This window comes from Pantoea graminicola, assembly GCF_048452665.1.
GTDB lineage: Bacteria > Pseudomonadota > Gammaproteobacteria > Enterobacterales > Enterobacteriaceae > Pantoea.
Genome location: NZ_JBLWSJ010000007.1, coordinates 56,849 through 114,519, shown reverse-complemented (window position 1 = coordinate 114,519; position 57,671 = coordinate 56,849). Strand labels below are relative to the sequence as shown.

The following is a 57,671-nucleotide window of genomic DNA, read 5'->3' as shown; positions in this document are numbered from 1 at the left end:
GCGAAGAGCAGGTGGATGAGCTGTTCAGACTGGTTGCGGCCCAGCCCGGCATCAGTTTCACGGTCGATCTGGAAGCGCAGACGGTCACCGCAGGCGACAAAGTCTATCCGTTTGAGCTGGACAGCTTCCGCCGTCACTGCATGATAAACGGTCTCGACAGCATCGGCCTGACGCTGCAGCACGAAGCGTCGATTTCACAGTATGAGCAGAATCAGCCCGCCTTTCTGCGCTGATGAGGGTAAGCAGGGGCGACACCCGGTCGCCCCTGTTCTTTATACGTCGCGCACCCGCGCCGACATCACCAGCGCCACCACCGCCAGTCCGAACGCCAGCCAGTAAACCGCCTCATGCCCCAGCCGCTCGCTGAGCGTCCCCTGAATCACCCCCGCCAGGATCATGCCGGTCGAGATGGAGTTGGTAAACAGCGTGGTCGCTGCGCCTGGCCGTCCCGGCATCAGATCCTGAAACCACAGCATCCCGATGCCCGCAATAATCCCGACAAACACGGCGTTAAACAGCTGCAGCACCATCAGTGACGCGCGGGAGTTAAACAGCACCAGCCCCAGATAGAACAACACGCCGGCCGCCACCGCGATCAGCATTAACCGGCGCTTACCGATACGACGCGCATAGTGGCCCGCCAGCAGCATCACCGGGATCTCCAGCCCGGCCGCCGTGCCCATCAGCAGACCGGCCAGCTTCTCCGGCAGGCCCAGCGTGGTGCTGATATAGAGCGGCATATCGATGATATACATGGTGTTGCAGGTCCACATCACCACCGAGGCGATGAACAGCAGGCGCACATCCCGATCGCGCCAGCCGCTTATCGGCAGCCCGCCGCTCTGCATCAGCGGCTGGCTGCGCGGCACCGACGGCAGGGTAAACCAGACCAGCAGGATACAGATCAGAAACAGCGCGGCGGCCACGCTGAACAGCGTGACGAAGCCGTAGTTCAGCGCCAGAGCAAAGGAGAGCGGCGGCCCGATCACCCACGCCAGCGAAAGCTGCGCACGCATGATCGAACTGAACATCACCGCTTCGCGTGCCGACTGGTCGGCATACTCCCGCGCCAGCGCAAAGAGCTGAGGCATGGACACACTGGCCAGCGCCGACAGCAGCACGCCCAGAGTGAGCAGCGTCAGATAGTGCCGGGTAAAGGCGAACAGCAGCGCATTGGCCAGGGCCATCAGGCAGCAGAAGAGGATGATATGACGCCGGTCGCCCACGCTGTCAGAGCGTTTGGCCACCAGCATACTCACCACGATCCCGGCTACCGCATTGAGGGTAAAAAACAGGCCGACCCAGAAGGGACGCGCCTGCACCTCGCGCGTCAGAAACAGGCTGAGGGTCGGTGCCTGCAATGCACCGGCCACGCCCAGCATGAAAGAGGCGACCATAAAAGCGAGGTAAACCGGATTGATGCGGCGCTGCCGCGTTAACAGCGATTTCATAGCGAAATCCCTTACAGGACAAACGGGGAAAAAAGAAGGGTAGACGATACCGCGCAGCATGAAAAAAGCCAGCAGAGATCCTCTGCTGGCGGTGAAAATGCACCCTACTCAGAAAAGCACCTCGCTGAAGCGCGACGTGAGGGTCGAACGCCATCCCCTGCGGAATGCCTCCCGCTCTTCCCATCGCACAAAGTTTGCTCTTAAAATAGGGCAGGAAAAACAGAGCGCTTTTCAGCGGGAGTTCCCCTTTTATGTCCTCATCACGTCTGAAGCAGCAGTTCATCCGCCTGTGGCAGAGCTGTCAGGGGCAGACGCAGGCGATCACCCTTAGCGAACTGGCCGATCGGCTGCACTGCTCGCGCCGCCACATGCGCAACCTGCTCAACCGGATGCAGGCCGCGGGCTGGCTGATCTGGCAGGCTGAGGCGGGTCGCGGCAAACGCTCGGTGCTGACCTTCTGCTACACCGGGCTGGCCTTACAGCAGGAGCGCGCCGAGGATCTGCTGGAGCAGGATCGCATCGATCAGCTCGTTCAGCTGGTGGGGGATAAAAATCAGGTGCGCCAGATGATCGGCGCGCATCTGGGCCGCAGCTTCCGCCAGGGCAAGCATATCCTGCGGGTGCTCTACTACCGGCCGCTGCTCAACCTGCTGCCCGGCTCGCCGCTGCGGCGCTCGGAGACCCACATTGCCCGCCAGATCTTCAACGGCCTGACGCGGATAAATGAGGAAAACGGGGAAGCCGAACCGGACATTGCACACCACTGGCAGCAGACCTCGCCGCTTCACTGGCGTTTCTTTCTGCGCCCGGCGATTCGTTTCCATCACGGCAGAGAGCTGGAGATGGAGGATGTGCTGGCCACGCTGGCGCGCCAGCGCCCTCACCCGCTCTTCTCACACATTGCAGAGATTGCCTCGCCCGCCCCCTGGACGCTCGACATCCACTTAAGCCAGCCCGATGAGGGTCTGCCCTGGCTGCTGGGCAGCGTAAGCGCGATGATCCTGCCACGCGAATGGCCCACCCTGCCCGATTTTGCCCGCCAGCCGGTGGGCACCGGCCCCTACCGGGTGATCCGCAATCAGGCGAGCCAGCTGAAAATTGAAGCCTTTGATGACTACTTTGGTTTTCGCGCCCTGATCGACGATGTCTCTATCTGGGTGCTGCCCGACATCAGCGATGAGCTGGTCTATGCTGGTGTCCGACTGCAGGGCGAGAGTGATGGCAGCGATGAGATCCAGGAGGAGAGCCGTCTGGAGGAGGGGTGCTACTACCTGCTGTTCGACCAGCGTTCCGCGCAGGGCCGCGACGCGGCGGTCCGGCGCTGGGTGAGCTACCTGTTTAACCCCATCGCCCTGCTTAATCACGCAGGTGTCGGGTATCAGCGTTACTGGTTCCCGGCCTATGGCCTGCTGCCGCGCTGGCATCACCGCCGCGACCTGACGCCGGTCGAAAAGCCGCCCGGCCTGACCCACCTGACGCTGACCTGGTACAGCCAGCATGTGGAGCATGAAGGCATCGCCAATGCGCTGCGGCCGCTGCTGGCTCAGCATGGTGTGACGCTGGTGACCCGCGAGATCGACTACGAGAGCTGGTATCAGGGCGAGGCGGAAAGTGACATCTGGCTCGGCAGCGTGAACTTTACCCTGCCGCTGAACTATTCGCTGTTCGCGCAGTTGTATGAGATCCCGCTGCTGCACCACTGCCTGGCGATCGACTGGCAGGGCGATGCGGCACGCTGGCGCGAGAAAACGCTGCCGCTGGCCGAATGGAGCAAACAGTTAGTCGAAGAGGCGGGCCTGCATCCGCTGTTTCACCACTGGCTGCTGCTCGAAGGCCAGCGCAGTATGCGCGGCGTGCGGATGAATACGCTGGGCTGGTTCGATTTTAAATCCGCCTGGTTCGCGCCACCGGCGCTGTAACGCTTTCGCCACGCCGCTGAAATGACTAGAATGTGGCGTTCTCAACGGGGTGCCGCCTGCCACCAGCAAGCAGCTGAGAGAGACCCGTCGAACCTGATTCGGTTAATACCGACGTAGGGATTTGAGAGGCCTCCGTGCTCAGATCCTTTGCGACTCATCCCCTATTCTCCTGAAGGAGCGCAAAGTGTTAAACAAAGTTCTGCCGATCCTGCTGTTACTCTCCGCCCCCGTTCTGGCGGCTAAGCCGGTTCTCACGGTCTACACCTACGACTCCTTCTCTGCCGACTGGGGCCCCGGCCCGGCGGTAAAAAAAGCCTTTGAAGCCCGCTGCAACTGCGAGCTGAAGTTTGTCACGCTGGAAGATGGCGTCTCGCTGCTGAACCGCGTGCGGATGGAAGGCAAAAACAGTAAGGCGGATGTGGTGCTGGGGCTGGACAACAATCTGGTGCAGGCGGCGCAGAAAACCGGCCTGTTCGCCAGAAGTCAGGTCGACACCACAAAATTAACCCTGCCCGGCGGCTGGCATGACACGACCTTCATCCCCTTTGACTATGGCTACTTCGCCTTCGTCTACGACAGTACCCGGCTGAAAAACCCGCCGAAAAGCCTGAAAGAGCTGGTCGACAGCCCGCAGAAATGGCGGGTGATCTACGAAGATCCCCGCACCAGCACCCCCGGCTTAGGTCTGCTGCTCTGGATGCAGAAAGTCTATGGCGATCAGGCATCGCAGGCGTGGCAGAAGCTGGCGCAGAAAACCGTGACGGTGACCAAAGGCTGGAGTGAGGCGTATGGTCTGTTCCTGAAAGGGGAAAGCGATCTGGTACTGAGCTACACCACGTCACCGGCTTATCACATCATCGAAGAGAAGAAAGAGAACTATGCGGCCGCCCCGTTTGCCGAAGGCCACTATCTGCAGGTCGAAGTTGCCGCGCAGTTAGCCAGCAGCAAACAGCCTGAACTGGCGCAGCAGTTTATGACGTTTATGGTCTCCCCCGACTTCCAGCGCACCATCCCGACCGGCAACTGGATGTACCCGGTGACCGCCACGCCGCTGCCCGCCGGTTTTAACGCCCTGAGGGTGCCCGCCACCGCGCTGCAGTTCTCGCCGGAAGAGGTCGCCATTCAGCGTTCCGGCTGGATTAGTCAGTGGCAACGCGCAGTCAGTCGCTGATGCCGCGCTGGCTGCTGCCGGGATCGTTCGCTACGCTGCTGTTAACGCTGGTGGCGTTTCTGGCCTTTGGCGCACTCTGGCGCGCCGCACCGGAAACGGACCTGCGCAGCGTGCTGCAGGACGATTACCTGCGCCATGTCATCGCGTTCTCTTTCGGTCAGGCACTGCTCTCTGCGCTGCTGTCACTACTGCCCGCGCTGCCACTGGCGCGGGCGCTCTACCGCCGCCGCTTTCCAGGCCGACAGCTGCTGCTGCGCCTGTGTGCTATGACCCTGGTGCTGCCGGTGCTGGTGGCGATATTTGGTCTGCTGACGGTTTACGGGCGTACCGGCTGGCTGGCGCAGCTCTGCCAGTGGGCCGGGCTCGGTTATCACTTCTCCCCCTATGGGCTGTCGGGCATTCTGCTGGCGCACGTTTTCTTTAACCTGCCGCTGGCAACGCGTCTGCTGCTGCAGGCGCTGGAGCAGATCCCGGCAGAGCAGCGTCAGCTGGCGGCTCAGCTCGGCGTGCGCGGCTGGCATCGCTTTTGTCTGCTGGAGTGGCCGTGGCTGCGGCGTCAGCTGCTGCCTGCCGGGGCGCTGATCTTCATGCTCTGCTTTGCCAGCTTTGCCACCGTGCTGTCGCTGGGCGGCGGTCCGCAGGCGACCACCATCGAACTGGCGATCTTCCAGGCGCTGAGTTATGACTACGATCCCGGCCGCGCTGCCCTGCTGGCGATGATCCAGCTCGGCTGCTGCCTCACCCTGGTGCTGCTCAGCCAGCGCTTCAGCAAAGCGATCCCCGCCGGAAGCAGCCAGCTCAGCGGCTGGCGCGATCCGCAGGATTCGCGCGCGGCACAGCTGATCGATGCGCTGCTGATCCTGCTGGCGCTGCTGCTGCTGCTCCCCCCGCTGGCGGCGGTGATCGTCGAGGGGCTGCACGGCGGCGTGCGGGGCGCACTGGCGCAGCCGGCCCTCTGGCAGGCGACATTGACCTCGCTGCGAATCGCCACCGGCGCGGGTCTGCTCTGTGTGGCGCTGACCATGATGCTGCTGTGGAGCAGCCGTGAGCTGCGGCTGCGTCAGCGCCCGGTGGCCGCACAGCTGATCGACACCAGCGGGATGCTGATCCTGGCGATGCCCGGCATCGTCCTCGCCACCGGTTTTTTCCTGCTGTTCAACGCCACGATCGGCCTGCCCGATTCGGCAGAGGGGCTGGTGATCTTTACCAATGCGCTGATCGCCATTCCCTATGCCATGAAAGTGCTGGAAAACCCGATGCGGGATGTGGCGGAGCGTTACGGCAGACTCTGTGATTCGCTGGATATCCGCGGCTGGAACCGGCTGCGGCTGATTGAGCTGCGGGCGCTGAAGCGTCCGCTGGCGCAGGCGCTGGCCTTTGCCTGCGTTCTGTCGGTGGGTGATTTTGGCGTGGTCGCCCTGTTTGGCAGCGCCGACTTCCGCACGCTGCCGTTCTACCTTTATCAGCAGATAGGCGCCTATCGCGGCGCAGATGGCGCAGTCACCGCCCTGCTGCTGCTGCTGCTCTGCCTGCTGCTGTTCACGCTAATGGAAAAATTACCAGGTCGTCATGCTGACTCTCGATAATCTTACCTACCTCTATCAGCATCTGCCGATGCGCTTCAGCCTTACCGCCGCTCGCGGCGAGCGCATCGCCATTCTCGGGCCCAGCGGCGCCGGTAAAAGTACCCTGCTGAGCCTGATCGCCGGCTTCCTGCCGGTGAACCAGGGGGCCCTGATCATCGACGGCCAGGATCATACCCACAGCGTCCCGGCCAGACGCCCGGTCTCAATGCTGTTTCAGGAAAATAACCTTTTTCCGCACCTCAGCGTGGAACAGAACATGGGGCTGGGGCTGCATCCGGGATTAAAGCTTACGGCTTTGCAGCGTCAGGCACTGGTCACGCTGGCCGCGCAGGTGGGGCTGGGCGATCTGCTGACCCGTCTGCCGGGCGAGCTGTCGGGCGGCCAGCGACAGCGCGTCGCGCTGGCCCGCTGTCTGCTGCGGGATCGGCCGGTGCTGCTGCTGGATGAGCCCTTCTCGGCGCTGGATCCGGCATTACGGGGAGAGATGCTGCAGCTGGTGCGTTCGGTGTGCGAGGCGCGCGGGATCACCCTGCTGATGGTGTCGCACAGTCTGGAAGATGCGCAGCAGATTGCGGCGCGCAGCGTAGTGATCGTGGATGGCCGGGTTTACTGGGATGGCGAAACCCGACAGCTGCTGTCGGGCGAGACGCGGGAAGCCGATGTCCTCGGTATCCCGCGTCGTTAAGCGGATCAGGCGATAAAGACCTGCCACAGCAGGTGACGGAAAACCGGCATCATCGGATGGAACTGAATGCCGACGAACGCCGCCACGGCGACGATCAGCCCCAGCGGGCCTGCCCAGCGCAGGCGTTCCGGCGGCAGCCAGGCGGTAGCCCAGTCACGGCTTTTGCCGCTGCGCCACCAGCGCCAGCATAACCAGCCGCCCAGCCAGATCAGCAGCGCAGCCCCCAGCAACAGCCACTTGAAGCTGCCGCCCTGCGCGGCCTTTGGCACATCGATCGCCACGCCCGCCAGAATACCGGGCAGCAGATAGAGCGGCGGCCAGAGGATGCAGCCGATGATGTTCGGTGGCAGGAACTTCCGAACTGGCAGCTCCAGCATCCCGGCCGCCAGCGGGATCAGCGGCCGTGTCGGTCCCACAAAGCGCCCGACCAGAATGGTAAACATGCTGTGCTGATGCAGGGCGTGTTCCGTTTTATCCAGCAGGCCCTTGTACTTTTGCAGATATTTCCAGCGATGCAGCGGCCCCTGGAATTTCCAGCCGATGCCGTAGGAGACCCAGTCACCAATCAGGCAGCCCGCAAAACCCGCGGCCCAGGCCGGATAGAGGCCCAGCTCACCGCTGCCGACCAGCGCGCCCAGGCTGGCCATCATCACCGTACCTGGCAGCAACAGCCCGACCAGCGCCAGTGACTCCAGAAACGTCACCAGCGCAACGGCAAACAGCGCCCACTCCAGGGACTGCGTAATCAGTTGTTGAATCCAGGCTTCCATATTCATCCTTATTAAAAGCAGAAGGCTGGATTGTCCTGAGCCAGCCACACAGCGTCAAGGCAAGAATTGTAGGGCAATGTTGACAAAAGCCAGCCGCGGGAACTGTATAAATATCCATGGTATACTTAACGGGTTTTCTCATCCCTGAAATGCTGAGTCCGGAGAACCGCTGATGATGCCCCGCGCAGGTTTTGTGCTCACCCGCCACTGGCGCGATAGCCCGCATGGCACGGAAATTATCCTCTGGCTCGCCACCGATGCGGGCCCGCAGCGCGTGGTGCTGCCGGTGCAGGAGTCCGTGGCCTTTATCCCTGAGGCGTTTCAGGCGCAGGTCAGCGCGCTGCTCCAGGATGAGCGGCAGTTTCGGATTCAGTCGCTGGCGCTGAAAGATTTCCGCCGTCGCCCGGTTTTCGGCCTCTACTGTCCGCAGAACCGGCAGCTTCAGCGCATTGAAAAACGGCTGCGCGAACAGGGTATTCCGGTCTATGAGGCCGATATCCGCCCGCCGGAACGCTATCTGATGGAGCGGTTTATCACCGCGCCCGTCTGGTTTGATGGCGAGCAGCAGGGCGACAGCGTGGTCAATGCGCGGCTTAAGCCGCATCCCGACTATCGCCCGCCGCTGAAGTGGGTGTCGCTGGATATCGAAACCACCCAGCATGGCGAGCTCTACTGCATCGGGCTGGAGGGCTGCGGTCAGCGTCAGGTTTATATGCTCGGCCCGGCCAACGGCGACGCCAGCAGCCTCGATTTCGACCTGATCTATCTCGACAGCCGTCCGCAGCTGATCGAGGCGCTGAACCAGTGGTTTGCCGGGCACGATCCGGATGTCCTGATTGGCTGGAACGTGGTGCAGTTTGACCTGCGCGTGCTGCAGAAACATGCCGATCGTTACGGCATCCCGCTGCGCCTGGGGCGCCAGCAGGCCGCGCTGGAGTGGCGCGAACATGGCTTTAAGCCTGGCGTTTTCTTCGCCCAGGCCAGCGGCCGCCTGATTATCGATGGCATTGAAGCCCTTAAATCGGCGTTCTGGGATTTTCCCTCCTTCAGCCTGGAGTCGGTCTCCCGGCAGCTGCTGGGCGAAGGGAAAGCGATCGATAACCCCTGGCAGCGCATGGAGGAGATCAACTGGCGCTTCGCCAACGATAAACCGGCGCTGGCGCGCTATAACCTGAAAGATTGCGAGCTGGTCACGCGCATTTTCCACAAGACGGCGATTATGCCGTTCCTGCTGGAACGCGCGGCGGTCAACGGCCTGGCGGTGGATCGCCACGGCGGCTCGGTGGCGGCCTTCAGTCATCTCTATATTCCCCGGATGCACCGCGCGGGGTTTGTCGCGCCGAACCGGGGAGATATCGCGCCGGAAGCGAGCCCGGGCGGCTATGTGATGGATTCGCGCCCCGGCCTCTATGACTCGGTGCTGGTGCTGGACTATAAGAGCCTCTACCCCTCTATTATCCGTACCTTCCTGATCGATCCGGTCGGGCTGGTGGAGGGCCTGGCTCATCCCGATGATGCCGATTCGGTGGCGGGGTTCCGGGAAGCGCGCTTCTCGCGACAGACCCACTGCCTGCCGGCGATTGTTGAGCAGATCTGGCTGGGCCGCGAAGCGGCGAAAAAACAGAACAACCAGCCGCTGTCGCAGGCGCTGAAGATCATCATGAACGCCTTTTATGGCGTGCTGGGCACCAGCGCCTGTCGCTTCTTCGATCCGCGCCTTGCCTCCTCGATTACGCTGCGCGGTCACGCCATTATGCAGCAGACCCGCGCGCTGATTGAGGCGGAAGGCTACGATGTCATCTACGGCGACACCGACTCTACCTTTGTCTGGCTGAAATCAGCACATAGCGAGGAGGCGGCGGCCGCGATTGGTCAGCAGCTGGTGCAGAAAGTGAATGCCTGGTGGCGCGACCATCTGCAACAGACCCAGGGGCTGACCAGCGCGCTGGAGCTGGAGTATGAAAGCCACTTCTGCCGCTTTCTGATGCCGACGATTCGGGGCGCCGAACAGGGCAGTAAAAAACGCTACGCGGGCCTGATCCGCGATGCAGGCGGTGAGCGCATGGTCTTCAAGGGACTGGAATCGGTACGGACCGACTGGACGCCGCTGGCAAAAACCTTTCAGCAGCAGCTCTATCACCGCATCTTCCACCGGGAACCCTGGCAGGATTACATCCGGGAGACGGTGGCGCAGCTGCTGGCGGGGGAACTCGACGATCAGCTGATCTATAAAAAGCGTCTGCGGCGTCCGTTAAAGGAATATGAACGAAACGTGCCGCCGCACGTCCGCGCAGCCCGGCTGGCCGACGAGCAGAACCGCAAATTAAACCGTCCGCTGCAGTATCAGAACGGCGGCCGGATCCGTTACGTCATGGCGACGGCGGGTCCCGAGCCGCTGGAGGCGCGCAGCACTCCGCTGGACTATGATCACTACGTGACCCGACAACTTCAGCCCGTTGCCGAGGGGATCCTGCCCTTTGTGGAGGGGGACTTTGCTACACTGATTACCGGGCAGCTGGGTCTTTTTTGACAGGTGACGAACGCCCTGCCATCCAGTACCATAGCGCCCTTCCTGAAACTCACCGCTCTTAAGTACGCTCCAGACCCTGCTGTCTGGCGGTAACGCTATTGCCTGAGTTTGGGGAAACACCTCTAAAAACGTTAAAATTCGAGCAAAAAATATATGGTTTTTACATTAGGTCAGCGCTGGATTAGTGATACGGAAAGTGAACTGGGACTGGGCACCGTGGTGGCGATCGATACCCGCATGATCACCCTGCTGTTCCCGGCCACGGGGGAAAACCGCCTCTACGCCCGCAACGATTCGCCGGTTACCCGCGTCATCTTTAATCCGGGTGATACCATCACCAGCCACGAAGGCTGGCAGATGCGCGTCGATGACGTCCGCAACGAAAATGACCTGATGACCTACATCGGTACCCGTCTGGATACCGAAGAGAGCAACGTAATGCTGCGCGAGGTGATGCTCGACAGCAAGCTGGTGTTCAGCAAACCCCAGGATCGCCTGTTTGCCGGCCAGCTCGACCGGATGGACCGCTTTGCCCTGCGCTTCCGCGCCCGTAAATATCAGAGTGAGCAGTACCGCCTGCCGATCAGCGGCTTGCGCGGTATGCGCACCAACCTGATCCCTCACCAACTGCACATTGCCCATGATGTGGGCCGCCGCCATGCGCCGCGCGTGCTGCTGGCCGATGAAGTGGGTCTGGGAAAAACCATTGAAGCCGGGATGATCATCCAGCAGCAGCTGCTGGCGGGCCGTGCCGAACGCGTCCTGATCGTAGTGCCGGAAACCTTACAGCATCAGTGGCTGGTCGAGATGCTGCGTCGCTTCAACCTGCGCTTTGCGCTGTTTGATGACGATCGCTACACCGAAGCGCAGCACGACAGCGACAACCCGTTTGAAACCGAGCAGCTGATTATCTGCTCGCTCGACTTTGTGCGCCGTAACCGTCAGCGCCTTGAGAAGCTGGCTGATGCCGAGTGGGACCTGCTGGTGGTCGACGAAGCGCACCACCTGGCCTGGTCAGAAGGCGAACCGAGCCGTGAATATCAGGTGATCGAACAGCTGGCAGAGAAAACCGCCGGGGTGCTGCTGCTGACCGCGACGCCGGAGCAGCTGGGAATGGAGAGTCACTTCGCCCGTCTGCGCCTGCTCGATCCGGATCGCTTCCACGACTTTGCTGCCTTTGTAGAAGAGCAGCAGCATTTCCGCCCGATTGCTGACGCCGTGACGGCGCTGCTGGCGGACAAGGCGATCTCTCAGGAGGAGATGAACCGGATCAACGATCTGGTCGGCGAACAGGATATCGAGCCGCTGCTGCAGGTGGCCAACAGCGATCGCGACGGCAAGCAGGAGGCGCGTCAGGAGCTGATCTCAATGCTGATGGACCGCCACGGCACCAGCCGCGTCCTGTTCCGCAACACCCGTAACGGCGTTAAAGGCTTCCCGAAACGCGAACTGCACCAGATCCGTCTGCCCCTGCCCGCGCAGTATCAGACCGCGATCAAAGTTTCCGGCATTATGGGTGCGCGCAAGAGCGCCGAAGAGCGGGCGCGTGACCTGCTCTACCCGGAACAGATTTATCAGGAGTTTGAAGGCGACAGCGGCACCTGGTGGAACTTCGATCCGCGCGTGGAGTGGCTGATGGGCTATCTCACCAGCAACCGCAAAGAGAAAGTGCTGGTGATCTGTGCCAAAGCGGCCACGGCGCTGCAGCTGGAGCAGGTACTGCGCGAGCGTGAAGGCATCCGGGCCGCCGTATTCCACGAAGGTCTGTCGATCATCGAACGTGACCGTGCCGCCGCCTGGTTCGCCTCCGAAGAGAATGGCGCGCAGGTGCTGCTCTGCTCCGAGATCGGCTCCGAAGGCCGTAACTTCCAGTTCGCCAGCCGTCTGGTGATGTTTGACCTGCCGTTTAACCCGGATCTGCTGGAGCAGCGTATCGGTCGTCTGGATCGTATCGGCCAGGCGCACGACATCCAGATTCTGGTGCCGTGGCTGGAGCAGACCGCCCAGGCGGTGCTGCTGCGCTGGTATCACGAGGGGCTGGATGCGTTTGAACACACCTGCCCGACCGGCCGCACCATTTATGACAGCGTGCATTCAGAGCTGATTGGCTATCTGGCCGCACCGGAAAACAGCGAAGGTTTCGATACGTTTATCAGCGAGTGCCGTAAACAGCATGATGCGCTGAAAGCGCAGCTGGAACAGGGTCGTGACCGTCTGCTGGAGCTGAACTCCAACGGCGGCGAATCGGCGCAGCTGCTGGCAAATGCCATCAGCGAGCAGGATAACGACACCGGTCTGGTTAACTTCGCACTCAACCTGTTTGATATCGTCGGTATCAATCAGGAAGATCGCAGCGATAACCTGATCGTCCTGACGCCGTCCGACCACATGCTGGTGCCCGATTTCCCTGGTCTGCCGGAAGATGGCTGCACCATCACCTTTAACCGCGACCAGGCGCTGTCACGCGAGGATACCCAGTTCATTACCTGGGAGCACCCGCTGATCCGCAACGGTCTGGACCTGATTCTCTCGGGCGATACGGGCAGCAGCGCGCTGTCGCTGCTGAAGAACAAGGCGCTGCCGGTCGGCACGCTGCTGGTCGAGCTGATCTATGTGGTAGAAGCGCAGGCGCCGAAGCATCTGCAACTGACGCGCTTCCTGCCGCCAACGCCGATCCGTCTGCTGATGGATACCAAAGGCACCAATCTGGCGGATAAAGTGGAGTTCGAGAGCTTTAACCGTCAGCTCAACGCGGTGAACCGTCATACCGCCAGCAAACTGGTGAATGCGGTCCAGCAGGATGTGCATGCGATTCTGCTGCAGGGTGAAGAGAGCGTCGTCAGCGAAGCGCGTGCGTTGATTGACGCTGCGCGCGCCGAGGCGAACGAGAAGCTGGGCGCTGAGCTCTCGCGTCTCAACGCCCTGAAAGCGGTGAACCCGAACATTCGCGAGGATGAAATCGAGGCGCTGGAAAGCAATCGCGAACAGGTGCTGGAAAGTCTCGATCAGGCTAACTGGCGTCTCGACGCGCTGCGCCTGATTGTCGTGACCCACCAGTAAGCTCAGGGGCCGCAGGGCCCCTCTTTTTTTTGGAAAGCCTCATGGAACCTTACAATCCGCCGCACGAACCCTGGCTGCACATCCTTTATCAGGATGCGCATATTATGGTGGTCAATAAACCCAGCGGTCTGCTCTCCGTTCCCGGCCGGTTACCCGAGAATAAAGATAGCGTGATGACGCGGATCCAGCGGGACTTCCCGCAGGCTGAATCGGTCCATCGGCTGGATATGGCGACCAGCGGCGTGCTGGTTGTCGCCCTGACCAAGGACGCCGAGCGTGAACTGAAACGCCAGTTCCGCGAGCGCGAGCCAGCCAAAACCTATGTGGCCTGCATCTGGGGACATCCGGAAAAGGAGGCGGGGCTGGTTGATCTGCCGCTGATCTGCGACTGGCCGAATCGTCCGAAGCAGATGGTCTGTTTCGAGAACGGGAAAGCCGCGCAGACGGCGTATCAGGTGCTGGAATATCGCGATGATAACAGCGCGCGCGTCTCGCTGAAGCCGATTACCGGTCGCTCACACCAGCTGCGGGTGCATATGCTGGCGCTGGGCCATCCGATTCTGGGGGACAACTTCTATGCCCACCCGGACGCCAGGGCGATGGCGTCCCGCCTGCTGCTGCATGCGGAGTCGCTGACTATCACCCATCCGGCGTTTGGCAATGCGATGACGTTTCGTCAGCCTGCTGACTTCTGAGAGTCACGCCAGCGACTGCGGGCCTCCTCTGTGACAGAAGAGGCGCGGCAGCCGGGGATTACTTGAAGCCTTTCTCTTTGCGAATCAGGTCGTACGCCGCCTGAATCTCCTGCGCTTTCTGCTTCGCCATCTCCATCATCTCGGGCGGTAGGCCTTTCGCCACCAGCTTATCGGGATGATGCTCACTCATCAGCTTGCGGTAGGCGCGCTTAATGGTGGTGGCGTCGTCACTGCGCTTTACGCCCAGCACGCTGCAGGCGTCATCCAGCGTCGGTCCGCGTTGCGCCTGCTGGAAACCGCCGGCGCTGCGCTGGCCGCCGCCAAACTGCTGGCCGCCTTCCATCATGCGCAGGAACTGATCGAACTGCGTGCGTGAAATCCCCAGCTCCTCGGCGATCACATAGAGCACCTGGCGCTCGTTGGGATGCAGTGAACCGTCGGCAAAGGCGGCCTGGATCTGGATCTCCAGAAACATCCGAATCAGGTCGAAGCGGCCAAAGCAGGCGCTGCGCAGTTCACGCAGTTTGCTGCGTAACGGGTAATCTGCCTGTTTGCCTTCGCGGAAGGCGCGCTGGGCAGCCGTGCGCGACTCACCATGCAACTGCATCCGCTCCATTAACAGTGACGCAATCTGAATATCGGCTTCAGTGACGCGCCCTTTTGACTTGGTCAGATGGCCCATCACCTGAAAGGTGGTGCTGAAAAACAGCGTCTGTCGGGTCTGATTGTTTGAGAAGTAAGCCTTGCCCTGCGCACCGCGTACTTTGTCAATCATATGGCCAATGATCAAACCGATCACAATACCCCAAAAGCCGGCACCGGAAAGTAATCCCACCGCCAGACCCACAACTTTTCCCCAGTAGCGCATAAACTCCTCAATTCGCCATGCTTGCGGCTGAAAATTGCATTATCATACCTGTCATTTACCTCAGCGCCTAACAGCAACGCTGACAGACCAGGATTAACACTGGCGCAACGCCGGGCAGTAAGTTAGTCTCTGACCCGATTGTCGGCATGATGCCAGTTTTCATGGAATTCTCGATACCGCGTATGAAAAAACATATACCTACCCTGCTGGCCACACTGATCGGCGCAGCCATTAGCCAGCAAGCCTTTGCCGACGATTTGATGTCGCAGTGTATGTTAGGCGTGCCGAGTTACAACCGCCCGCTGGTCAATGGCGATGCGAATCAGCTGCCTGTTACCATCAATTCCGACGCCGCTAAAGGGAACTATCCCGACGATGCGGTGTTTACCGGCAACGTGAATATTGAGCAGGGCAACAGCCGCATGCAGGCCGATGAAGTGCAGCTTCATCAGCGTCAGCCGAACGACCAGACCGCTCCGGTCCGCACCGTCGATGCGCTGGGTAATGTGCACTACGATGACAATCAGGTCATCCTGAAAGGTCCGAAAGCCTGGTCAAACCTCAACACCAAAGATACCAACGTCTGGAACGGTCAGTATCAGATGGTGGATCGTCAGGGACGCGGCACCGCCGATCAGATGAAGCTGCGCGGGGACAACCGCTATACCATTCTGGAAAACGGCACCTTTACCTCCTGTCTGCCTGGCTCAAACAGCTGGAGCGTGGTGGGGTCCGAAGTGATCCAGGATCGTGAAGAGGAAGTGGCCGAGATCTGGAACGCCCGCTTTAAGATCGGCTCCGTGCCGGTGTTCTACAGCCCCTATCTGCAGTTACCGATTGGCGATCGCCGCCGCTCCGGTTTCCTGATCCCGAATGCAAAATATGGCAGCAACAACGGCTTTGAGTTCATGCTGCCCTATTACTGGAACATCGCGCCGCAGGCCGATGCCACCATTACGCCGCACTACATGAGTAAGCGCGGCATGCAGTTTGAGAACGAATTCCGTTATCTGACGACGCTGGGCGCGGGCCTGGTGGAATTTGACTACCTCGGCTCAGACAAACAGTACGATAACGACAAAGCGATGCGCGGTATCGCCGAAGATGACAGCTCAAACCGCTGGCTCTTCTACTGGCGTCATGCCGGTGTCTATGACAAGAACTGGCGTTTCAATGCGGACTACACCAAGGTCAGCGATAAGTACTACTTCAACGATCTCGACTCGAAGTACTACAGCTCAACCGATAACTACGCTACGCAAAAATTCAGCATTGGTTATGCGGACACCAACTGGGACGCCACGCTTTCCACCAAAGATTTCCAGGTGTTCGGCGATAACAGCAGCAACAACGTCTATCGCGCCATGCCGCAGCTGGACGTCAACCTCTATCAGAACGACATCGGTCCGTTCGATGGCCGGATCTATGCGCAGGCGGTGAAATTCACCAACGTCAGCGACCGTTATCCTGAAGCGACCCGCTTACATATTGAGCCAACCCTGAACCTGCCGCTGTCAAACGGCTGGGCCAGCCTGGATACCGAAGCGAAATTACTGGCGACGCACTATCAGCAGAATGATGTTGAGTACTACAACACCAACATCGATACCGATCGCAACAACCAGCTTAAAGAGTCCGTTAACCGTACGCTGCCGCAGTTTAAGGTTGATGGCCGGATGGTCTTTGACCGCGACATGAACTCGGCGGTGGGTTACACCCAGACGCTGGAGCCGCGGGTACAGTACCTCTATATCCCGTACCGCAATCAGAGCAACATCTATCCGTACGACTCAACGCTGCTGCAGACCGACTACACCGGCCTGTTCCGCGATCGTACTTACAGCGGCCTGGATCGCATCGCGTCTGCGAATGAAGTGGCGACCGGTGTCACCTCCCGTATTTATGATACCGATCTGGTTGAACGTTTTAACGTTTCTGTGGGTCAAATCTACTCGTTTACCCCTTCTCGTACTGGTGTGAATCAAACCAGTAAAGAAGATGATACCGGCAGCCTGATCTGGGCTGGCGATACATACTGGAAAATCAGCGATCGCTGGGGCGTCCGGGGTGGTCTGCAGTATGACACCAAACTCGACAACGTCTCTCAGGGCAATACCGTCCTGGAATACCGTCGCGATGCCGACCGCATGGTGCAGCTGAGCTATCGTTACAGCAGCCCGGAATATGTGGCCAGTGCGCTGAACAACAGTGCGCTGGTGACCAATCCTATCTTTAAAAATGGGATTTCACAGGTCGGCACCACGGCCAGCTGGCCGATTGCGGATGCATGGTCTGTGGTAGGCGCTTACTACTACGATACCCGCAACACGCGTCCGGCATCGCAGCTGGTGGGCCTGCAGTACAGCTCATGCTGTTACGCGATCCGGGTCGGTTACGAGCGCAAAATTAACGGTTGGGAAAACAATGACAGTAAATATGACAACCAAATCTCATTCAACATTGAGCTGCGTGGTCTGAGTCCTAACTACGGCTTAGGCACCAACGATATGCTGCGTCAGGGCATTATTCCTTACCAGCCCGCTTTCTGATGTTGTGATGTTTGACAGGCAATCCCGCAGTGCGGAACCAACAATGGATAAAGTATGAAGAACTGGAGAATGCTGATTCTTGGTGTGGCAATCAGTGCCAACACCGCGTTCGCAGCACCACAAGTCGTTGATAAAGTTGCTGCCGTAGTCAATAACGGCGTGGTTCTTGAGAGTGACGTGGACGGCATGATGAGCACGGTCAAATCTCAGGCCCGGCAGGCCAATCAGCAGCTGCCAGATGATAAAACGTTGCGCCATCAGATTCTGGAACGTCAGATCATGGACAACATCATCCTGCAGATGGGCGAGAAAGCGGGCGTTCAGATCAGCGACGAGCAGCTGGACCAGGCTATTCAGAACATCGCAGCACAGAACCGCATGAGCCTCGATCAGCTGCGCAGCCGTCTGGCCTATGACGGCATGAACTACAGCGTCTATCGTGCGCAGATCCGTAAAGAGATGACGATTGCCGAAGTCCGCAACAACGAAGTGCGTCGTCGCGTGACTATTCTGCCGCAGGAAGTGGATACGCTGGCTGCCCAGATCGGCTCTCAGAACAGCCAGGGCACCGAGCTGAACGTCAGCCACATTCTGCTGCCGCTGCCGGAAAACCCGACGCAGCAGCAGGTTGACGAGCAGGAGACGCTGGCAAAACAGCTGGTGGGCGAACTGAAAAATGGCGCTGACTTCGGCAAGATGGCCGTGACCTATTCCGCCGACTCCCAGGCGCTGAAAGGCGGCAACATGGGCTGGGGCAAAATCGAAGAATTACCGACCCTGTTTGCGCAGGCACTGGCAACGGCTAAAAAAGGCGATATCGTCGGGCCGATCCGTTCCGGTGTGGGCTTCCACATCCTGAAGGTGAACGACCTGCGCGGCGAGAGCAAAAATGTCTCCGTCACCGAAGTGCATTCACGCCACATCCTGCTGAAGCCCTCACCGATCCTCACTGACAGCCAGGCGCGCGCGCAGCTGGAGCAGATCGCGGCCGACATCCGCAGCGGGAAAACCACCTTTGCCGCCGCGGCCAAGCAGTACTCTGACGATCCCGGCTCGGCTAACCAGGGCGGCGATCTCGGCTGGACCTCACCGGAAGTCTTCGATCCGGCGTTCCGCGACGCGCTGCTGCGTCTGCAGAAAGGCCAGGTCAGTCAGCCTGTTCACTCCTCTTTCGGCTGGCATCTGATTCAGCTGCTGGATACCCGTCAGGTCGATAAGACCGATGCGGCCCAGAAAGAGCGCGCATACCGCATGCTGTTCAACCGTAAGTTTGCGGAAGAAGCACAGACCTGGATGCAGGAACAGCGCGCCAGCGCCTACGTGAAGATTCTGGATGGCAATGCGCAGTAATGCCCGTGTGGTGATCACGCCCGGCGAACCCGCCGGGATTGGTCCCGATCTCACCGTTCAGCTGGCCCAGCAGGCGTGGCCGGTTGAGCTGGTGGTGTGCGCCTCACCTGCCCTGCTACAGCAGCGTGCGGCGCAGCTCGGTCTGCCACTGACCCTGCGCCCTTACCAGCCTGGCGTGGCCGCCGCGCCACAGCAGGCGGGGTCGCTGACTATCCTGCCCGTCGAAACCGCCGAACCGGTGACGCCGGGCACGCTCTGCGTCGCCAACAGCGACTATGTGCTGACCACGCTGGCGCGCGCCTGTGACGGCTGCCTGTCCGGGGAATTTGCGGCGCTGATCACCGGCCCGGTCCACAAAGGCGTGATCAACGATGCCGGTATCGCCTTCACCGGCCATACCGAGTTTTTCGCCGATCGCGCAGGCGGACATCGCGTGGTGATGATGCTGGCGACCGAAGCGCTGCGTGTCGCGCTGGCGACGACTCATCTGCCGCTGAAGGATGTCGCCGCAGCGGTCACGCGTGATTGCCTGCATGAGGTAATCACGATCCTGCATCGCGATCTGCAGCAGAAGTTTGCGATCGCCGAGCCACACATCTACGTCTGCGGTCTCAATCCCCACGCGGGTGAAGGCGGCCACATGGGCCGTGAAGAGATCGAGACGATCACACCGGCACTGGATGAACTGCGTCAGCAGGGCATCAGACTGACCGGCCCGCTGCCTGCCGATACGCTGTTCCAGCCTAAATATCTGCAACATGCCGATGCGGTTCTGGCGATGTATCACGACCAGGGCCTGCCGGTACTCAAGTTTCAGGGGTTTGGCCGGGCGGTAAATATTACCCTGGGCCTGCCCTTTATCCGGACCTCCGTTGATCATGGCACCGCGCTTGAACTCGCCGGGCTGGGTCAGGCGGAACCGGGCAGCTTCATCACGGCGCTTAACCTCGCCATCACTATGATCAAGAGCAGTAATGAATAATCGCGTCCATCAGGGGCACTACGCCCGTAAACGTTTCGGGCAGAACTTCCTGAACGATCAGTACATTATCGACAGCATTGTCTCCGCTATTCATCCACAGCGCGATGAAGCGCTGGTTGAGATCGGTCCTGGCCTGGGTGCCCTGACCGAGCCGGTAGGCGAACGCCTCGATAGCTTAACGGTGGTCGAGCTGGACCGCGATCTCGCCGCGCGTCTGCAGACCCATCCGTTCCTTGGCCCGAAACTGACTATCTTCCAGCAGGATGCCATGACCTTCGACTTCGCCGCCCTGGCGCAGGAGCGAGGCCAGCCGCTGCGGGTATTTGGTAACCTGCCCTACAATATTTCGACCCCGCTGATGTTCCACCTTTTCAGCTATACTGGTTCGATCAAAGATATGCACTTCATGCTGCAGAAAGAGGTGGTTAACCGTCTGGTTGCCGGTCCGGGCAGTAAAGCCTATGGGCGCCTGACGGTAATGGCGCAATATTACTGCCAGGTGATCCCGGTGCTGGAAGTGCCGCCGCACGCCTTTACACCGCCACCGAAAGTGGACTCTGCGGTGGTGCGTCTGGTGCCCTTTGCCGAGCCGCCTCATCCGGTCAGCGACGTGCGTATTCTGAGCCGCATCACGACCGAAGCCTTTGGTCAGCGTCGCAAAACGTTGCGAAACAGCCTGAACCACATGGTGACGGCCGGTGCGCTGGAAGAGTTGTCCATCGATCCCGGTCTGCGCGCTGAAAATGTCTCGGTCGCGCAATATTGTCAGCTGGCCAACTGGCTGGCGAATCATCAGGGAAAATCGCAGGAGTAAGTCATGAGTGAAACGGCCCGCGTCTCCGTCCATGTGCAGAGCCAGTACGTCGCCTCCCAGTCCTCGCCGGATGAGGATCGCTACGTCTTCGCCTATACCATCACGATACGCAATCTGGGCCGTTCCGCTGTGCAACTGCTGGGGCGCTACTGGCTGATTACCAACGGTAATGGCCGCGAAACGGAAGTTCAGGGTGAAGGCGTGGTCGGTGAACAGCCGCTTATTGCCGCAGGCAATGAGTTTCAGTACACCAGCGGTGCCGTGATCGAAACCCCGATGGGTACCATGCAGGGGCACTATGTGATGGTCGATGAGCAGGGTGAAACCTTTCACGTCGATATCCCGGTGTTCCGCCTCGCCGTTCAGACCCACATTCACTGATTCACACGCTTTTGCCCGCTAAGCCGGGCACCTTCCCGATGGATAAAACGTTATGAGCACATACCTGATTGGCGACGTTCATGGTTGCTACGACGAATTACGTGCACTGCTGCAACAGGTCGATTTCAACCCTGAGCAGGATACCCTGTGGCTGACCGGCGACCTGGTCGCGCGCGGCCCCGGCTCGCTGGAGGTTCTGCGCTACGTAAAATCGCTGGGCGACGCGGTGCGTCTGGTGCTGGGTAATCACGACCTGCATCTGCTGGCGGTCTACGCCGGGATCAGCCGCAACAAGCCGAAAGATCGCCTGACGCCGCTGCTGGAAGCGGAGGATGCCGACGAGCTGATTAACTGGCTGCGTCGTCAGCCCCTGCTGCAGGTGGATGAAGAGAAGAAACTGGTGATGGGCCATGCCGGTGTCACGCCGCAGTGGGATATCGAAACCGCGAAAAAGTGCGCGCGTGAGGTCGAAGCGGTGCTGGCCAGCGACAGCTATCCGCTGTTCCTGGATGCCATGTATGGCGACATGCCGAATAACTGGAGTGAAGACCTGACCGGCCTGGCCCGTCTGCGCTTCAGCACCAACGCCCTGACCCGGATGCGTTACTGCTTCCCGAATGGTCAGCTGGATATGATCTGCAAAGATGCGCCGGAGTCGGCACTTCCACCGCTGAAGCCCTGGTTTACCCTTGAGGGGCCGGTCGCACGCGACTACACCATCATCTTTGGTCACTGGGCGTCGCTGGAAGGCAAGGGCACGCCTGCGGGGATTATCGGGCTGGATACCGGCTGCTGCTGGGGCGGAACGCTGACCCTGCTGCACTGGGAGACGCAACGCTATGTGGTGCAGCCCTCCAACCGCGAAAAAGCGCTGGCTGCCAGCGACAGCCTGGCGCCGCCTGCACTGTAACGATCAGGCTGGCCGTCAGGCCAGCATATGGTTTCAGGCCCCGATAACACCACCATCTTCGCGGGTGATCATGATCACCGATGAGCGCGGACGCGGGCTGTTGTGCGGGAAATGGGAGTCCCCCTCTTCGCCGGGATGCTGCACGTTGACAAACAGCGTTCTGTAATCGGGCGTGAAGGTAATGCCGGTCAGCTCGCACGATTTCGGGCCGACCATAAAGCGGCGGATCTCGCCGCTGTCGGGATCGCCCACCAGCATCTGATTATTCCCCTGCCCCTGATAATCCTCTTTGTTACTGTATTTGCCGTCGGTCAGGATCCATAAGCGCCCCGCGGCATCAAATCCCAGACCATCCGGGCTGTTGAAGGTGTTCTCAGCGGTGATGTTGGGCGTGCCGCGATAGATCCCCTCAGGGTGCGCGATCGGATTGCCGCACAGCGCATAAATATCCCACTCAAACGTCAGCGCGGTGGCATCGCCCTTCTCATCCCAGCGGATAATCTGGCCGTAGATATTTTTTGGCCGCGGGTTGGCCGCATTGACGGGCATCCCCTCGTTGCCGCGCTTGTTGTTGTTGGTCAGCGTGCAGTAGGCGCGGCCATCGTGCGGATTCACGGCGATCCATTCCGGCCGATCCATACGGGTGGCGTTTACCACATCGGCCGCCGCTCGCGCGTTGATCAGGACGTCAGCCTGACTGCTGAAGCCCTTCTCTGCGGTGAGGCCATTTTCGCCCCACTTCAGCGCCAGCCAGCGCCCGGTGCCTTTAAGCGGCGTGCCCTGCGCGTCACCATTGAACTGCGCCACATAGAGCGTGCCCTTGTCCAGCAGCCCATGATTCGCTTTCGCATCATCCGGGTTAACCCGATCGTCGGAGACATATTTATAGATATACTCGCCGCGCTCATCATCCCCCATGTACACCACCAGCTGACCGTTTTTCGCGACCGTGACCGCCGCATTCTCATGTTTGAAGCGACCCAGCGCGGTGCGTTTGACCGGCACGGAGTGAGGGTCAAAGGGATCGATTTCCACTATCCAGCCGTGGCGGTTAAATTCGTTGGGGTTTTTCGCGACATCAAAGCGGGGATCAAAGTCGGCCCAGTTCCGTTCCGGCTCGGCGGCATTCAGGGTATAGCGCTTCTGCTGCGGGGTTGGCGTGAAGTCCGCCTGTCGGGTGCCAAAATAGGTGTCGTAGTTCTCTTCACAGGTCAGGTAGGTGCCCCACGGCGTTTTACCGTTGGCGCAGTTACCAAAGGTGCCGAGGACGTTCATGCCTTCGGGATCGGCTGCGGTCTGCAATGCGTTGTCACCGGCGGCAGGGCCGGAAAAGCGCATCGGGGTGTTCGCGGTAATGCGGCGGTTGTAGTCAGACGGACGCACCACCTGCCAGCGGTTATCCTCGCCCCGTTTCACTTCCACCACGGAAATACCGTGCGCCGCCTGTGACTTTTTCACGTCTTCCAGGCTGGTCGCTTTGCTGCCTCCGTGGGCAAACAGCGTTGGCTCGTTAACATATTCATTATTGATCGCCATTACGCCGCGATGATCGTCGATGGCAAAGAAGCTCATCCCGTCATTGTTGTCACCGAACTGCTTTTCCTGATCCGCCGCGCTGTTGTTGCCGTGCGGATCAAACGCCGCAGCCCCGTTCACCAGCGGATCGCCCCAGGAGATCAGCACCTCGGCGCGGTAGCCGGGCGCAACCACCACCTCGTCGGCGGTCGAGGCGGCAATCGCCTGAAAGCCCAGCAGCGCACTGCCCGCCGGTTTCTCTGCGGCCCGCGCGCCGGATGAGAGCGTCAGGCCGCCGCTGAGAAAGCCGGTCAGGCCGAGCGCACCGGAACCGGCAAGAAATTTACGACGCAGTGGATCAGGCAGGCGGTCAGTGCTTAATGCGGATAATTCGATTTTCATTGGTGATTGCTTCCTTTGTCACGGTCCCAGAAAAGAAGCAATGCTAATGAATAATGATGACAACCAGGTTACAGCCGGGTGGAGGCGGGATTAGCGACGACGGTCGAGGATCTCGAAGCAGTAGCTGTGGGAGTTCTGCTCGTCAGCGTCGTGAAATTCGCTGAACGTGGATTGCCACTCGTCCGGCTCGTAATCCGGGAACTGGGTATCCCCTTCAACTTCTGCGTCGATGTGCGTCAGGTAGAGACGATCGGCACGCGCCAGCATCTGTTCGTAGACGCGCCCACCGCCAATCACCATGATCTCTTCTGCATCACCGGCGGCCTGAACAGCCTCATCCAGCGATGTCACCCAGGTGACGCCTTCCGCGCTGCCGGGCTGGCTGCTGACCACAATATTCAGGCGACCAGGCAGAGGACGACCAATCGATTCAAAGGTCAGTCGGCCCATAATCACCGGTTTCTTCAGCGTATTACGTTTGAACCACGCCAGATCTGCAGGCAGGTCCCACGGCATGGCGTTCTCCATTCCAATAATGCGATCTGCTGCTAATGCCGCGATAAGACTAATCATGTTAACCACTCACTGAAAAAAATTGGCGCCATGATACGTAAAGGTGAAAGTTTCGTCGATAGGGGGATCGGTCTATTTGCGTAAAGCTTTCTATGACGCCGTTTTTCACGGCCTGTGCAGCGTTTTTCACCGCGTAATCGCGTTAGTTTGCTGCAGCTCGCCAGCCAGCGGCCTCAGGCTGGCACAAACAGGGGGCGCAAAAGAAAACGGCTCCCGCAGGAGCCGTCAGGATGATCAGAAGTCGTAGCGCAGACGCACCAGGTTCATGTCACCCAGGTTATCGGTGCTGGAGGTAAAGACATGTTCGTAATCGACACGGAAACCGTAGTCGAGGAACAGCGTCACACCCAGACCGTTGTCGATACGCTGGTAGTCACGGCCGTTCGCATACTCGATGCGATCGCCCATCACGTAAGGCTGAACCGCTTTCAGGCCATACTGCGCGACCGGAATTTTGTAGCCAGCGAAATATTCCAGGCCCCACGCATCGCCCGCAAAGTAGTCATGCACATCTTTGCGTCTGGTGGTCATGAAGTTCTGATACCAGCCACCGCCGGCAGAGAGCGTCCAGTTACCCGGTGTCCAGCTCAGCGCAGTACCGAAGATGTTCTGGTCGTAGGTTTTGCTGTCGCCATTGTTCGGGTTACGCATCGCCGCACGGGTGTAGTTCCACGCGGTGCCCCAGCTCAGATCGTCGGTGATGTGGTAGTCCACACCCAGCGAGCCGCCGCCTTTACGCTTGTAACGCAGGCCATTGCCCGGCAGGAACTCATTGTCGTCAAACAGGTAAGAGGCGAAGAGATCCACATCGCCGAAGCTGTTTTTATATTTCAGCTGCTTGCGTGAACGGTAAGAGCCGTCGTAGTCGCCGTTGATCCCGTTGCCCGGTGCCTGGCCGATCATGTCGTAATCCCAGATATCGGTTTTGGCGCCCACGGTGTCGTAATAGACGCTGTTCTGCTGGCCAAAGGTCAGCTGGCCCCAGGTTTTGCTTTTCAGGCCGGTATAAAGCTGGCGGCGGGTGGTGTTATTCGCCCCGTCGGCATAGTGACCGTCCCAGCTGAACAGGGCCGGGACGTTAACGCCCAGTTCGTAGTAGCTGACCCAGCTGACGTCATCGAACAGGTAGTAGTCCGCGCCGAAGCGGAAACGGGTGCCGCCGTCAAAACCGTCGCGCTTATAGGATTTGTCATTCACGCCGGTCTGATGGTTGACCTGAGCACGAATGCTGCCGCCAAACGTAAAGTTAAGGCGGCTGAGCGGATCGCCCGCCTGTGGATCCTGCTTCAGCAGGGTGATTTCCGCCTGGCTGGCGAAAGGAAGAACAGCCATCAGTGCAGCCACTGCACTCAGAGAAAAAGTACGCATTTTCATTTTTTATTAGTGTCCTGATACGCTCTGGTGATGAGCGGCAGGCATAGTACTGGCGAAAAATCCCTGCAGAAAGCGTTTCTTTTATAAATCTGTGCGAACCCGCGCGTTCCGCACCTATAGCTAAAAAAATAAGTCAAATCAGTAACTTTAACGCAAACTCTTTGCTTTTCGTGGACCTGACTTTAAGAATATCGCCAGAAAAAGGGCAAAAAAAACGGCTCCCGCAGGAGCCGCTTTTACATTACATCGCCTTTATCTGCGCATGCATCTCCTGAACGGAGATAACCTGCTCCGTCGGGTCAGCATTCAGCGCCATCGCGGTGGCAAAGCCGCCGTTCAGCGTGGTGTCGTAATGCACTTTGTACTGCAGCGCGCTGCGGCGGATAAGCTTCGAATCTTCAATCGCCTGGCGGCCTGCCGTGGTATTGACGATGTAGCTGTATTCGCCGTTCTTCAGGCGATCCTGGATATGCGGACGGCCTTCATGCACCTTGTTGACCAGGCGCGGGTTGATGCCCGCTTCGCCCAGCACCACCGCCGTGCCGTGCGTCGCATCCAGTTCGAAACCAAACTTCTGCAGCTTAGCGGCCAGGTCAACAATCCGTTTCTTGTCGCCTTCGCGCACCGACAGCAGCGCACGGCCCGACTTCTTCATGTTGCTCTGGGCACCCAGCATCGCTTTGGAGAACGCCTCAGCGAACGTGCGGCCCACCCCCATAACTTCGCCGGTCGAACGCATTTCCGGGCCAAGAATCGGGTCAACGCCCTGGAACTTGTTGAACGGCAGCACCACTTCTTTGACGGAGTAGTACGGCGGGATCACCTCTTCGGTAACGCCCTGCTCGGCCAGAGTTTTACCGGCCATCACGCGTGCCGCCACTTTCGCCAGCGGTACGCCGGTCGCTTTAGAGACGAACGGTACGGTACGCGCTGCGCGTGGGTTCACTTCGATCAGGTAGACTTCATTCTCTTTCACCGCGAACTGCACATTCATCAGGCCGCGCACGTTCAGCTCAAACGCCAGTCTCTCGACCTGCTGACGCATCACGTTCTGAATCTCCTGATTCAGGGTGTAGGCCGGCAGTGAACAGGCGGAGTCACCGGAGTGCACGCCAGCCTGCTCGATATGTTCCATGATGCCGCCAATCAGCACCCGCTCACCGTCGCAGATCGCATCCACGTCCACTTCGACCGCATCATCCAGGAAGCGGTCCAGCAGAACCGGCGCATCGTTGGAGACCGATACCGCCGTCTGGAAGTAGCGTTTAAGGTCAAGCTCGTCGTAGACAATCTCCATGGCACGGCCGCCCAGTACATAAGAAGGACGCACCACCAGCGGGTAGCCCAGGCCAGCGGCCTTCTCAACGGCCTGCTCCAGCGTGGTGACGGTGGCGTTAGCCGGCTGCTTCAGGCTCAGACGATCGACTGCCTGCTGGAAACGCTCACGGTCTTCCGCGCGGTCAATCGAATCCGGGCTGGTGCCGATAACCGGTACGCCTGCCGCTTCCAGCGCACGCGCCAGTTTCAGCGGCGTCTGTCCACCATACTGCACGATCACGCCTTTTGGCTGCTCGATGCGCACGATTTCCAGCACATCTTCCAGCGTAACCGGCTCGAAGTAGAGGCGATCGGAGGTGTCGTAATCGGTCGAGACCGTTTCCGGGTTACAGTTGACCATGATGGTCTGATAGCCATCTTCACGCAGTGCCAGGGCAGCGTGAACGCAGCAGTAGTCAAACTCGATACCCTGGCCGATACGGTTCGGTCCGCCGCCCAGAATCATGATCTTTTCGCGATCCTGGCTCGGATTGGCCTCGCACTCCTCTTCATAGGTGGAGTACATGTAGGCCGTGTCTGTCGCGAACTCGGCGGCGCAGGTGTCCACGCGCTTGTAGACCGGGTGCAGGTTAAACTGCTGACGCAGCTTGCGTATTTCGCTTTCAGCCACACCGGCCAGCGTGGCCAGACGCGCATCCGCAAAGCCTTTGCGTTTCAGCGCGCGCAGGAAGGTCGCATCCAGGCTGTTAACGCCTTCACGCGCGACCTGATCTTCCAGCCGCACCAGCTCTTCGATCTGCACCAGGAACCAGCGGTCAATATTGGTCAGGTTGAAGACGCCGTCCACTGACATGCCCGCCCGGAACGCATCCGCGATGTACCAGATACGGTCGGAACCGGCATCTTTCAGCTCGCGGCGGATGCGGGTTAACGCTTCCGGATCGTCGAGGTGAACTTTCGGGTCGAAGCCGTTCGCGCCGACTTCCAGGCCGCGCAGCGCTTTCTGCATCGACTCCTGGAATGTACGACCAATCGCCATGACTTCACCGACCGACTTCATCTGGGTGGTCAGACGATCGTTCGCACCAGCGAATTTTTCGAAGTTGAAACGGGGGATCTTGGTGACCACATAGTCGATGGACGGTTCGAACGACGCCGGGGTTAATCCGCCGGTGATATCATTCATCAGCTCATCAAGGGTGTAACCCACCGCCAGTTTGGCGGCCACTTTTGCAATCGGGAAGCCGGTCGCCTTGGAAGCCAGCGCCGAGGAGCGTGAAACACGCGGGTTCATCTCAATGACAATCAGACGGCCATCTTTCGGGTTTACCGAGAACTGAACGTTGGAACCGCCGGTTTCCACACCGATTTCACGCAGTACCGCCAGCGAGGCGTTACGCATGATCTGATACTCTTTGTCAGTCAGCGTCTGGGCAGGCGCGACCGTGATGGAGTCACCGGTGTGGATCCCCATGGCGTCGAAGTTTTCAATGGAGCAGACGATGATGCAGTTGTCGTTTTTATCACGTACCACTTCCATCTCATACTCTTTCCAGCCAATCAGCGACTCATCGATCAGCAGCTCATTGGTCGGGGAGAGGTCGAGGCCGCGTTCGCAGATCTCTTCGAACTCTTCACGGTTATAGGCGATGCCGCCACCGGTGCCGCCCATGGTAAAGGAGGGACGGATAATGCAGGGGAAGCCCACATCTTCGGCCACGGCCAGCGCCTCTTCCATGGTATGGGCAATACCGGAACGCGCAGTGTCCAGACCGATGCTCTTCATCGCTACATCGAAGCGGCGACGATCTTCCGCTTTGTCGATCGCATCAGCGGTCGCACCGATCATGGTGACGCCAAACTCTTCCAGCACGCCGTGACGTTCCAGCTCCAGCGCACAGTTCAGCGCGGTCTGGCCGCCCATGGTTGGCAGAACGGCATCCGGGCGCTCTTTTTCGATGATCTTACGCACCACTTCCCAGTTGATCGGCTCGATATAGGTTGCATCGGCCATTTCCGGGTCGGTCATGATGGTCGCCGGGTTAGAGTTAACCAGAATAACGCGATAACCCTCTTCACGCAGCGCCTTACACGCCTGCGCACCGGAGTAGTCGAATTCGCAGGCCTGTCCAATCACAATCGGACCGGCCCCAAGAATCAGGATGGATTTCAGGTCTGTACGTTTTGGCATGAATTAGCTCCTGATTACTTCGCTTGCAGACGAAATGCGTCAATCAATTCGATAAAGTGGTCAAACAGCGGCGCTGCATCACCCGGTCCCGGGCTGGCTTCCGGGTGTCCCTGGAAGCTGAAAGCAGGCTTGTCGGTGCGGTGAATGCCCTGCACGGTCTTATCAAACAACGAAATGTGGGTCACACGCAGATTCGCGGGCAGATCCTTCTCATCAACCGCAAAACCGTGGTTCTGGGCGGTGATCATCACGCGGTTGCTGTCGAGATCTTTCACCGGATGGTTGCCGCCGTGATGGCCGAGCTTCATCTTCACGGTTTTTGCACCGCTGGCCAGCGCCAGCAGCTGATGACCCAGGCAGATACCGAACACCGGAATCTCTGTTTTCAGGAACGACTGAATGGCGCTGATCGCATAGTCACACGGCTCCGGGTCGCCCGGACCGTTGGAGAGGAAAATGCCATCCGGGTTCAGCTTCAGCACCTCTTCCGCAGGCGTCTGCGCCGGAACGACCGTCAGGCGACAGCCACGATCGACCAGCATGCGCAGAATATTGCGCTTGGCGCCATAATCGTACGCCACAACATGATAAGGCAGCGACTCTGCCGATGACTGCTCTGGCAGACCGGCTTTCAGCGTCCAGCTGCCCTGCTGCCAGCTGTACGTCTCGGTGGTGCAGACCTCTTTCGCCAGATCCATCCCTTTCAGGCCGGGGAACGCCTGGGCTTTCTGCAGCGCCAGTGCCGCATCCGGCGCGTCGCCAGCAATGATGCAACCGTTCTGCGCCCCTTTCTCACGCAGCAGACGTGTCAGCTTGCGGGTATCGATATCGGCGATGGCCACGATGTTATTGCGCTGCAGATAAGCGGATAAGCTCTCTTCACTGCGGAAGTTGCTGGCAATCAGCGGCAGGTCACGGATGACCAGGCCCTGCGCATGAATCTGGCTGGATTCTTCATCGGCGGCGTTGGCACCGACATTACCGATATGGGGATAAGTGAGAGTAACGATTTGGCGGGAATAGGAAGGATCAGTGAGGATTTCTTGATAACCGGTCATTGAGGTATTGAAAACGACTTCCCCCACTGCCGACCCCGTTGCCCCGATGGCCCGACCGTGGAATTGGGTTCCGTCTTCCAGAACCAGGATTGCTGACTTAATCAAAACATCCTCCAGGGAATAAACAGTCATAATATCTGCATATTAATTCAAAATAGCCGGTTGAATCAATGCAAAAACCGCCTGAATTGTCGATTTTTGGCAAATTGCGCGCATTCTAATGATCCCCCTGGGCATTGTCTACCCTGAGGCCACTTTTTTTCATCTTTATCCGGCTTATGGAGGAAATACGCGATATAAAGGACAAAAAGATGAGGAAACCCATTGAAATAATCGTTTGCCACGCCGCCTAAAAGCGAAACAGGCGACAGGGAGACTATTTTTTTGACCAAATGGTCAAAATTAGCATTCGGGAAGATAAAAAATCAGAGAAAAGAGAACAAAAAAAACGTTACAGGCGAAAAATAGGGAATAACAGAGATAAATGATAAAATTAAGGGCAATGAAAACATTGCCCCTTCTCAATCAATGAATTAACGATTGAAATAACCACATCACGATGGTTCACAACACACATCAGACAGATAAACCAAGGACATCCCGCATATCAAAAAGACCATTTTCTTTCCCTTTCAGCCACACAGCCGACTTAACGGCGCCTTTTGCAAAGGTCATGCGGCTTGAGGCCTTGTGGGTTATCTCTATCCGCTCGCCAATATCGGCAAACATGGCGGTATGCTCACCGACGATGTCGCCCGCACGCACGGTAGCGAAGCCGATAGTCTGCGGCTGACGTTCGCCGGTATGGCCTTCACGGGCATAGACCGCATGTTCATCCAGCTTCCACTGCATCGCATCGGCGATCGCCTCGCCCATTGCCAGCGCGGTGCCAGACGGCGCATCCACTTTGTGGCGATGGTGCGCTTCGACGATCTCAATATCCGCGTACTCCCCCATGACTTTTGCAGCCTGCTCCAGCAGCTTCAGCACCAGGTTAACCCCGACGCTGAAGTTCGCGGCGAACACGATGGCGATCTCTTCAGCCGCCGCACGAATCGCGGCTTTGCCGGCGTCATCAAAACCGGTGGTGCCAATTACCATCGCTTTGCCGTGCTCACGGCAGATCGCCATATACTCCAGCGTTCCTTCCGGACGGGTAAAGTCGATCAGCACATCAAAGTCGTTGATCACCGCGCGTAAATCATCGGCGATCAGGATGCCGTTTCTGCCGATACCGGCTAGTTCACCGGCGTCGCTGCCGGTCAGCGATGAACCGGGACGAACCAGAGCGGCCCCCAGCACCACGCCTTCTGCCTGCTGCGTCGCTTCAATCAGATTACGGCCCATACGGCCCGGTGCGCCCACCACAGCAATGCGGATAGTGTTCATATTTATTCATTCCTAAAACAAAACTATGCATCCAAAGCGTTATCAGGTTAACGATGAGTTAACCGTCACGCCACTATTAATCCGTGATAATAAGAATTTTATGCCAGCCGACGCTGATTATCAGTAAAAGCAATTACCACCGCCAGTTCCGGCCCGGAGACCAGGTTGAAAAACAGAAAAGGCCGAACAGAGTCGGCCTTTTTTATCAGAGATTTCCGGGAGTTACTGGACGTTTCGCACCTCGACGCGCAGCTCTTTCGGCACTTCGAAGACGATGTTCTCTTCGCGGCCAATCAGTTCAATCGCGGCTTCACCCCCCAGCTCACGCAGCCGCTGGATAACCTGCTGCACCAGAATATCGGGGGCAGACGCGCCCGCCGTCACACCAATGCAGCCGACGCCTTTTACCCACTCTTCCTGAATATCATCCGCAGAGTCGATCAGCTTCGCCAGTTTACCGGCACGCTGCGCCAGCTCCGCCAGACGGTTTGAGTTAGAGGAGTTCTTCGACCCCACCACCAGCACCACGTCAGCATCCTGTGCCAGCGTCCGCACCGCTTCCTGCCGATTAGTGGTGGCGTAGCAGATATCATCTTTGCGCGGCCCGACGATTGCCGGGAAACGCTGACGCAGGGCATCAATGATGTCTGAGGTATCATCCACCGACAGCGTCGTCTGCGTCATAAAGCTCAGATTATTTTCATCTTTAACCGTCAGCCTGAAGACATCTTCCGGTGACTCGACCAGATACATGCCGCCGTTGGGGTTGTTGTACTGCCCCATGGTGCCTTCGACTTCCGGGTGGCCCGCGTGGCCGATCAGGATCGCCTCAACGCCTTTACGGCTGGCGCGGGCAACTTCCATATGCACCTTCGTCACCAGCGGACAGGTGGCGTCGAACAGCATCGTCAGGTTGCGTGCTTTCGCTTCCGCACGCACCGCCTGCGACACGCCGTGCGCAGAGAAGATCAGGATCGCCTCATCCGGCACTTCGCTGATCTCTTCGATGAAGATGGCGCCACGTTCGCGCAGGCTGTTCACCACGTAGCGGTTATGCACCACTTCATGACGGACGTAGATCGGTGCGCCATACATCTCCAGCGCGCGCTCAACAATGCTGATGGCGCGATCGACGCCCGCGCAGAAACCGCGCGGATTAGCTAACAGGATTTGCATCGTTGGCCTCCAGTACCGGATCGATCTCCAGCACCTCTACATCAAACTGAATACGATGACCCGCCAGCGGATGGTTGAAGTCTACAGTAATGGAATCACCGGAGACTTCGCGGATCACGCCGGGCATTTCACTGCCGCCCATGCCGCTGAACAGCATGATGGCACCCACTTCCGGTTCCCCTGCATCGATAAAGTCGCGACGCGAAAAATACTGGATCAGGTCAGGACTGACGCCGCCAAAGGCCTCTTCCGGTGCCAGGGTGAACTGCTTTGTGTCACCTGCTTTCAGCCCCAGCAGTGCCTGCTCAAGTGCCGCAGAGAGGCTGCCATCACCGAGACGGAACAGCGCGGGCTTACCGTTTGCACGGGTCGATTCCGCCGTCGAGCCATCTTCCAGCTTCAGCGTAAAATGCACCAACACCGCGCTTTCACGCTGTACGCACTCAGTCATCACTTACCCTTTCTGTTTAGCCTGTTTGCTGTTGGGGCTTAAAAACCCCTCCAGCACCACCAGCGCCGCACCAATACAGATGCCGCAGTCGGCGATATTAAATGTAGCGAAGTGCCAGTTACCGACGTAAAAATCGATAAAGTCGACCACAAAGCCATGATAGGAACGATCAAACAGATTGCCTATCGCGCCGCCGATGATCAGGGCATACGCGATGTTGGCGATCTTCTGGCTGGCACGATTGCGGTACATCATCACCATCAGTGAGACCACAATGGCCAGCGCAATACCGGCAAAGAACCAGCGCTGCCAGCCGCCCTTGTCCGCCAGGAAACTGAACGCTGCGCCGTAGTTGTGCGCGTAGAACAGATTCAGGAACGGAATCAGCGGCTGAGTTTCATGCAGCATCATGTTGTTCATCACCCACTGCTTACTGGCGAAATCGACAACAATCACCACCAGCACCAGCCAGAGCCAGCGCAATCCGGTTGATAAAATAGGTTTACGCATCAGGCAAATTCACGCTGTTCACCGTCACCGGCTACGTTAGTATAACAACGACCACACACCTCAGCGTGCTCCGGATTCTGCCCGACGTCAGTAGTGTAATGCCAGCAGCGCTGACATTTCTCGCCTTCCGCCTTGTGCAGGGCGATTTTCAGACCTTTCAGCAGTTCACTCTGCTGCGCCTCATCGCTGGCCAGCGCGTAATCCGCCACCTGTGCGCCCGAGGTCAGCAGCACAAAGCGCAGTTCGTTGCCCAGCGCCTGCAGCTTAGCGGCCAGCTCCGGATCGGCATACAGCGTGACGGTCGCTTCCAGTGCGCCACCGATACGTTTGTCTGCACGCGCCTGTTCGATCACCTTATTCACTTCGCCGCGCACTTTCAGCAGCTCGGCCCAGTAGGCGTCATTCAGTGCTTCGTCTGCGGCCAGGCCGAACAGACCCTGATACCACTCTTCCGTGAAGACATACTGCGCACGCTCGCCCGGCAGGTAGCCCCAGATTTCATCCGCCGTAAAGGACATGATGGGTGCCATCCAGCGAACCAGCGCCTCAACGATATGCCACAGCGCGGTCTGGCAGCTGCGACGTGCCAGGCCATCGCCTTTCGCGGTGTACTGACGATCCTTGATGATGTCCAGATAGAAGCTGCCCATCTCGATAGAGCAGAACTGCATCAGACGCTGGATCACTTCATGGAAATCATAGTTTTCGTAGGAGGCAACGATATCGGCCTGCGCCGCCTGCGCACGGCCTACCGCCCAGCGATCCACCACCACCATCTCTTCCGGTTTCACCAGATCGGTAGCCGGATTAAAGCCGCTGAGGTTCGCCAGCAGGAAACGTGCGGTGTTGCGGATACGACGGTAGGCGTCGGCAGAGCGTTTGAGGATCTCGTCTGACACCGCCATCTCGCCAGAGTAGTCGGTTGAGGCGACCCACAGACGCAGAATATCGGCCCCCAGCTTGTTCATCACATCCTGCGGCGACACCGTGTTGCCGATCGATTTCGACATCTTGCGGCCCTGGCCGTCGACGGTGAAGCCGTGTGTCAGAACCTGACGGTAAGGCGCTTTGCCTTTCATCGCCGTGGAGATCATCAGCGAGGACATAAACCAGCCGCGATGCTGGTCAGAGCCTTCCAGATAGAGATCCGGCGAATGGCCGTCAAACTCAGGACGTGCATCAACGACTGAGTAGCTGGTTGAACCGGAGTCAAACCAGACATCCAGGGTATCCGGCACTTTTACGTAGTGATCGGCGTCGTCGCCCATCAGCTCGCGCGGATCAAGATCCCACCAGGCCTGAATCCCATCCTGCTCGACGCGCTGCGCAACTTTCTCCATCAGCGCCAGGGTGTCCGGGTGCAGCTCTTCGCTCTCTTTATGGACGAACAGCGCCATCGGCACGCCCCAGGTACGCTGACGGGAGATGCACCAGTCAGGACGGTTCGCGACCATCGATTCGATACGCGCCTGGCCCCAGTCCGGGATCCACTGCACGCCTTTGATCTCTTTCAGCGACTGCGCACGCAGACCTTTCTGATCCATGCTGATGAACCACTGCGGGGTCGCCCGGAAGATGATCGGCGTTTTATGACGCCAGCAGTGCGGGTAGCTGTGCAGCAGTTTTTCGACGTGCAGCAGCGCGCCCTTCTCTTTCAGCAGCTCAACGATCATGTCGTTGGCTTTAAAGACGTTTACGCCATCCAGCGTCGGGAAGGTGCCTGGCAGATAGGTGCCATCCGGACCGACCGGATTGGCGGTTTCGATGCCATATTTCTGACCGATGACATAGTCATCCGGGCCGTGGCCTGGTGCCGTGTGCACCGCACCGGTACCGGCGTCCAGGGTGACGTGCTCGCCCAGCACGACCAGCGACGCGATCGCCAGGAACGGATGCTGGAATTTCTGCAGCTCCAGCGCCGCGCCTTTGCATTCGCCCAGCACCTGCCATTCGCTGACACCGGCGCGCTTCATGACGCTGTCCACCAGCTCTTTCGCCAGGATCAGGGCACGGCCCTCGATCTGGATCAGCTGATACTCAAATTCAGGGTGCAGGGAGATCGCGCGGTTAGCCGGCAGCGTCCACGGCGTGGTGGTCCAGATCACCAGCGAAATCGGGCCGCTGACCTCTGCCACACCAAAGGCCTGACGCACCGCCTCGGTATCCAGCGCGTTGAACATCACGTCAATCGACGGTGACGTTTTGTCGTAATATTCGACTTCGGCTTCAGCTAAGGCTGAACGGCAGTCCAGGCACCAGTGCACCGGCTTCGCGCCTTTGTGCAGATGGCCATTGCCGATGATTTTGCCCAGTGCGCGAATGATGTTGGCTTCGGTGCCGAAATCCATGGTCAGGTAAGGACGATCCCAGTCGCCCAGCACGCCCAGACGGATAAAGTCCGCTTTCTGGCCTTCCACCTGTTCAGCGGCATATTTGCGGCACGCTTCGCGGAATTCGGCTGCGGTGACCTTTTCGCCTGGCTTGCCGATCATCTGCTCCACTTTGTGCTCAATAGGCAGACCGTGACAGTCCCAGCCCGGCACATAGGGCGCGTCATAACCCGCCATGCCTTTCGACTTAACGATAACGTCTTTCAGAATCTTGTTAACGGAGTGACCAATATGAATGCTGCCGTTCGCATACGGAGGGCCATCATGCAGGATAAAGGTTTTTTTCCCTTTTTTGGCTTCGCGGATAATGCTGTAGAGGTTGTCGGCATACCAGCGTTGCAACATTCCCGGTTCGCGTTTGGCCAGATCGCCACGCATCGGGAATCCCGTTTCCGGCAAATTCAGGGTAGATTTATAGTCACTCATCAGATTCTCGATTCCGTTTTTCGCTCAGGTTAAAGCAGCCCGAAATAGTGTCGGGCCGTTACCACATCGTCTGCAATTTGTTCTTTCAACGCCTCCAGTGAGGCAAAGCGCTGCTCGTTTCGTATTTTCTGTTTCAGCACCACATCAATGTGACGGCCATAGAGATCCATATTGATGTCGAGCAGGTGAACTTCAAGCTGCTGGCGCAAACCTTTTACCGTCGGGCGGGTGCCGATGTTGGCGACCCCTGGCAGCGGCTCGGGCGTGAGGCCCCGCACTTCAACCGCGTAGACCCCTTTCACCGGCGAAACGCTGCGGCGCAGAGGCAGGTTCGCCGTCGGGAAGCCCAGCGTGCGTCCCAGCGCATCCCCGTGCACCACGCGGCCGGAAATCGTGAAAGGATGACCCAGCAGCGACTGCGCCAGCGCCAGATCGTCTGCGGCCAGCGCCTGACGGACGGCGGTGCTGCTGATACGCTTGCCGCCGTCGCAGAAGGTTTCGGTGCTGACGACGTCGAAGCCATACTCCGCACCGGCTTTTTGCAGCAGCGGGAAATCGCCCTGACGGCCCGCACCAAAGCGGAAGTCATCGCCCACCGCAAGGTACTTAACGTCCAGCTTTTCAACTAACAGGTCGCTGATAAAGCGCTGGGCAGACAACGCCGCAAAGCGACGGTCAAAGCGCACGCACAGCACGCTGTCGACGCCCGCTTCCGCCATGTATCGCAGTTTGTCACGCAGGCGGGTCAGGCGAGCCGGGGCTTTATCACCGGCGAACAGCTCCAGCGGCTGTGGCTCAAAAACCATCACCACCACCGGCAGATTCAGCCTGCGCCCCTCTTCACACAGCCGGGAAATCAGCGCCTGATGCCCACGGTGAACGCCATCGAAATTACCAATGGTCAGAACGCAGCCGCGATGCTGCTCGTTAAGATTATGAATACCGCGGATAAACTTCATGGCTGGCCCAAACCGGTGGAAATCGGCGGATTATACCCTTGAAAGTGACTCAGGTTAACCCGTCAGCACGCCTTTCATGCTTTACGGGCTGCATTTCCTGTCACAGAGGCGCATGTTAAGAATTTTGTCGCTAAATACTATATTCAGGAAGGGGAAGCTGGTAGAATCTTGCGCCATCAAATACGTAACCGAGTGCTGCTCATAGAGCGACGCTTATTTGCACAAATCCATTGACAAAATCAGGTTAGAAGGGCATAGTCCTCGGCCTTTGATTTGTCTCTATAGAACACATTTGGGAGTTGGACCTTGGCTAATATCAAATCAGCTAAGAAACGCGCCGTAACATCTGAGAAACGCCGTAAGCATAACGCTAGCCGCCGCTCTATGATGCGTACCTTCGTTAAGAAAGTATACGCGGCGATCGCTTCAGGCGACAAAGCTGCTGCGCAGAACGCATTCAATGAAATGCAACCAATCGTGGATCGTCAGGCTGCTAAAGGTCTGATCCACAAAAACAAAGCTGCACGTTATAAAGCAAACCTGACTGCACAGATCAACAAACTGGCTTAATTGCCCGTTGTTTATCGCTTTGTTGAAAGAACCGGCGCTTACGCCGGTTTTTTTTCGTCCGGATGCTGGCGGGGGAAGAGACCGCTGAAGTCCGCATGGCAGATCCGCTGCACCGCCGGGTGCTGAATCATCCGCTCCGCAAAGATAATGTGATACTCCTCTGACACCGCGCTGAGCTGTCCGGCTTCATGGATCCCCTCCCGCTGACCGATATCCAGCAAAGGCGCGACAAACAGCGCATTCTGCCGCGCACCAAACGCTTTCATCAATGCCGCATCATCGAACTCCCCCAGAATCTCCACCTGCAGCCCCTGCGTGCTGATCCAGTTCAGGATCTTGCGTCCCAGCATGGAGCGACGGCCGGGGATCAGCAGCGGACGTGACTCCAGGCAGGCCGGAAAAGTGAGGCCGGAGAGCGGCTCGGTTGACCAGAAGCTGGCGGGGCACTCGCCCAGCCGGACCGAAAACAGCCCCTCCTGGCGGGTGGAGTCGATGGCGCAGTCAGAGATAATCATATCCAGCTTGTGCTGACTGAGCTGCTCCAGCAGCATCTCATGGGTCGATTCAAAGCAGCGCAGATGGATTTTCTCCTCGGCAACCACCGCCGTCTCCAGCACCTTGCTGACCAGCTGTTTGGAGAGCGCATCCGCCACGCCCACATCCAGCAGCAGATGCGACTCTTTGCGATAGTTAACGATGTCCAGCATCTCCTGACCCAGCATGAACATGCGATCCGCATAGCGAAAGACCAGCTGCCCCAGCTCAGTCGGCACCAGCCCCCGGCCCTGACGCCGGAACAGCTTGCCCTGCAGGCGATCCTCCAGCGTTTTAATCTGTCCGGTAATGGTCTGCGGCGTCAGGGAGAGCGCCTCTGCGGCACCTGCTATCGAGCCTGCACGGCAGGCGTGCCAGAAGTAGTAGAGATGGTTGTAGTTGATATGATTCATCGAAAAAAGGAGGCTTTCGCCTCCTCTCCATTAACGCAGTTTGACCCGCAACAGGCAGTATCCGATCACGGCGGAAAGCAGAGAGCCGGTGAGGATCCCGAGTTTAGAGAAGGTCACCAGCTGCTCGTGGGCCGCGTCAAAGGCCAGCGAACTGATGAATATCGACATCGTAAAGCCGATGCCGCACAGCACCCCAATCGCCATGATGTCACGCAGGGTCGTGCCGTCGGGCAGTACCGCCAGACGGAGCCGGACGGCCAGCCAGCAGAACAGCGTAATGCCCAGTGGCTTACCGATTAACAGGCCAAGGATGATGCCTGATGGCTCAGGCGAGAGAACGTCGCCGATTGTAATTCCCGCCAGTGAAATACCGGCATTGGCAAAGGCGAACAGCGGCAGGATCAGCCAGTTAACCCACGGCATCAGACCGTGCGCCAGATGCTCCGCAGGCGAGTGCCCCTCTCTCTTCTCCAGCGGCACAAAGAAGCCCACGATAACGCCCGCCAGCGTGGCGTGAACGCCCGACTTCAGTACGGCAGTCCAGAGTACGATCCCGACCAGGATATAGATAGAGATCTTACGGACGTTGAAGTAGTTCAGCAGCGCCAGCACCACGATCGCCCCTGCCGCCACACCCAGAGAGAGCACCGAGAGGCCGCTGGTGTAAAACAGGGCAATAATCACAATCGCCCCCAGGTCATCAATGATCGCCAGCGCCATCAGGAACACTTTCAGCGCCGCAGGAACACGGCTGCCCAGCAGGGCCAGCACGCCCAGCGCAAAAGCGATATCGGTCGCCGTGGGAATCGCCCAGCCGTTGCGGGCAATCTCATCGCCGTGGTTGAAGCCGAGAAAGATCAGGGCTGGCAGCGCCATACCGCCGAGGGCGGCGATAACCGGGAAGATCGCTTTGTCGCGACTTGCCAGTTCGCCCACCATCAGCTCGCGTTTGACTTCCAGGCCAATCAGCAGGAAGAACAGCGCCATCATCGCATCGTTAATCCACAACAGCAGATTTTTGCTGATATCGAGCGCGCCAAAGCGGATCTGGACGGGTTCATTGAGAAACGCCTGATAGCCTTCGGCGGTCGACGCCGTATTGGCCAGAATCATGGCTGCCACGGCCGCCAGAATTAATATCATGCCATTGCTGGCGTCACTCTCAATGAAGCTTTTTAGGAGGTTTTTGAGTCTGCGAGGCTTATTCAACGTTTATCTTCCTGATCAGCGATAGAAAGATAATGAGTGTAACGACTCATATAGTTCGTTAAAAGCAGCTTATACCACGCTGTTAGCTCGGTTTAACTGAGTCGGGAAAGAGTGGTCTGAAAAGAGGCGAGGGTCAGTGAGAGGAAGCTGCGGCCCCGGGGGCAAAAAAACGGAGCCTGAGGCTCCGTTTTCTCTGTCACCACTTAGCGGGTCAGATCGTCAAAGAATTTCTTCACGCCGTCGAAAAAGCTCTTTGAGCGTGGGCTGTTATGCTCACCACTCGGGCCGCCGAAACTCTCTTCCAGTTCACGCAGCAGCGTTTTCTGTTTCTCGTTCAGGCTGACCGGTGTTTCCACCACCACGCGGCATAACAGGTCGCCGACCGCACCACCACGGACCGACTTCACGCCACGTCCGCGCATGCGGAACAGCTTGCCGGTCTGGGTTTCTGACGGCACTTTCAGCTTCACGCGACCATCCAGCGTCGGCACTTCGATCTCGCCGCCCAGTGCCGCCATCGCAAAGTTGATCGGCACTTCACAGTAGAGGTTGTTCTCTTCACGTTCGAAGATCGGGTGTTTTTTCACGGAAACCTGGACGTAGAGATCGCCAGCCGGTGCACCCTGCTCGCCCGCTTCGCCTTCACCACTCAGACGAATGCGGTCGCCGTTGTCCACCCCTGCCGGGATCTTCACGGACAGCGTTTTCGACTTCTCAACGCGGCCATGACCATGACAGGCGTTGCACGGATCTTTAATCACCGAGCCGCGACCGTGACAGGTCGGACACGCCTGCTGAACGGTAAAGAAGCCCTGGCGCATTTGCACCTGGCCTGCACCGTGACAGGTTGAACAGGTTTGTGGCTTGGTACCCGCTTTCGCACCGCTGCCGTGGCAGACGTCACACTCTTCCAGCGTTGGAATGCGGATCTCTTTGGTCACGCCGCGTACCGCTTCTTCCAGCGACAGCTCCATGTTATAGCGTAAATCGGCGCCACGGGATGCGCGCTGACGGCGTCCACCACCGAAGATGTCACCGAATACGTCGCCAAAGATATCGCTGAAGTCTGCACCGCCGCCGCCAAAGCCGCCGCCGCCGAATCCACCGCCACCCATGCCGCCCTGTTCGAAGGCTGCATGACCATACTGATCGTAGGCTGCGCGCTTCTGCGCATCGGTCAGGATTTCATACGCTTCCTTGACCTCTTTAAATTTGGCTTCGGCCTCTTTATCACCGGGATTACGATCCGGGTGAAATTTCATCGCCAGGCGTTTGTAAGCCTTTTTGATTTCACGCTCGTCCGCGGATTTGGCGACGCCTAAAATCTCGTAGTAATCACTCTTCGCCATGTTTATTTAGCCCTTAACATGATCGCACGGGCGTGGAGAGATCTCCTACGCCCGTGCTGGTTTCAACGGCTGTCAGGCCAGCCGTCGCGCCCGGTCAGGGGCAATTATTTCTTGTTGTCTTTCACTTCTTCGAATTCAGCATCGACAACGTCATCGTCTTTCTTCGCTGACGCATCGCCGGCATCCGCCGCACCTGCCTGAGACTGCTGTGCTGCTTCCATCAGCTTGCCAGAAACTTCCATCAGCGCCTGCATTTTGGCGTCGATTTCCGCTTTATCTTCGCCTTTCAGCGCAGTTTCCAGTGCAGCCAGCGCAGCTTCGATTGGCGCTTTGTCATCAGCAGAGAGTTTGTCGCCTGCTTCTTCCAGCTGCTTACGGGTGCTGTGGGCAATCTGATCGCCCTGGTTGCGCGTCTGTACCAGCTCTTCGAACTTACGGTCAGCTTCAGCATTCGCTTCTGCATCGCGCACCATTTTTTCGATCTCTTCATCGTTCAGACCTGAAGAGGCTTTGATGGTGATCTTCTGCTCTTTACCGCTGTTCTTATCTTTCGCTGACACATGCAGGATACCGTCCGCATCGATGTCGAAGGTCACTTCGATCTGCGGCATACCGCGTGGCGCAGCCTGGATACCGTCGAGGTTGAACTGGCCCAGTGACTTGTTGTCATTGGCGCGCTTGCGCTCACCCTGCAGCACATGAATGGTCACGGCTGACTGGTTATCTTCCGCTGTTGAGAAGACCTGGCTGTGCTTGGTCGGGATGGTGGTGTTCTTGCTGATCAGCGAAGTCATCACGCCACCCATGGTTTCGATACCCAGTGACAGCGGGGTAACGTCCAGCAGCAGTACGTCTTTCACGTCGCCGCCCAGTACACCACCCTGAACTGCCGCACCGACCGCAACCGCTTCATCCGGGTTCACATCTTTACGTGGCTCTTTGCCGAAGAACTCGGTTACTTTCGCCTGAACCAGTGGCATACGGGTCTGACCACCCACCAGGATGACGTCGTTGATGTCTGAAACAGACAGGCCCGCATCCTGCAGCGCAACTTTCAGCGGCGCGATTGAGCGTGCAACCAGATCTTCAACCAGTGACTCCAGTTTAGAGCGGGTCACTTTGATGTTCAGGTGCTTAGGACCGGTCGCATCTGCCGTGATGTAAGGCAGGTTAACGTCGGTCTGCTGCGCAGAGGAGAGTTCGATTTTCGCTTTCTCTGCCGCTTCTTTCAGACGCTGCATCGCCAGAGGATCGTTGTGCAGATCGATGCCCTGATCTTTCTTAAATTCTGCAACCAGATAGTTGATCAGGCGGCTGTCGAAGTCTTCACCACCCAGGTGGGTGTCACCGTTGGTCGCCAGAACTTCAAAGGTTTTTTCGCCGTCAACGTCGTCGATCTCGATGATGGAGATATCGAAAGTACCGCCACCCAGGTCATAGACCGCGATGGTGCGGTTGCCCTGGCCTTTGTCCAGACCGTATGCCAGCGCAGCCGCCGTTGGTTCGTTAATGATACGTTTGACTTCCAGACCTGCGATACGGCCGGCATCTTTGGTCGCCTGACGCTGCGCATCGTTGAAGTAGGCCGGAACGGTAATAACCGCTTCAGTCACTGGCTCACCGAGGTAATCTTCGGCGGTCTTTTTCATTTTTTTCAGCACTTCAGCAGAGATCTGCGGCGGTGCCATTTTCTGACCTTTCACTTCCAGCCAGGCGTCACCGTTGTCGGCGCTGGCGATTTTGTAAGGCATGATTTTGATATCACGCTGTACTTCTTCATCCTGGAAGCGACGACCGATCAGACGCTTAATCGCGAACAGGGTATTCTGCGGGTTAGTCACTGCCTGACGTTTAGCCGGTTGACCGACCAGAATTTCGCCATCCTGTGTGTAAGCAATGATTGAAGGCGTGGTGCGATCGCCCTCGGCATTTTCCAGCACGCGTGCTTTGGTGCCATCCATGATCGCAACACAAGAGTTGGTTGTACCCAGGTCAATACCAATAATCTTACCCATCTAAACATCTCCCACTTAAATTCGTTGCCAAGTTTGGGTTGTGAACCTTTTATGTGGGCGGGTTGTTTGCATTCAACCTGCCAGCACATGCTTTTTTTCCAGCGTTCACAACGCTCGATGAGAAGTAAATGGGGCCGCTTCGAAGCGCATCAAGGGTTAAATCAAAAAAAATTTTTCGCCGCTGCTCCTGTCGGGATCAAAGAATGCCTTCACCACGCTGAATATCATGCGACGCCTTGCTCCTTAAGAGAGCAGGCGCGGATCTTTTTATTTCATCAATCATCATTTTACTGCCGGGGAACTATGGCAAATTCAACACTGGCTAACCCTGCCCCACTGGGCTTAATGGGATTTGGCATGACTACCGTTCTGCTGAATCTGCACAACGCGGGCTTGTTTGACATGGATGTCACCATTTTAGCGATGGGTATTTTTTATGGCGGAATAGCCCAGTTGCTGGCTGGCCTGCTGGAGTTTAAAAAGAACAACACCTTTGGGCTGACGGCCTTTACTTCATATGGCATGTTCTGGCTGAGCTTTGTGGCGATCCTGCTGCTACCGGAAATGGGTCTGGCGAAAGCACCAGACGAACGCTTTCTGGGGGTCTGGCTGGCGCTGTGGGGTCTCTTCACCCTGTTTATGTTTATTGGCACGCTGAAAGGGGCGCGGATGCTGCAGTTTGTCTTTGGCTCGCTTGCACTGCTGTTTCTGCTGCTGGCCGCTGGCCATCTGCTGCGCCAGCCTGCGCTGATCGTGTACGCCGGCTGGACTGGCATGATCTGTGGGGCCAGTGCCTGCTATCTGGCGGTGGGTGAAGTGCTGAATGAAACGTTTGGCCGCACCCTTCTGCCGACGGGCAGTAAATCACCTGAAGCCTGAGAGCACGCGGAGCCTGGCTCCGCGTCGCTTATGACAGTGGTTTAATCTCCTGCGCCCTCGCCGGTTCGTGGCTGACATCGCGCCGCAGCCAGATCCCGGTCACAAAGCCCACCAGCGCCAGCGCCATCACATACCAGCACGGCGCCATGACCGAGACCCCCATCAGCAGCGAAACACAGACAGGTGTGAGCCCGCCGAAGATCGCATAGGCGACGTTGTAGGAAAATGAGAGCCCGGTAAAACGGACCTCTGCCGGAAAGGCGCGTACCATCACGAACGGCACAACGCCGACGATACCGACGCTCAGCCCCGCCAGCCCATAAAGCAGGAAGATCTGCTGCGGATAGAAGGCCGTCAGGTGATAAAACTGCCAGCTGCAGATTGCCAGCAGCAGGCTGCCGACACACAGGGTGCGGCTGGCACCAAAGCGGTCGGCAGCCAGCCCGGCAAGGATACAGCCCACACAGAGCATCAGGGTGGCAATGCTGTTGGCCTGCAGGGTCAGCGCGGGGGCAATGCCCTGCTGCTTCTGCAGCCAGACCGGTGACATCAGGATCACCACCACGATGCAGGCGGAGAGCAGCCAGGTAAGCAGCATGGAGATGACCACAGATTTTTTATGCTCCGCCAGCACCGTTTTCAGCGGGAGGGTTTCCGCCAGTGCTTTGCGCTGCTGCATCTCCACAAACACCGGCGTCTCATGCAGCCAGCGCCGCAGATACATCGCGACCAGACCAAACAGCCCGCCTAAAAAGAACGGGATGCGCCAGCCGCCATCATGAATCGCCTGCTGTGACATTGAGGTATTGATCAGCGTTGCTACCAGCGACCCCAGTAAAATGCCAACGGTCAGCCCGGCAGTCAGCGTGCCGCAGGCGATGCCGATACGCTTATAAGGCACATGCTCCGCGACGAACACCCAGGCACCCGGCACTTCGCCGCCGATCGCCGCCCCCTGCAACATCCGCATCAGCAGCATCAGCAGCGGTGCCGCGATCCCGATCGTCTGCCAGGTGGGTAATGCGCCCATCATCAGGGTCGGCAGCGCCATCAGCAGAATGCTCAGGCTGAACATCTTTTTGCGGCCGAGCTTATCGCCGAAATGCGCCATCACAATGCCGCCCAGCGGCCGGGCCAGATAGCCAGCGGCAAAAATGGCGAACGTCTGTAACTGACGCAGCCATTCCGGTATATCCGCAGGAAAGAAAAGCTCGCCGATGACGGTGGCGAAGAAGACAAAAATGATGAAGTCGTAAAATTCGAGGGCGCCGCCCAGGGCGGCCAGCGCCAGCGTCCGGTAATCCTTACCGGTCAGACGCTGAGTAGGAGTCGGATTCATAATATTCCCGAGGCAAAAGAGATAAGGTTGTAACGATCTGATTACTATACCGTCAATCTTTTGCCACACCAGCAGGGCTATAGCTTATGCCTGAAATGGGGAATATTTAGTTATTTATCTCACGGATGGCGCTTTTCGGCCGAAATGCTGCTACCACTTCCGGATGCGTTTCGACATACGGCCCGTCCAGAAGCTGTAAACAATAAGGTACAGAGGCGAAAATGCCGTGCACCTGAACCTTGCCCTGCGCATCCTTCAGCCCTTCCAGCGTCTCTTTGATCGATTTTGGCTGGCCTGGCAGATTCAGGATCAGCGACTGTTTGCGGATCACCCCCACCTGGCGCGACAGAATCGCGGTCGGCACAAACTGCAGGCTGATCTGGCGCATCTGCTCACCAAAACCTGGCATCTCGCGATCGGCGACGGCCAGCGTGGCGTCAGGGGTGACATCGCGGCGGGCCGGGCCAGTGCCGCCGGTAGTCAGCACCAGATGGCAGAAGCGTTCATCGACCAGTTCACAAATCGCCTGTTCAATCATCACCTGCTCATCGGGCACCAGACGGGACTCCATCTCAAACGGGCTGCTGATGGCGCTGCTGAGCCAGCTCTCCAGCGCGGGGATCCCCTGATCCTGGTAGATGCCGTTGGCGGCGCGATCGGAAACCGAGATCAGGCCAATGCGTAATGTATTCATGATGTATTTCGCTGTGCTTTACCGCGGTGCGGTGGAGTAAAAGGGGACTGGCAGAGAGGATAATATAAAGTGAAAGGGTCGCAAAAGGGAAACCCGTGACGGCCTGTGCCGCCACGGTCAGCAGATTACAGCAGTTCTGCCAGCATCTTCTCAAGTTTGCCCTGGTCGATGGCAAAGTTGCGGATACCTTCAGCCAGCTTCGCGACGGCCATCGGATCCTGGTTGTGCTGCCACAGGAACTCAGACTCGGTCATACGGGCCGGACGCGCTTTCACTTCGCCGCTGTAGCTCAGTTTACGTTCCAGCGTACCTTCGCTTTCTGCCAGCTCTTTCAGCAGCGCAGGAGAGATGGTCAGACGGTCGCAGCCTGCCAGCTCGATAATTTCGCCCACGTTACGGAAGCTTGCACCCATGACCACGGTTTCATAGCCATGCTGCTTGTAGTAGTTGTAGATTTCAGAAACGGAAATCACGCCGGGATCTTCGTGCGCGGCATACTCTTTTTTGTCGGTGTTCGCTTTGTACCAGTCGAGGATACGGCCAACAAACGGCGAAATCAGGAACACGCCCGCTTCGGCACAGGCACGCGCCTGGGCAAAGGAGAACAGCAACGTCAGGTTACAGTTGATGCCCTCTTTTTCCAGCTGCTCCGCCGCGCGGATACCCTGCCAGGTCGAGGCCAGTTTGATCAGGATGCGGTCATTGCTGATGCCGGCATCGTTGTAGAGTTTGATCAGGCTGCGGGCTTTGGCGATGCTGCCTTCAGTGTCGTAAGAGAGACGCGCATCGACTTCTGTCGAGATGCGGCCCGGAACCAGCTTAAGAATTTCCAGACCAATGTTTACGGCCAGCTTGTCAGAAACCAGCTGCAGCTGCTCTTCTTTGTTGCTGCTCTGCTCACGCGCCCAGCCGATCGCTTCATCGATCAGTTTACGGTATTCAGGGATTTGTGCGGCGTTGAGGATCAGAGAAGGGTTGGTGGTGGCATCCTGAGGCTGGTACAGCTTCATGGCTGCGATATCACCGGTGTCGGCGACGACGGTGGTGAGCTGACGCAGGGAGGTAAGTTTGTCCGTCATGTTCTTTTCTCTTAGTTAACTGTCAGTGTGAAAAAAGGCTGTGGCGATAATATCACGCAGCAACGGTGGCGCAAGGTCAGGGAATGCCGTTTGCGATAGTGCGAACAAATAGGTGTGATTCGTCATTCTTTGCAGCTTTTTTGCTACACTGCCAGCCCTGATGAGCAGCCAATGCCCTGTAAAACCAGCTATTAATCGAGGAAACGACTATGTTGATGGTGATCTCTCCGGCCAAGACGCTGGATTATGAAAGCCCGCTGGCGACGACGCGCTACACCCAGCCTGCGCTGTTAGAAAAATCACAACAGCTGATTGAGATTGCCCGCGACCTGTCCCCGGCCAGCATCGCCTCATTAATGAGCATCAGCGACAAACTGGCGCACCTGAATGCCGAGCGGTTTAACAGCTGGCAGCCCGACTTCTCCCCCCGGAACGCCCGGCAGGCGATTCTGGCGTTCAAAGGCGATGTCTACACCGGCCTGCAGGCTGAGACCTTCAGCGATCGCGATTTCGATTTTGCTCAGCAGCATCTGCGCATGCTGTCTGGCCTCTATGGCGTACTGCGTCCGCTCGACTTAATGCAGCCTTACCGTCTGGAGATGGGGATTCGCCTGGCGAACCCGGCCGGCAAAGATCTCTATACCTTCTGGGGCGATCTCATCACCGAAACGCTGAATGCCGCGCTGGCCGAACAGGGCGATGAGGTGCTGATCAACCTCGCCTCGGACGAATATTTCAGGGCAGTCAAGCCGAAGAAACTGCAGGCGCAGCTGATCAAGCCAGTGTTCCTGGACGAGAAGAACGGCAGCTACAAGGTCATCAGTTTCTATGCCAAAAAGGCGCGCGGATTAATGAGTCGCTTTGTGATTCAGCAGCAGCTGACGAAGCCGGAGCAGCTTAAAGCGTTTGATCTGGAGGGGTATCGTTTTGATGCCGCCAGCAGCAGCGACAGCGAGCTGGTGTTTAAGCGCGCGGAGCAGTAACGCCGCCGCGCGCCGGGCTTCCCCTTACCGGGGAGCCTTTTAAAGGATTACTTCAGCAGGAACGCCCGCAGCGCGGTGAAATCCGCCTTCATCTGATGCGACAGCAGTGGCAGATCGGCGCGCTCCGCTAACTCCGGCGGCAGCGTCAGCGTCTGCTCCAGGATCGCCTCCACGCTCTCGCGGAACTTCGCCGGATGAGCCGTTCCCAGGAACAGACCATACTCCCCTTCCTGCAGCTGATCGCGCAGCAGACGCCAGGCGATAGCGGCATGCGGTTCGGACACATAGCCAATCTCAGCCAGTTCACGCATCGCGGCGCGGGTGGTCTCATCAGAGACGGCACCACAGGCCAGATCGGTCAGGCGCCAGGTTTTACGGCGGAACAGCTCTTCCACACGCGGCCAGTTGTTCGGCTGGCTGACGTCCATCGCATTCGACAGCGTGGCGACCGTCTGATTAGGCTGCCATTCGCCGTTGCCCAGGAAGCGCGGCACCGTGTCGTTGGCGTTGGTGGCCGCAATAAAACGTTTGATCGGCAGGCCCAGTGATTTAGCCAGCAGACCGGCAGTCAGATCGCCAAAGTTACCGCTTGGCACAGAGACCACCAGCTGATTACGTTTTTCCTGGGGCAGCTGGGCGACCGCTTCAAAGTAGTAGCAGATCTGCGCCAGCAGGCGGCTGATGTTGATGGAGTTTGCCGAGTTAAGGCCAATCGCCTTCTTCAGTGCTTCATCATCAAACGCCTGTTTCACCAGCGCCTGGCAGGCATCAAAATCGCCGTCGATCGCGATGGTTTCAATGTTGCCGCCCAGGGTGCAGAAGAGTTTCTCCTGCAGCGGACTGATTTTGCCCTGCGGATAGAGGATCACCACGCGCACGTTTTTCATGCCGTAGAAGGCGTGCGCCACGGCGGCACCGGTGTCGCCGGAGGTGGCGGTCAGGATCGTGATCTGCTCATCGGAGCCAGAAACATATGACAGCATCTGCGCCATAAAGCGGCCGCCGAAATCTTTAAACGCCAGCGTCGGGCCGTGGAACAGCTCCAGACAGGCAATATCCTCGCTGACCGCTTTGACCGGTGCCGGAAAGGCAAACGCGGCTTTCACGCGCTCATGCAGCTGCTGGGCCGGGATCTCGTCACCAATAAACGCCGAGAGGATTTTGCTGCTGCGGTCGACAAAATTCATCTCCAGCATCGCGTCGATGTCGGTCAGTTCAAACTCTGGCAGTTCCAGCGGAAAGAACAGACCCTGCTGTGAGCCCAGCCCCTGTTTCACCGCCTGGGCGAAGCTGACCTGCTCGTTGTGATCCTTAAGATTGTAGAGTTTCATGCGTTATCCCAATTGTCGTGCGCCAGCCGTGTCAAGACGGCAGATATGGACGAAGCCTTCATCGTTCTGCAGATAGTGCTGGCTCAGCCAGTCAGCCATCCGCTGTGCCGTTTCCATCTGATTGCAAACGGCGAAAAGTGTCGGACCGGAACCTGAAATCCCGCACGCCAGCGCGCCTGTGTCTTTAGCGGCCTGACGCGCGGCGGCAAAGCCGGGCAGCAGCCGGGTGCGATAGGGTTCGGCGATCACATCCTGCATCAGTTTAGCGGCCAGCTCAGGCTGACGCGTATGGCAGGCGTGAATGAAGCCCGCCAGCAGGCGGCCATGCTTGATGCAATCCTCTTTGCGATACTGCGCAGGTAGAATGGCGCGCGCTTCAGCGGTCGAAACCTTGATGCCCGGATAGGCCATCACCCACAGCCAGTCATCGAAGCCCGGCACCGCCTGGCTGATAATGTCATTCTCCTCCAGCATCAGCTGAATGCCGCCCAGGAAGCAGGGGGCGACATTATCATAATGCACGCTGCCGGAGATCCGCCCTTCCAGCTCGCCCATCAGCGTCAGCAGGGCGCCGTCGCTGAGCGGCTTGCCGCAGAATTCGTTCATTGCCATTAAACCGGCCACCACCGAGCAGGCGCTGGAGCCCAGCCCGGAGCCGATAGGCATATTCTTCTCCAGCGTCATCGCCACCGGGATCTCTTTGCCCAGCGCCTCGCAGAACCGCTGCCAGCACTGATAGACGATATTCTCCCGGGGATCGGCGGGCAGTTTACTGACGAAACGGCCGGCGTTGGTCAGGGAAAACTGATCGGCCGCCTCAACTGAAACGCAGTCGCCCAGCAGGGAGCCATCTACCGGCGAAACGGCCGCGCCCAGCACATCAAAGCCGACGCTGACGTTACCAATCGAGGCCGGTGCGTAAATTTTTACCATGATTAAACTCCCAACTTCCATGACAGCGTGCGCAGCAGGTCGGCAAAGACACCGGCCGCTGTGACATCATTTCCTGCACCGTATCCACGCAGCACCAGCGGAATCGGTTGATAGTAGCGGCTGTAAAACGCCAGCGCGTTCTCGCCATTTTTCACTTTATAGAGCGGATCGTTGCCGTCAACGGCTTCGATCTTCACTTTGCAGATGCCACCCTCTTCAATCACGCCCACATAGCGCAGGACTTTGCCCGCCTCCTGCGCCTGCGCGACCCGGCTGGCAAAGGCGTCATCCAGTTCCGGCAGACGCTGCATAAATTGCTCAACATCCTGAATCCCGGTCAGGCTGGCGGGCAGCAGCGGCTCGATCTCAATGTCACTCAGCTCCAGCTGATGACCCGCCTCACGCGCCAGAATCAGCAGCTTGCGCGCCACATCGGTTCCGGCGAGATCGTCGCGTGGATCGGGTTCGGTGAAGCCCATCTCACGCGCCATCCGGGTCGCCTGGGAGAGGGACACCCCTTCATCCAGCTTGCCGAAGATAAAAGAGAGCGAACCGGAGAGAATACCGGAGAAGCGCAGCAGCTCATCACCCGCGTTCATGAGGTTCTGCAGGTTTTCGATCACCGGCAGGCCAGCGCCCACGTTGGTGTCATACAGGAATTTGCGCCGTGATTTGGCCGCCGCCGCACGCATCTGCTGATAGTACTGCCAGGAGGAGGTGTTGGCCTTTTTGTTCGGCGTCACCACATGGAAGCCTTCACTGAGAAAATCGGCGTACTGATCGGCGACCGCCTGACTGGAGGTGCAATCCACAATCACCGGATTAAGCAGATGGTACTCTTTCACCAGACGCGCCATGCGGCCCAGATTGAACGGCTCTTTCGCCTCGGCCAGCGCCGCCTGCCAGTTGTTCAGATCGATGCCGTGAACGTTCGTTAACAGCGCCCGCGAGTTAGCGATACCGCAGACCCGCAGATCGATATGTTTCTGCTTCAGCCACGCCTGCTGGCGATGCAGCTGATCCAGCAGTGCGCCGCCCACGCCGCCTACGCCGACCACGAACACCTCAATCACCTGATCGGTGGCAAACAGCATCTGGTGCACCACGCGAACGCCGGTGATCACCTCATCATTGTTGACCACGACCGAGATAGAGCGTTCAGAGGAGCCCTGGGCAATCGCCACGATGTTGATATTGGCGCGCGCCAGCGCCGAGAAGAATTTGGCTGAGATGCCGCGCAGGGTGCGCATGCCATCGCCCACCACCGAAATCACCGCCAGGTTTTCGATAATATCCAGCGGGTCCAGCAGGCCATCTTTCAGCTCAAGATAGAACTCCTCCTCCAGCACCTGACGCGCACGCGCCAGCTCGCTCTGCGGCACGCAGAAACTGATGCTGTATTCCGAAGAGGACTGCGTGATCAGCACCACGGAGATCCCGGTGCGGGACATCGCCGCAAAGACTCTGGCCGCCATGCCCACCATGCCTTTCATGCCCGGGCCGGAGACATTGACCATCGCCATATTATTCAGGTTAGTGATGCCTTTCACCGGGATCTCATCCTGATCGGCCTCTGCGCCGATGAGGGTGCCAGGTGCCTGCGGATTGGCGGTGTTTTTGATCAGGCAGGGGATCTGGAACTGGGCAATCGGCGCAATGGTGCGGGGGTGTAAGACCTTCGCGCCGAAATAGGAGAGCTCCATCGCCTCCTGATAGGACATCGACTTCAGCAGGCGCGCATCCGGCACCTGGCGCGGATCGCAGGTGTAGACGCCGTCCACATCCGTCCAGATTTCACAGCAGTCGGCGCGCAGACAGGCTGCCAGCACCGCTGCTGAATAGTCAGAGCCGTTACGGCCCAGCACCACCAGCTCGCCGCGTTCGTTACCGGCCGTAAAGCCCGCCATCAGGATCATGTTCTGCGGTGGGATCCGGCTCGCCTCGATGCGACGGGTCGATTCGGCAATATCGACGGTGGACTCAAGGTAGTGGCCGACCGCCAGCAGTTTTTCCACCGGGTCGATCACGCTGACGCCATAGCCGCGCGCCTGCAGCAGGGCTTCCATGATCGCAATCGAGAGCTTTTCGCCGCGACAGATAATCGCCGCGTTCACGCTGTCCGGGCACTGCCCCAGCAGGCTGATGCCGTGCAGCACCTGCTTCAGCTGGGCAAACTCCAGATCGACACGGGTTTTCAGCTGATCGTATTCAAAGCCGGGCTGAGCCTCCGCCAGTCCCTGCAGCAGCTCGCTGAAAATGCGTTCGGCGTCGCTGATATTCGGCAAAGCATCCTGACCACTGATGGTTTTTTCAATCATCGCCACCAGATGGTTAGTAATCTTTGCTGGCGCAGAGAGCACGGTTGCAACCTGTCCTTGTTGCGCATTACTTTCCAGAATGTCCGCGACGCGAAGAAACCGCTCCGCATTCGCTACCGATGTCCCGCCGAATTTCAGCACTCGCATGATATTCACTCTCCTGAATTTAAGCCGAAAAAAAAGCCCGCACTGTTCAGGTGCGGGCTTTTTTTCTGTTTTTCCTGTATGCGTCAGCCCGCACCGTTACCTGGGGTAATGGTGGTGGTAATAATTGTGGTGTTCAGGCTGATTTTACGCATTAAGATTTATTTTCTGTCTGTCTTTTCTGTCCGTCTGGCTCCCAGAAGTAAAGCAAAGCGCACATTAAGTCAACACGATTTGTCCGCCGGACAGATCTTCACCACTGCGCACAGCCTCCGGGGAAAGCCGGAAACGGTGTTTGATCGTTTGCCATGAGGAATTCAGGTGCGATCTGGTGCTATAAAATCAGCTTTTTGCCGAGGATTTATCTGTCAGTTTTTTTTCAATATCGTGCAGCAGACGATGCAGCATCGCACTGTCGCGCTGCTCCAGCAGTCCGACCCGCTGATCGATCCAGTCTGACAGTTTTTCATCATCGCTCACCTCAAGGTGTGCCAGCAGCTGATGGAAACGCTGACGCAGCGCCTGCAACTGCTGCCCGTCGGCGGCCGCCGCGACCGGCGCCTCAACCTGATTGAGCTTCGACAGCTGATAGCAGTAGACCATCACCGCCTGCCCGAGATTGAGTGACGGATAGTCATTCGCCATCGGGATGCCGGTCAGCAGATCGACCTGCTCCAGCTCCTCATTGGTCAGCCCGCTATCCTCGCGGCCAAACACCAGCGCCATACTGTTGACCCACTGACGTTTCTCCTGCAGCTGCGCTTCGACCTGTTCCGGCGTGGCGTAGTAGCGAAACTTTGCCCGGCTGCGCGCCGTGGTGGCGACCGAAAAATCGATATCTGCCAGGGCGTCAGCAAGGGTAGCAAAGGTCTGCACATTATCGAGGATCTCACCTGCCCCGTGGGCGACCCGGCGTGCAGCGGGATCCTGCCAGGCGTCACTGGCCACGATACGCAGCTGGGTGAAGCCCATCGTTTTCATGGCACGCGCCGCAGCGCCGATATTTTCTGGCCGCGCAGGCGAGACGAGAATCAGAGGAAAAAGCATATTTATTCCATTGGTCCATTTACATAACGCCATATTAACATGGCTGTTAATGATTCAGTCGTCAGGAGGTAATAAGAAAATAGAGTGTTAAGGATGTTAAAACCCATTAAAAATCGTGACCGGGAACGTTTTATCACCGAAGTGGCCATTATTAAAGAAAGGATTATTAATTCATTTAACTTCAACAGGATAGAATGTGATGATGCTCGGGATTCATTTTGGCTCGCATGCCTGGAAAATGTAACGAAAATGATGCTTTTTGTGAGCTAAACAGGCAATATGCGAGAAGTTTTTCACAAAAGTGTTAACGTGCTACAATTGCATTTGATATAAGTCAACGAAGCGTTTTTTTTATGCTTATCGGTTGTAGTTGGTGCTGTTAGGTTGCTGTTAATACAGTTAGGATATGCGCCATTATCATTAACGCCTGGGGCATGCAATTTTCATCCTGACTGGCTGAGCTAATACTGTTGTTGACGTTGATAGATGGCTTATCAAAAGATGATTTCGTACAACGGTTCCGCGCGGCCCGCCGCTCTCGATGATGGAGAACGCCATACCGCTGTACGCCCTGTTTTCAATTTGTTGGCAAATTTTAGGTAGCTAAACATGCAGACCCCGCACATTCTTATCGTTGAAGACGAACTGGTCACGCGTAATACCCTCAAGAGTATTTTTGAGGCGGAAGGTTATGTGGTGTATGAGGCGACGGACGGTGCTGAAATGCATCAGGTGCTGACTGACAATGACGTTAACCTGGTGATCATGGACATCAACCTGCCGGGTAAAAATGGCCTGTTGCTGGCCCGTGAACTGCGCGAGCAGGCCAATGTCGCACTGATGTTCCTGACCGGCCGTGACAACGAAGTCGATAAAATTCTTGGTCTGGAAATTGGCGCTGACGACTACATCACCAAACCGTTCAATCCGCGTGAGCTGACGATTCGTGCCCGCAACCTGCTGTCGCGCACTATGAACCTGGCGATGCCGGGTGAAGAGCGCCGTCAGGTCGAGAGTTATAAATTCAACGGCTGGGAGCTGGATATCAACAGCCGCTCACTGATCAACCCGAACGGCGAGCACTACAAACTGCCGCGCAGCGAGTTCCGCGCCATGCTGCACTTCTGCGAAAACCCGGGCAAGATCCAGACCCGTGCCGATTTGCTGAAAAAAATGACCGGCCGCGATCTCAAGCCGCACGACCGCACCGTCGATGTCACGATCCGTCGTATCCGTAAGCATTTCGAATCCACGCCGGACACGCCAGAGATCATCGCCACCATTCATGGTGAAGGTTATCGCTTCTGCGGCGACCTGCAGGAGTAATCGCCTGTCAGAGCAGACCAGTAAAAAAACGCCCCTGCGGGCGTTTTTTTATTCCGGCGAGGATTGTTATATCAGTGCCACGGCATAATCGGCACGGCGCTGAGCGCATTTTTCGGTGAGCCATCGACCACCTTATCGGAGTAGGTCAGATAGACCAGCGCATTACGCTTCTGGTCGAAAAAGCGCACGACCTGCAGCTTTTTGAAGATCAGCGAGGTGCGCTGGCGGAAGACCACTTCACCCTGCGCTTTGCCCTGTGCAATTTTCTCGCTCAGCTCAACCGGCCCAATCTGCTGGCAGGAAATCGCGGCATCAGACGTATCTTCTGCCAGCCCCAGCCCGCCTTTGATCCCGCCGGTTTTTGCCCGGCTGATATAACAGGTTACATTTTTCACGTCCGGATCATCGAAAGCTTCGACAACAATCTTATGGTCAGGACCAAAAATCTTGAACACGGTATCGACCGAGCCGATCTGCTCGGCGAACAGCGGGCTGGAGAAAGTCAGCGTAGTGAACGCAGCAATTATAAGACGCGATATTGTCATGGAGTTACCATTGCAAATGGAATAGATGAAAATGTAATGTACTGTTAATCGATATAATGACCAAACCAAAACGGGTTTTAACCCGTCATGTTTTAGCACAACCTTCCCCGGAAAACGGCCCCCGTCTTTTGAGCAATGAGTGCTAATATTTTTCGAATGCGTTTAGCTGCCCCACCAGAGTATGAGGATGTTTTATGGACCAAGCCGGTATCATTCGCGATTTGCTTGTCTGGCTGGAGAGCCATCTGGATCAACCCCTTTCGCTGGACAACGTTGCCCAGAAAGCGGGTTACTCTAAGTGGCACTTGCAAAGGATGTTCAAAGACGTGACCGGACACGCCATCGGTGCCTATATCCGCGCCCGTCGCCTGTCAAAAGCCGCTGTGGCGCTGCGCCTGACCAGCCGGCCGATTCTGGATATCGCGCTTCAGTATCGTTTTGATTCACAACAGACTTTTACTCGCGCCTTCAAAAAGCAGTTTGCTCAGACGCCCGCCTGGTATCGTCGCGCGTCTGACTGGAACTCATTCGGTATTCGCCCCCCTATCCGCCTGGATAATGAGCCGCAGCCGGAGTCCACGTTCGTTACGCTGCCGGAAACGGTGCTGGTGGGACAGACCCAGAACTACACCTGTACGCTGGAGCAGATTTCCAGCTACCGCGACGAGATGCGTATTCACTTCTGGAAGCAGTTCCTGCTGGAAACCGACACCGTGCCGCCGGTGCTGTATGGCCTGCATCAGGTGCGCGCCAGCCAGGAGAAAGATGACGAGCAGGAGATCCTCTACACTACAGCGGTGCCAGCGGACAGCGCGGCCAGCCTCTTCTCCGGCCATAACGTCATTCTGGAAGCCGGAGATTATGTGCAGTTCAGCTACAGCGGCCCCCGCGCCAGCCTGCAGGAGTTTATCCTGTTACTCTACGGCACCTGCATGCCAACGCTGGGACTGACCCGCCGTCAGGGACAGGATATCGAACGCTTTTATACCCACGGCGGTAAAAAGCGCGCCGAGCCGCCGACGGAGATCCGCTGCGACTATCTGATCCCTATCCGCCGTCAGGCGGCCGACAGCTAAGTGCCGGGCTGCCGTTATCATGACGGCAGCCTGCAGAATCAGCGTTGCAGTTCGTCGAGCGCAGGCGCATCCAGATGAGACACATCTCCCGCCGTCTCGACAATCCAGCCCTCCGCCAGCCAGGCGCTCTGCTGGTAATCCACCCGCGACAGTGAGCAGTTACGCAGGCGCAGACGACGCTCCGCATAGGCGGGCAGCCCCAGAATCGTACTGACCAGTGACCCCAGCGCCATACCGTGGCTGACCAGCAGCGGACGGCTGCCGGCAGGCAGGTCGAGGCAGGCATTGAGTGCGGCGTGCATACGCGTCGCCATCTCCGTCATCGACTCGCCCTGCGGAATGCGGCCGCCTTCCGTGCCGTTGACCAGCGTGGCGCGCCACTGCTCCTCTTCGGCGGTCAGACCATCCAGCGGACGTTTCTCCAGCACCCCCATATTCAGCTCGCGCAGCCGCGCATCCAGCGTCACGGCGCAG

The 57,671-nt window shown here is 58.1% G+C and carries 47 protein-coding genes, 1 riboswitch and 1 other annotated feature (2 of these 49 running past the window's edge); of the genes, 19 read left to right on the top strand and 28 right to left on the bottom strand.

Going from position 1 to position 57,671, the window contains the following annotated elements; all coding sequences use genetic code 11:
- Positions 1–233, top strand: partial view of a 3-isopropylmalate dehydratase small subunit gene (gene leuD / locus ACNY69_RS16400; RefSeq protein WP_111139392.1) — the end only. Its footprint begins 373 nt before the window's first position; only the last 233 of its 606 coding nucleotides appear in the window; its start codon lies off the left edge, out of view; its stop codon occupies positions 231–233.
- A gap of 39 nt (positions 234–272) precedes the next feature.
- Here the strand turns inward: leuD and ACNY69_RS16395 are convergent, their stop codons facing one another.
- Entirely contained in the window at positions 273–1,451 is a 1,179-nt protein-coding gene (locus ACNY69_RS16395; protein WP_111139391.1) for an MFS transporter, read from the bottom strand.
- Between the two features lie 251 nt (positions 1,452–1,702).
- On the opposite strand from ACNY69_RS16395, the gene sgrR reads away from it, so the two are divergent.
- The 4 genes from sgrR to thiQ all read left to right on the top strand — a co-directional run bounded on the left by sgrR (position 1,703) and on the right by thiQ (position 6,812).
- Positions 1,703–3,370 carry an HTH-type transcriptional regulator SgrR gene (sgrR, locus tag ACNY69_RS16390; protein ID WP_418799206.1) on the top strand — a complete coding sequence of 556 codons (1,668 nt, stop codon included), beginning with the start codon at positions 1,703–1,705 and terminating at the stop codon, positions 3,368–3,370.
- Between the two features lie 35 nt (positions 3,371–3,405).
- Positions 3,406–3,508: riboswitch (TPP riboswitch) on the top strand.
- Positions 3,509–3,554: 46 nt separating this feature from the next.
- Entirely contained in the window at positions 3,555–4,541 is a 987-nt protein-coding gene (gene thiB / locus ACNY69_RS16385) for a thiamine ABC transporter substrate binding subunit (protein ID WP_418799204.1), read from the top strand.
- Complete coding sequence (gene thiP, locus ACNY69_RS16380; protein WP_111139388.1) at positions 4,517–6,127, top strand: thiamine/thiamine pyrophosphate ABC transporter permease ThiP; 1,611 nt, start codon at positions 4,517–4,519, stop codon at positions 6,125–6,127. Before thiB ends, thiP begins: the two co-directional genes overlap by 25 nt.
- On the top strand, positions 6,111–6,812 hold the full coding sequence (thiQ, locus tag ACNY69_RS16375) for a thiamine ABC transporter ATP-binding protein ThiQ (RefSeq protein WP_293774748.1): 702 nt from the start codon (positions 6,111–6,113) through the stop codon (positions 6,810–6,812). Before thiP ends, thiQ begins: the two co-directional genes overlap by 17 nt.
- 5 nt (positions 6,813–6,817) lie before the next feature.
- Here thiQ and ACNY69_RS16370 read toward each other — a convergent pair whose 3' ends face one another.
- Positions 6,818–7,582 (bottom strand): DedA family protein, encoded by a 765-nt coding sequence (locus ACNY69_RS16370; protein WP_111139386.1) that lies wholly within the window; start codon positions 7,580–7,582, stop codon positions 6,818–6,820.
- A 175-nt stretch (positions 7,583–7,757) separates the two neighbouring features.
- Between ACNY69_RS16370 and polB the strand changes: the two genes are divergently transcribed.
- From polB to rluA, 3 genes are all read left to right on the top strand, one after another.
- Positions 7,758–10,112: a DNA polymerase II gene (gene polB, locus ACNY69_RS16365; RefSeq protein WP_369974400.1), complete on the top strand. Its 2,355-nt coding sequence runs from the start codon at positions 7,758–7,760 to the stop codon at positions 10,110–10,112.
- A 153-nt stretch (positions 10,113–10,265) separates the two neighbouring features.
- The gene (gene rapA / locus ACNY69_RS16360) at positions 10,266–13,172 is read left to right on the top strand and encodes an RNA polymerase-associated protein RapA (RefSeq protein WP_367396073.1); all 2,907 of its coding nucleotides are present in this window, start codon (positions 10,266–10,268) and stop codon (positions 13,170–13,172) included.
- A 41-nt stretch (positions 13,173–13,213) separates the two neighbouring features.
- Positions 13,214–13,867: a bifunctional tRNA pseudouridine(32) synthase/23S rRNA pseudouridine(746) synthase RluA gene (gene rluA, locus ACNY69_RS16355; protein ID WP_293774744.1), complete on the top strand. Its 654-nt coding sequence runs from the start codon at positions 13,214–13,216 to the stop codon at positions 13,865–13,867.
- 58 nt (positions 13,868–13,925) lie between these two features.
- On the opposite strand, the gene djlA is transcribed toward rluA, so the two are convergent.
- Positions 13,926–14,735, bottom strand: coding sequence for a co-chaperone DjlA (gene djlA / locus ACNY69_RS16350; protein ID WP_111139382.1), 810 nt, complete (start codon positions 14,733–14,735; stop codon positions 13,926–13,928).
- 182 nt (positions 14,736–14,917) lie between these two features.
- On the opposite strand from djlA, the gene lptD reads away from it, so the two are divergent.
- Genes lptD through apaH form a run of 6 tightly spaced genes read left to right on the top strand, consistent with a single transcriptional unit; the run spans position 14,918 to position 21,721 of the window.
- Positions 14,918–17,284 (top strand): LPS assembly protein LptD, encoded by a 2,367-nt coding sequence (gene lptD / locus ACNY69_RS16345; protein WP_111139381.1) that lies wholly within the window; start codon positions 14,918–14,920, stop codon positions 17,282–17,284.
- 54 nt (positions 17,285–17,338) lie between these two features.
- Positions 17,339–18,634 (top strand): peptidylprolyl isomerase SurA, encoded by a 1,296-nt coding sequence (surA, locus tag ACNY69_RS16340; RefSeq protein WP_111139380.1) that lies wholly within the window; start codon positions 17,339–17,341, stop codon positions 18,632–18,634.
- Positions 18,624–19,616: a 4-hydroxythreonine-4-phosphate dehydrogenase PdxA gene (gene pdxA, locus ACNY69_RS16335; protein WP_367396072.1), complete on the top strand. Its 993-nt coding sequence runs from the start codon at positions 18,624–18,626 to the stop codon at positions 19,614–19,616. Before surA ends, pdxA begins: the two co-directional genes overlap by 11 nt.
- On the top strand, positions 19,609–20,430 hold the full coding sequence (rsmA, locus tag ACNY69_RS16330; RefSeq protein ID WP_111139379.1) for a 16S rRNA (adenine(1518)-N(6)/adenine(1519)-N(6))-dimethyltransferase RsmA: 822 nt from the start codon (positions 19,609–19,611) through the stop codon (positions 20,428–20,430). The genes pdxA and rsmA overlap by 8 nt, the downstream gene beginning before the upstream one ends.
- A gap of 3 nt (positions 20,431–20,433) precedes the next feature.
- The gene (gene apaG, locus ACNY69_RS16325; protein ID WP_111139378.1) at positions 20,434–20,811 is read left to right on the top strand and encodes a Co2+/Mg2+ efflux protein ApaG; all 378 of its coding nucleotides are present in this window, start codon (positions 20,434–20,436) and stop codon (positions 20,809–20,811) included.
- 52 nt (positions 20,812–20,863) lie between these two features.
- Complete coding sequence (gene apaH, locus ACNY69_RS16320) at positions 20,864–21,721, top strand: bis(5'-nucleosyl)-tetraphosphatase (symmetrical) ApaH (protein ID WP_111139377.1); 858 nt, start codon at positions 20,864–20,866, stop codon at positions 21,719–21,721.
- A 33-nt stretch (positions 21,722–21,754) separates the two neighbouring features.
- On the opposite strand, the gene ACNY69_RS16315 is transcribed toward apaH, so the two are convergent.
- The 11 genes from ACNY69_RS16315 to ribF all read right to left on the bottom strand — a co-directional run bounded on the left by ACNY69_RS16315 (position 21,755) and on the right by ribF (position 37,413).
- Positions 21,755–23,638, bottom strand: a complete 1,884-nt coding sequence (locus ACNY69_RS16315) for a PhoX family protein (protein ID WP_367396070.1) — start codon at positions 23,636–23,638, stop codon at positions 21,755–21,757.
- Between the two features lie 90 nt (positions 23,639–23,728).
- Entirely contained in the window at positions 23,729–24,211 is a 483-nt protein-coding gene (folA, locus tag ACNY69_RS16310; protein WP_111139375.1) for a type 3 dihydrofolate reductase, read from the bottom strand.
- 234 nt (positions 24,212–24,445) lie between these two features.
- On the bottom strand, positions 24,446–25,579 hold the full coding sequence (locus tag ACNY69_RS16305; RefSeq protein ID WP_418799279.1) for a porin: 1,134 nt from the start codon (positions 25,577–25,579) through the stop codon (positions 24,446–24,448).
- 247 nt (positions 25,580–25,826) lie between these two features.
- Positions 25,827–29,054, bottom strand: coding sequence for a carbamoyl-phosphate synthase large subunit (gene carB, locus ACNY69_RS16300; protein ID WP_111139373.1), 3,228 nt, complete (start codon positions 29,052–29,054; stop codon positions 25,827–25,829).
- A 14-nt stretch (positions 29,055–29,068) separates the two neighbouring features.
- Positions 29,069–30,217: a glutamine-hydrolyzing carbamoyl-phosphate synthase small subunit gene (gene carA, locus ACNY69_RS16295; protein WP_111139372.1), complete on the bottom strand. Its 1,149-nt coding sequence runs from the start codon at positions 30,215–30,217 to the stop codon at positions 29,069–29,071.
- A 471-nt stretch (positions 30,218–30,688) separates the two neighbouring features.
- Positions 30,689–31,501 (bottom strand): 4-hydroxy-tetrahydrodipicolinate reductase, encoded by an 813-nt coding sequence (dapB, locus tag ACNY69_RS16290; RefSeq protein WP_111139371.1) that lies wholly within the window; start codon positions 31,499–31,501, stop codon positions 30,689–30,691.
- Positions 31,502–31,723: 222 nt separating this feature from the next.
- On the bottom strand, positions 31,724–32,677 hold the full coding sequence (gene ispH, locus ACNY69_RS16285; protein WP_111139370.1) for a 4-hydroxy-3-methylbut-2-enyl diphosphate reductase: 954 nt from the start codon (positions 32,675–32,677) through the stop codon (positions 31,724–31,726).
- A complete protein-coding gene (gene fkpB / locus ACNY69_RS16280) occupies positions 32,658–33,128 on the bottom strand; it encodes an FKBP-type peptidyl-prolyl cis-trans isomerase (RefSeq protein WP_111139430.1) in 471 nt (156 codons plus the stop codon). Before fkpB ends, ispH begins: the two co-directional genes overlap by 20 nt.
- 3 nt (positions 33,129–33,131) lie before the next feature.
- Positions 33,132–33,638: a signal peptidase II gene (gene lspA / locus ACNY69_RS16275; RefSeq protein WP_111139369.1), complete on the bottom strand. Its 507-nt coding sequence runs from the start codon at positions 33,636–33,638 to the stop codon at positions 33,132–33,134.
- A complete protein-coding gene (ileS, locus tag ACNY69_RS16270) occupies positions 33,638–36,454 on the bottom strand; it encodes an isoleucine--tRNA ligase (protein ID WP_367396067.1) in 2,817 nt (938 codons plus the stop codon). Before ileS ends, lspA begins: the two co-directional genes overlap by 1 nt.
- A gap of 29 nt (positions 36,455–36,483) precedes the next feature.
- Positions 36,484–37,413: a bifunctional riboflavin kinase/FAD synthetase gene (gene ribF / locus ACNY69_RS16265; protein ID WP_111139367.1), complete on the bottom strand. Its 930-nt coding sequence runs from the start codon at positions 37,411–37,413 to the stop codon at positions 36,484–36,486.
- Positions 37,414–37,719: 306 nt separating this feature from the next.
- Between ribF and rpsT the strand changes: the two genes are divergently transcribed.
- Entirely contained in the window at positions 37,720–37,983 is a 264-nt protein-coding gene (rpsT, locus tag ACNY69_RS16260; RefSeq protein ID WP_006117633.1) for a 30S ribosomal protein S20, read from the top strand.
- A 38-nt stretch (positions 37,984–38,021) separates the two neighbouring features.
- On the opposite strand, the gene nhaR is transcribed toward rpsT, so the two are convergent.
- From nhaR to dnaK, 4 genes are all read right to left on the bottom strand, one after another.
- Positions 38,022–38,930 (bottom strand): transcriptional activator NhaR, encoded by a 909-nt coding sequence (nhaR, locus tag ACNY69_RS16255; RefSeq protein WP_418799197.1) that lies wholly within the window; start codon positions 38,928–38,930, stop codon positions 38,022–38,024.
- A 30-nt stretch (positions 38,931–38,960) separates the two neighbouring features.
- Positions 38,961–40,139, bottom strand: coding sequence for a Na+/H+ antiporter NhaA (gene nhaA, locus ACNY69_RS16250; RefSeq protein ID WP_111139365.1), 1,179 nt, complete (start codon positions 40,137–40,139; stop codon positions 38,961–38,963).
- A gap of 203 nt (positions 40,140–40,342) precedes the next feature.
- Positions 40,343–41,488 (bottom strand): molecular chaperone DnaJ, encoded by a 1,146-nt coding sequence (gene dnaJ / locus ACNY69_RS16245; RefSeq protein WP_293774716.1) that lies wholly within the window; start codon positions 41,486–41,488, stop codon positions 40,343–40,345.
- 104 nt (positions 41,489–41,592) lie between these two features.
- Entirely contained in the window at positions 41,593–43,503 is a 1,911-nt protein-coding gene (gene dnaK, locus ACNY69_RS16240; RefSeq protein ID WP_111142259.1) for a molecular chaperone DnaK, read from the bottom strand.
- A 303-nt stretch (positions 43,504–43,806) separates the two neighbouring features.
- Here dnaK and satP point away from each other — a divergent pair, with 303 nt between their 5' ends.
- Positions 43,807–44,382, top strand: a complete 576-nt coding sequence (gene satP / locus ACNY69_RS16235) for an acetate uptake transporter (RefSeq protein ID WP_367396066.1) — start codon at positions 43,807–43,809, stop codon at positions 44,380–44,382.
- 28 nt (positions 44,383–44,410) lie between these two features.
- Here satP and ACNY69_RS16230 read toward each other — a convergent pair whose 3' ends face one another.
- From ACNY69_RS16230 to tal, 3 genes are all read right to left on the bottom strand, one after another.
- On the bottom strand, positions 44,411–45,721 hold the full coding sequence (locus ACNY69_RS16230; RefSeq protein ID WP_367396065.1) for an MFS transporter: 1,311 nt from the start codon (positions 45,719–45,721) through the stop codon (positions 44,411–44,413).
- Positions 45,722–45,827: 106 nt separating this feature from the next.
- A complete protein-coding gene (gene mog, locus ACNY69_RS16225; protein WP_111141362.1) occupies positions 45,828–46,415 on the bottom strand; it encodes a molybdopterin adenylyltransferase in 588 nt (195 codons plus the stop codon).
- A gap of 125 nt (positions 46,416–46,540) precedes the next feature.
- Positions 46,541–47,494, bottom strand: coding sequence for a transaldolase (gene tal, locus ACNY69_RS16220; RefSeq protein WP_111141363.1), 954 nt, complete (start codon positions 47,492–47,494; stop codon positions 46,541–46,543).
- A gap of 209 nt (positions 47,495–47,703) precedes the next feature.
- On the opposite strand from tal, the gene yaaA reads away from it, so the two are divergent.
- Positions 47,704–48,477, top strand: a complete 774-nt coding sequence (gene yaaA / locus ACNY69_RS16215) for a peroxide stress protein YaaA (RefSeq protein ID WP_418799192.1) — start codon at positions 47,704–47,706, stop codon at positions 48,475–48,477.
- A gap of 47 nt (positions 48,478–48,524) precedes the next feature.
- Here yaaA and thrC read toward each other — a convergent pair whose 3' ends face one another.
- The 5 genes from thrC to ACNY69_RS16190 form a co-directional block, all read right to left on the bottom strand.
- Positions 48,525–49,808, bottom strand: coding sequence for a threonine synthase (gene thrC / locus ACNY69_RS16210; protein WP_111141365.1), 1,284 nt, complete (start codon positions 49,806–49,808; stop codon positions 48,525–48,527).
- 3 nt (positions 49,809–49,811) lie between these two features.
- Positions 49,812–50,741 (bottom strand): homoserine kinase, encoded by a 930-nt coding sequence (gene thrB, locus ACNY69_RS16205; RefSeq protein WP_111141366.1) that lies wholly within the window; start codon positions 50,739–50,741, stop codon positions 49,812–49,814.
- Between the two features lie 2 nt (positions 50,742–50,743).
- The gene (gene thrA, locus ACNY69_RS16200) at positions 50,744–53,206 is read right to left on the bottom strand and encodes a bifunctional aspartate kinase/homoserine dehydrogenase I (RefSeq protein WP_418799190.1); all 2,463 of its coding nucleotides are present in this window, start codon (positions 53,204–53,206) and stop codon (positions 50,744–50,746) included.
- A 26-nt stretch (positions 53,207–53,232) separates the two neighbouring features.
- Positions 53,233–53,351 (bottom strand) — a sequence feature (Thr leader region).
- Positions 53,290–53,358, bottom strand: coding sequence for a thr operon leader peptide (gene thrL / locus ACNY69_RS16195; protein WP_090964490.1), 69 nt, complete (start codon positions 53,356–53,358; stop codon positions 53,290–53,292). (Overlaps the previous feature by 62 nt.)
- A 187-nt stretch (positions 53,359–53,545) precedes the next feature.
- Entirely contained in the window at positions 53,546–54,250 is a 705-nt protein-coding gene (locus tag ACNY69_RS16190; RefSeq protein WP_111141368.1) for a tRNA/rRNA methyltransferase, read from the bottom strand.
- Positions 54,251–54,859: 609 nt separating this feature from the next.
- Between ACNY69_RS16190 and arcA the strand changes: the two genes are divergently transcribed.
- A complete protein-coding gene (gene arcA, locus ACNY69_RS16185) occupies positions 54,860–55,576 on the top strand; it encodes a two-component system response regulator ArcA (protein WP_111141369.1) in 717 nt (238 codons plus the stop codon).
- 71 nt (positions 55,577–55,647) lie between these two features.
- Here arcA and creA read toward each other — a convergent pair whose 3' ends face one another.
- The gene (gene creA, locus ACNY69_RS16180; protein WP_111141370.1) at positions 55,648–56,121 is read right to left on the bottom strand and encodes a protein CreA; all 474 of its coding nucleotides are present in this window, start codon (positions 56,119–56,121) and stop codon (positions 55,648–55,650) included.
- Positions 56,122–56,315: 194 nt separating this feature from the next.
- On the opposite strand from creA, the gene robA reads away from it, so the two are divergent.
- Positions 56,316–57,197, top strand: coding sequence for an MDR efflux pump AcrAB transcriptional activator RobA (gene robA, locus ACNY69_RS16175; protein ID WP_111141371.1), 882 nt, complete (start codon positions 56,316–56,318; stop codon positions 57,195–57,197).
- Between the two features lie 38 nt (positions 57,198–57,235).
- Here the strand turns inward: robA and gpmB are convergent, their stop codons facing one another.
- A protein-coding gene (gene gpmB / locus ACNY69_RS16170; RefSeq protein WP_111141372.1) for a 2,3-diphosphoglycerate-dependent phosphoglycerate mutase GpmB crosses the window boundary here: on the bottom strand, positions 57,236–57,671 show its 3' portion. Its footprint extends 212 nt past the window's final position; 436 of the gene's 648 nt are visible here — the last part of the coding sequence; the start codon falls outside the window, past its right edge; the stop codon is at positions 57,236–57,238.

What these genes read in the sequence shown, in the direction of transcription:
- ACNY69_RS16395 (WP_111139391.1), bottom strand. Translation starts at nt 1,451, where the DNA reads ATGAAATCGCTGTTAACGCGGCAGCGCCGCATCAATCCGGTTTACCTC.
- sgrR (WP_418799206.1), top strand. Translation starts at nt 1,703, where the DNA reads ATGTCCTCATCACGTCTGAAGCAGCAGTTCATCCGCCTGTGGCAGAGC.
- thiQ (WP_293774748.1), top strand. Translation starts at nt 6,111, where the DNA reads ATGCTGACTCTCGATAATCTTACCTACCTCTATCAGCATCTGCCGATG.
- ACNY69_RS16370 (WP_111139386.1), bottom strand. Translation starts at nt 7,582, where the DNA reads ATGGAAGCCTGGATTCAACAACTGATTACGCAGTCCCTGGAGTGGGCG.
- polB (WP_369974400.1), top strand. Translation starts at nt 7,758, where the DNA reads ATGCCCCGCGCAGGTTTTGTGCTCACCCGCCACTGGCGCGATAGCCCG.
- rapA (WP_367396073.1), top strand. Translation starts at nt 10,266, where the DNA reads ATGGTTTTTACATTAGGTCAGCGCTGGATTAGTGATACGGAAAGTGAA.
- rluA (WP_293774744.1), top strand. Translation starts at nt 13,214, where the DNA reads ATGGAACCTTACAATCCGCCGCACGAACCCTGGCTGCACATCCTTTAT.
- djlA (WP_111139382.1), bottom strand. Translation starts at nt 14,735, where the DNA reads ATGCGCTACTGGGGAAAAGTTGTGGGTCTGGCGGTGGGATTACTTTCC.
- lptD (WP_111139381.1), top strand. Translation starts at nt 14,918, where the DNA reads ATGAAAAAACATATACCTACCCTGCTGGCCACACTGATCGGCGCAGCC.
- surA (WP_111139380.1), top strand. Translation starts at nt 17,339, where the DNA reads ATGAAGAACTGGAGAATGCTGATTCTTGGTGTGGCAATCAGTGCCAAC.
- pdxA (WP_367396072.1), top strand. Translation starts at nt 18,624, where the DNA reads ATGCGCAGTAATGCCCGTGTGGTGATCACGCCCGGCGAACCCGCCGGG.
- rsmA (WP_111139379.1), top strand. Translation starts at nt 19,609, where the DNA reads ATGAATAATCGCGTCCATCAGGGGCACTACGCCCGTAAACGTTTCGGG.
- apaG (WP_111139378.1), top strand. Translation starts at nt 20,434, where the DNA reads ATGAGTGAAACGGCCCGCGTCTCCGTCCATGTGCAGAGCCAGTACGTC.
- apaH (WP_111139377.1), top strand. Translation starts at nt 20,864, where the DNA reads ATGAGCACATACCTGATTGGCGACGTTCATGGTTGCTACGACGAATTA.
- ACNY69_RS16315 (WP_367396070.1), bottom strand. Translation starts at nt 23,638, where the DNA reads ATGAAAATCGAATTATCCGCATTAAGCACTGACCGCCTGCCTGATCCA.
- folA (WP_111139375.1), bottom strand. Translation starts at nt 24,211, where the DNA reads ATGATTAGTCTTATCGCGGCATTAGCAGCAGATCGCATTATTGGAATG.
- ACNY69_RS16305 (WP_418799279.1), bottom strand. Translation starts at nt 25,579, where the DNA reads ATGCGTACTTTTTCTCTGAGTGCAGTGGCTGCACTGATGGCTGTTCTT.
- carB (WP_111139373.1), bottom strand. Translation starts at nt 29,054, where the DNA reads ATGCCAAAACGTACAGACCTGAAATCCATCCTGATTCTTGGGGCCGGT.
- dapB (WP_111139371.1), bottom strand. Translation starts at nt 31,501, where the DNA reads ATGAACACTATCCGCATTGCTGTGGTGGGCGCACCGGGCCGTATGGGC.
- ispH (WP_111139370.1), bottom strand. Translation starts at nt 32,677, where the DNA reads ATGCAAATCCTGTTAGCTAATCCGCGCGGTTTCTGCGCGGGCGTCGAT.
- fkpB (WP_111139430.1), bottom strand. Translation starts at nt 33,128, where the DNA reads ATGACTGAGTGCGTACAGCGTGAAAGCGCGGTGTTGGTGCATTTTACG.
- lspA (WP_111139369.1), bottom strand. Translation starts at nt 33,638, where the DNA reads ATGCGTAAACCTATTTTATCAACCGGATTGCGCTGGCTCTGGCTGGTG.
- ileS (WP_367396067.1), bottom strand. Translation starts at nt 36,454, where the DNA reads ATGAGTGACTATAAATCTACCCTGAATTTGCCGGAAACGGGATTCCCG.
- ribF (WP_111139367.1), bottom strand. Translation starts at nt 37,413, where the DNA reads ATGAAGTTTATCCGCGGTATTCATAATCTTAACGAGCAGCATCGCGGC.
- nhaR (WP_418799197.1), bottom strand. Translation starts at nt 38,930, where the DNA reads ATGAATCATATCAACTACAACCATCTCTACTACTTCTGGCACGCCTGC.
- dnaJ (WP_293774716.1), bottom strand. Translation starts at nt 41,488, where the DNA reads ATGGCGAAGAGTGATTACTACGAGATTTTAGGCGTCGCCAAATCCGCG.
- dnaK (WP_111142259.1), bottom strand. Translation starts at nt 43,503, where the DNA reads ATGGGTAAGATTATTGGTATTGACCTGGGTACAACCAACTCTTGTGTT.
- satP (WP_367396066.1), top strand. Translation starts at nt 43,807, where the DNA reads ATGGCAAATTCAACACTGGCTAACCCTGCCCCACTGGGCTTAATGGGA.
- ACNY69_RS16230 (WP_367396065.1), bottom strand. Translation starts at nt 45,721, where the DNA reads ATGAATCCGACTCCTACTCAGCGTCTGACCGGTAAGGATTACCGGACG.
- mog (WP_111141362.1), bottom strand. Translation starts at nt 46,415, where the DNA reads ATGAATACATTACGCATTGGCCTGATCTCGGTTTCCGATCGCGCCGCC.
- tal (WP_111141363.1), bottom strand. Translation starts at nt 47,494, where the DNA reads ATGACGGACAAACTTACCTCCCTGCGTCAGCTCACCACCGTCGTCGCC.
- yaaA (WP_418799192.1), top strand. Translation starts at nt 47,704, where the DNA reads ATGTTGATGGTGATCTCTCCGGCCAAGACGCTGGATTATGAAAGCCCG.
- thrC (WP_111141365.1), bottom strand. Translation starts at nt 49,808, where the DNA reads ATGAAACTCTACAATCTTAAGGATCACAACGAGCAGGTCAGCTTCGCC.
- thrB (WP_111141366.1), bottom strand. Translation starts at nt 50,741, where the DNA reads ATGGTAAAAATTTACGCACCGGCCTCGATTGGTAACGTCAGCGTCGGC.
- thrA (WP_418799190.1), bottom strand. Translation starts at nt 53,206, where the DNA reads ATGCGAGTGCTGAAATTCGGCGGGACATCGGTAGCGAATGCGGAGCGG.
- ACNY69_RS16190 (WP_111141368.1), bottom strand. Translation starts at nt 54,250, where the DNA reads ATGCTTTTTCCTCTGATTCTCGTCTCGCCTGCGCGGCCAGAAAATATC.
- arcA (WP_111141369.1), top strand. Translation starts at nt 54,860, where the DNA reads ATGCAGACCCCGCACATTCTTATCGTTGAAGACGAACTGGTCACGCGT.
- creA (WP_111141370.1), bottom strand. Translation starts at nt 56,121, where the DNA reads ATGACAATATCGCGTCTTATAATTGCTGCGTTCACTACGCTGACTTTC.
- robA (WP_111141371.1), top strand. Translation starts at nt 56,316, where the DNA reads ATGGACCAAGCCGGTATCATTCGCGATTTGCTTGTCTGGCTGGAGAGC.